Source organism: Roseibium sp. SCP14 (genome assembly GCF_040329475.1).
In the GTDB taxonomy this organism is placed as follows: domain Bacteria; phylum Pseudomonadota; class Alphaproteobacteria; order Rhizobiales; family Stappiaceae; genus Roseibium.
In genome coordinates, this window is record NZ_JBDZYH010000002.1 from 1,031,680 (window position 1) to 1,089,350 (window position 57,671).

At 57.8% G+C, this 57,671-nt stretch carries 47 protein-coding genes (1 of these 47 running past the window's edge); 16 read left to right on the plus strand and 31 right to left on the minus strand.

The annotated features are described in order from the left end of the window. Positions 1-310 carry the 5' portion of a hypothetical protein gene (locus ABLQ08_RS12030; protein WP_352942234.1) on the minus strand. It extends 110 nt beyond the left edge of the window, so only the first 310 of its 420 coding nucleotides appear in the window; the start codon lies at positions 308-310; the stop codon falls past the left edge of the window. A 274-nt stretch (positions 311-584) separates the two neighbouring features. On the opposite strand from ABLQ08_RS12030, the gene ABLQ08_RS12035 reads away from it, so the two are divergent. Beyond that, on the plus strand, positions 585-1,031 hold the full coding sequence (locus tag ABLQ08_RS12035; RefSeq protein WP_352942235.1) for an Hsp20 family protein: 447 nt from the start codon (positions 585-587) through the stop codon (positions 1,029-1,031). Positions 1,032-1,260: 229 nt separating this feature from the next. Here the strand turns inward: ABLQ08_RS12035 and ABLQ08_RS12040 are convergent, their stop codons facing one another. The 5 genes from ABLQ08_RS12040 to ABLQ08_RS12060 form a co-directional block, all read right to left on the minus strand. Next, complete coding sequence (locus ABLQ08_RS12040; RefSeq protein WP_352942237.1) at positions 1,261-2,319, minus strand: threonine aldolase family protein; 1,059 nt, start codon at positions 2,317-2,319, stop codon at positions 1,261-1,263. A gap of 45 nt (positions 2,320-2,364) precedes the next feature. Continuing rightward, entirely contained in the window at positions 2,365-2,949 is a 585-nt protein-coding gene (locus ABLQ08_RS12045) for a DoxX family protein (protein WP_352942240.1), read from the minus strand. Positions 2,950-2,995: 46 nt separating this feature from the next. Further along, positions 2,996-3,778, minus strand: coding sequence for a DNA-binding domain-containing protein (locus tag ABLQ08_RS12050; protein ID WP_352942242.1), 783 nt, complete (start codon positions 3,776-3,778; stop codon positions 2,996-2,998). 1 nt (position 3,779) lies between these two features. Beyond that, positions 3,780-4,655, minus strand: coding sequence for a DUF692 domain-containing protein (locus ABLQ08_RS12055; RefSeq protein WP_352942611.1), 876 nt, complete (start codon positions 4,653-4,655; stop codon positions 3,780-3,782). 136 nt (positions 4,656-4,791) lie between these two features. Further along, on the minus strand, positions 4,792-5,091 hold the full coding sequence (locus ABLQ08_RS12060) for a DUF2282 domain-containing protein (RefSeq protein WP_352942244.1): 300 nt from the start codon (positions 5,089-5,091) through the stop codon (positions 4,792-4,794). A 609-nt stretch (positions 5,092-5,700) separates the two neighbouring features. Between ABLQ08_RS12060 and gltB the strand changes: the two genes are divergently transcribed. Together gltB and ABLQ08_RS12070 are read left to right on the plus strand one after the other, a co-directional pair. Then, positions 5,701-10,434 (plus strand): glutamate synthase large subunit, encoded by a 4,734-nt coding sequence (gene gltB, locus ABLQ08_RS12065; RefSeq protein ID WP_417714910.1) that lies wholly within the window; start codon positions 5,701-5,703, stop codon positions 10,432-10,434. Between the two features lie 85 nt (positions 10,435-10,519). Beyond that, the gene (locus ABLQ08_RS12070) at positions 10,520-11,950 is read left to right on the plus strand and encodes a glutamate synthase subunit beta (protein ID WP_352942247.1); all 1,431 of its coding nucleotides are present in this window, start codon (positions 10,520-10,522) and stop codon (positions 11,948-11,950) included. Positions 11,951-12,038: 88 nt separating this feature from the next. On the opposite strand, the gene ABLQ08_RS12075 is transcribed toward ABLQ08_RS12070, so the two are convergent. The 3 genes from ABLQ08_RS12075 to ABLQ08_RS12085 form a co-directional block, all read right to left on the minus strand. Next, positions 12,039-13,232, minus strand: a complete 1,194-nt coding sequence (locus ABLQ08_RS12075) for an SGNH/GDSL hydrolase family protein (RefSeq protein ID WP_352942248.1) — start codon at positions 13,230-13,232, stop codon at positions 12,039-12,041. Positions 13,233-13,268: 36 nt separating this feature from the next. Continuing rightward, a complete protein-coding gene (locus ABLQ08_RS12080) occupies positions 13,269-14,540 on the minus strand; it encodes a lytic murein transglycosylase (protein ID WP_352942250.1) in 1,272 nt (423 codons plus the stop codon). 76 nt (positions 14,541-14,616) lie between these two features. Next, the gene (locus tag ABLQ08_RS12085) at positions 14,617-16,083 is read right to left on the minus strand and encodes an outer membrane beta-barrel protein (protein ID WP_352942252.1); all 1,467 of its coding nucleotides are present in this window, start codon (positions 16,081-16,083) and stop codon (positions 14,617-14,619) included. 192 nt (positions 16,084-16,275) lie between these two features. Between ABLQ08_RS12085 and ABLQ08_RS12090 the strand changes: the two genes are divergently transcribed. The 3 genes from ABLQ08_RS12090 to ABLQ08_RS12100 all read left to right on the plus strand — a co-directional run bounded on the left by ABLQ08_RS12090 (position 16,276) and on the right by ABLQ08_RS12100 (position 19,095). Next, complete coding sequence (locus ABLQ08_RS12090; protein ID WP_352942255.1) at positions 16,276-17,289, plus strand: KpsF/GutQ family sugar-phosphate isomerase; 1,014 nt, start codon at positions 16,276-16,278, stop codon at positions 17,287-17,289. A 157-nt stretch (positions 17,290-17,446) separates the two neighbouring features. Continuing rightward, positions 17,447-18,214, plus strand: a complete 768-nt coding sequence (locus ABLQ08_RS12095) for a motility protein A (RefSeq protein ID WP_352942258.1) — start codon at positions 17,447-17,449, stop codon at positions 18,212-18,214. A 26-nt stretch (positions 18,215-18,240) separates the two neighbouring features. Beyond that, entirely contained in the window at positions 18,241-19,095 is an 855-nt protein-coding gene (locus ABLQ08_RS12100; protein WP_352942261.1) for a flagellar motor protein MotB, read from the plus strand. Between the two features lie 38 nt (positions 19,096-19,133). On the opposite strand, the gene ABLQ08_RS12105 is transcribed toward ABLQ08_RS12100, so the two are convergent. The 13 genes from ABLQ08_RS12105 to ABLQ08_RS12165 all read right to left on the minus strand — a co-directional run bounded on the left by ABLQ08_RS12105 (position 19,134) and on the right by ABLQ08_RS12165 (position 32,852). Continuing rightward, positions 19,134-19,589, minus strand: coding sequence for an NfeD family protein (locus ABLQ08_RS12105; RefSeq protein WP_352942264.1), 456 nt, complete (start codon positions 19,587-19,589; stop codon positions 19,134-19,136). Next, positions 19,586-20,581 carry an SPFH domain-containing protein gene (locus ABLQ08_RS12110; RefSeq protein ID WP_352942267.1) on the minus strand — a complete coding sequence of 332 codons (996 nt, stop codon included), beginning with the start codon at positions 20,579-20,581 and terminating at the stop codon, positions 19,586-19,588. Before ABLQ08_RS12110 ends, ABLQ08_RS12105 begins: the two co-directional genes overlap by 4 nt. A 218-nt stretch (positions 20,582-20,799) precedes the next feature. Further along, positions 20,800-21,879, minus strand: coding sequence for a ferrochelatase (hemH, locus tag ABLQ08_RS12115; protein WP_352942269.1), 1,080 nt, complete (start codon positions 21,877-21,879; stop codon positions 20,800-20,802). A gap of 167 nt (positions 21,880-22,046) precedes the next feature. Then, the gene (locus tag ABLQ08_RS12120) at positions 22,047-23,285 is read right to left on the minus strand and encodes a phenylacetate--CoA ligase family protein (RefSeq protein ID WP_352942271.1); all 1,239 of its coding nucleotides are present in this window, start codon (positions 23,283-23,285) and stop codon (positions 22,047-22,049) included. 25 nt (positions 23,286-23,310) lie between these two features. Beyond that, on the minus strand, positions 23,311-24,165 hold the full coding sequence (locus ABLQ08_RS12125; protein ID WP_352942274.1) for an ABC transporter ATP-binding protein: 855 nt from the start codon (positions 24,163-24,165) through the stop codon (positions 23,311-23,313). A 57-nt stretch (positions 24,166-24,222) separates the two neighbouring features. Continuing rightward, positions 24,223-25,554, minus strand: coding sequence for an ABC transporter substrate-binding protein (locus ABLQ08_RS12130; protein WP_352942277.1), 1,332 nt, complete (start codon positions 25,552-25,554; stop codon positions 24,223-24,225). Between the two features lie 109 nt (positions 25,555-25,663). Next, positions 25,664-26,740, minus strand: coding sequence for a branched-chain amino acid ABC transporter permease (locus tag ABLQ08_RS12135; RefSeq protein ID WP_352942279.1), 1,077 nt, complete (start codon positions 26,738-26,740; stop codon positions 25,664-25,666). A gap of 13 nt (positions 26,741-26,753) precedes the next feature. Then, on the minus strand, positions 26,754-27,707 hold the full coding sequence (locus ABLQ08_RS12140; protein WP_352942282.1) for a branched-chain amino acid ABC transporter permease: 954 nt from the start codon (positions 27,705-27,707) through the stop codon (positions 26,754-26,756). A 14-nt stretch (positions 27,708-27,721) separates the two neighbouring features. Then, on the minus strand, positions 27,722-28,549 hold the full coding sequence (locus tag ABLQ08_RS12145) for an ABC transporter ATP-binding protein (RefSeq protein WP_352942284.1): 828 nt from the start codon (positions 28,547-28,549) through the stop codon (positions 27,722-27,724). Further along, positions 28,546-30,474 carry an AMP-binding protein gene (locus tag ABLQ08_RS12150; RefSeq protein ID WP_352942286.1) on the minus strand — a complete coding sequence of 643 codons (1,929 nt, stop codon included), beginning with the start codon at positions 30,472-30,474 and terminating at the stop codon, positions 28,546-28,548. Before ABLQ08_RS12150 ends, ABLQ08_RS12145 begins: the two co-directional genes overlap by 4 nt. Positions 30,475-30,895: 421 nt before the next feature. Then, positions 30,896-31,861, minus strand: coding sequence for an esterase (locus ABLQ08_RS12155; protein WP_352942289.1), 966 nt, complete (start codon positions 31,859-31,861; stop codon positions 30,896-30,898). A gap of 1 nt (position 31,862) precedes the next feature. Further along, complete coding sequence (locus ABLQ08_RS12160) at positions 31,863-32,207, minus strand: hypothetical protein (protein WP_352942292.1); 345 nt, start codon at positions 32,205-32,207, stop codon at positions 31,863-31,865. A gap of 150 nt (positions 32,208-32,357) precedes the next feature. Beyond that, positions 32,358-32,852, minus strand: a complete 495-nt coding sequence (locus ABLQ08_RS12165) for a hypothetical protein (RefSeq protein WP_352942295.1) — start codon at positions 32,850-32,852, stop codon at positions 32,358-32,360. A gap of 187 nt (positions 32,853-33,039) precedes the next feature. Here ABLQ08_RS12165 and ABLQ08_RS12170 point away from each other — a divergent pair, with 187 nt between their 5' ends. Beyond that, complete coding sequence (locus tag ABLQ08_RS12170; protein WP_352942298.1) at positions 33,040-34,983, plus strand: PAS-domain containing protein; 1,944 nt, start codon at positions 33,040-33,042, stop codon at positions 34,981-34,983. An 8-nt stretch (positions 34,984-34,991) separates the two neighbouring features. Further along, positions 34,992-35,714 carry a response regulator transcription factor gene (locus tag ABLQ08_RS12175; protein WP_352942300.1) on the plus strand — a complete coding sequence of 241 codons (723 nt, stop codon included), beginning with the start codon at positions 34,992-34,994 and terminating at the stop codon, positions 35,712-35,714. A gap of 147 nt (positions 35,715-35,861) precedes the next feature. On the opposite strand, the gene ABLQ08_RS12180 is transcribed toward ABLQ08_RS12175, so the two are convergent. The 3 genes from ABLQ08_RS12180 to ABLQ08_RS12190 all read right to left on the minus strand — a co-directional run bounded on the left by ABLQ08_RS12180 (position 35,862) and on the right by ABLQ08_RS12190 (position 40,762). Further along, positions 35,862-38,528: a TRAP transporter large permease gene (locus ABLQ08_RS12180; protein WP_352942302.1), complete on the minus strand. Its 2,667-nt coding sequence runs from the start codon at positions 38,526-38,528 to the stop codon at positions 35,862-35,864. Between the two features lie 21 nt (positions 38,529-38,549). Further along, the gene (locus ABLQ08_RS12185; RefSeq protein WP_352942305.1) at positions 38,550-39,587 is read right to left on the minus strand and encodes a TRAP transporter small permease subunit; all 1,038 of its coding nucleotides are present in this window, start codon (positions 39,585-39,587) and stop codon (positions 38,550-38,552) included. A 74-nt stretch (positions 39,588-39,661) separates the two neighbouring features. Then, positions 39,662-40,762 (minus strand): TRAP transporter substrate-binding protein, encoded by a 1,101-nt coding sequence (locus ABLQ08_RS12190; protein ID WP_352942308.1) that lies wholly within the window; start codon positions 40,760-40,762, stop codon positions 39,662-39,664. A 189-nt stretch (positions 40,763-40,951) separates the two neighbouring features. On the opposite strand from ABLQ08_RS12190, the gene ABLQ08_RS12195 reads away from it, so the two are divergent. The 3 genes from ABLQ08_RS12195 (at position 40,952) to ABLQ08_RS12205 (ending at position 43,815) form a co-directional block, all read left to right on the plus strand. Further along, positions 40,952-42,313: a cache domain-containing protein gene (locus ABLQ08_RS12195; RefSeq protein ID WP_352942311.1), complete on the plus strand. Its 1,362-nt coding sequence runs from the start codon at positions 40,952-40,954 to the stop codon at positions 42,311-42,313. Positions 42,314-42,320: 7 nt separating this feature from the next. Beyond that, a complete protein-coding gene (locus ABLQ08_RS12200; RefSeq protein ID WP_352942314.1) occupies positions 42,321-42,989 on the plus strand; it encodes a response regulator transcription factor in 669 nt (222 codons plus the stop codon). Between the two features lie 67 nt (positions 42,990-43,056). Beyond that, positions 43,057-43,815 (plus strand): gamma-glutamyl-gamma-aminobutyrate hydrolase family protein, encoded by a 759-nt coding sequence (locus ABLQ08_RS12205; RefSeq protein ID WP_352942317.1) that lies wholly within the window; start codon positions 43,057-43,059, stop codon positions 43,813-43,815. A 9-nt stretch (positions 43,816-43,824) separates the two neighbouring features. On the opposite strand, the gene ABLQ08_RS12210 is transcribed toward ABLQ08_RS12205, so the two are convergent. Beyond that, positions 43,825-45,825: a DUF1007 family protein gene (locus ABLQ08_RS12210; RefSeq protein WP_352942320.1), complete on the minus strand. Its 2,001-nt coding sequence runs from the start codon at positions 45,823-45,825 to the stop codon at positions 43,825-43,827. A gap of 201 nt (positions 45,826-46,026) precedes the next feature. On the opposite strand from ABLQ08_RS12210, the gene ABLQ08_RS12215 reads away from it, so the two are divergent. Continuing rightward, positions 46,027-47,100: a Glu/Leu/Phe/Val dehydrogenase dimerization domain-containing protein gene (locus ABLQ08_RS12215; RefSeq protein WP_352942323.1), complete on the plus strand. Its 1,074-nt coding sequence runs from the start codon at positions 46,027-46,029 to the stop codon at positions 47,098-47,100. 71 nt (positions 47,101-47,171) lie between these two features. On the opposite strand, the gene ABLQ08_RS12220 is transcribed toward ABLQ08_RS12215, so the two are convergent. The 5 genes from ABLQ08_RS12220 to ABLQ08_RS12240 all read right to left on the minus strand — a co-directional run bounded on the left by ABLQ08_RS12220 (position 47,172) and on the right by ABLQ08_RS12240 (position 51,468). Further along, complete coding sequence (locus ABLQ08_RS12220; protein WP_352942326.1) at positions 47,172-47,711, minus strand: TetR/AcrR family transcriptional regulator; 540 nt, start codon at positions 47,709-47,711, stop codon at positions 47,172-47,174. 139 nt (positions 47,712-47,850) lie between these two features. Further along, positions 47,851-48,747: a LysR family transcriptional regulator gene (locus ABLQ08_RS12225; RefSeq protein WP_352942328.1), complete on the minus strand. Its 897-nt coding sequence runs from the start codon at positions 48,745-48,747 to the stop codon at positions 47,851-47,853. Positions 48,748-48,878: 131 nt separating this feature from the next. After that, positions 48,879-49,379, minus strand: a complete 501-nt coding sequence (locus ABLQ08_RS12230) for a DUF2937 family protein (protein WP_352942331.1) — start codon at positions 49,377-49,379, stop codon at positions 48,879-48,881. Between the two features lie 17 nt (positions 49,380-49,396). Beyond that, a complete protein-coding gene (locus ABLQ08_RS12235) occupies positions 49,397-50,374 on the minus strand; it encodes a WD40 repeat domain-containing protein (protein WP_352942334.1) in 978 nt (325 codons plus the stop codon). 11 nt (positions 50,375-50,385) lie between these two features. Then, positions 50,386-51,468, minus strand: a complete 1,083-nt coding sequence (locus tag ABLQ08_RS12240) for a CobW family GTP-binding protein (protein WP_352942337.1) — start codon at positions 51,466-51,468, stop codon at positions 50,386-50,388. A gap of 270 nt (positions 51,469-51,738) precedes the next feature. On the opposite strand from ABLQ08_RS12240, the gene ABLQ08_RS12245 reads away from it, so the two are divergent. From ABLQ08_RS12245 to ABLQ08_RS12260, 4 genes are all read left to right on the plus strand, one after another. Beyond that, entirely contained in the window at positions 51,739-52,920 is a 1,182-nt protein-coding gene (locus ABLQ08_RS12245; RefSeq protein WP_352942339.1) for a pyridoxal phosphate-dependent aminotransferase, read from the plus strand. A 151-nt stretch (positions 52,921-53,071) separates the two neighbouring features. Next, positions 53,072-55,237, plus strand: a complete 2,166-nt coding sequence (locus ABLQ08_RS12250) for a sensor domain-containing diguanylate cyclase (protein ID WP_352942342.1) — start codon at positions 53,072-53,074, stop codon at positions 55,235-55,237. 280 nt (positions 55,238-55,517) lie between these two features. Continuing rightward, positions 55,518-55,931 carry a universal stress protein gene (locus ABLQ08_RS12255; RefSeq protein WP_352942345.1) on the plus strand — a complete coding sequence of 138 codons (414 nt, stop codon included), beginning with the start codon at positions 55,518-55,520 and terminating at the stop codon, positions 55,929-55,931. A gap of 30 nt (positions 55,932-55,961) precedes the next feature. Next, positions 55,962-57,599: a BCCT family transporter gene (locus ABLQ08_RS12260; RefSeq protein WP_352942348.1), complete on the plus strand. Its 1,638-nt coding sequence runs from the start codon at positions 55,962-55,964 to the stop codon at positions 57,597-57,599. Positions 57,600-57,671 lie beyond the last annotated feature (72 nt).

Sequence of the window (57,671 nt, forward strand, 5' to 3'; positions counted from 1 at the left end):
CTTTGACGATATACATCGGCCCCCGGCGATCCAGGATCTTGATGCGATAGAAGCCGCGATGACGCAGGCTGCGGCGAATTTGTCTCGGACCCAGTTCGCGATATCCCCAGCCGCGCCCGTTGTTCCAACCGCCGCCGTGGCGGCCAGGCCCCCAGCGATGATCGACCTTGATGACGCGCTCGGAGTTTACCGGTTGAAACGACCGGTCAACCTGAAACGGTGCGGCCGAAGCGACGGGAGCGAAGCATAGGGAAGCCAGCAAAATGGCACCGGCGACAGGGGCAGAAAGTTTAGAAGCCTTTGCAAACATTTGAGTTCTCCTGATCTTGCCGCCAGCGCTTCACTGACGTTGATCAGAAGATGCACGACCCCGGTTGAACGCGGGTGGAAGGACCTGTTCATCCAGCGTTCATCTGAGCCGAAACAGCGAAAAATGCCGCCTCTTGAAAAGGAAAAACGAAGTTCCCATCTGTCTTCATGTAGGCGCCAAAACGGGTCTGCAACAAACCCCTGTCCCGCCAATGCTGGGGGATCAGGATCACATAAACAGTGAAGTATCAGTTGCTCAAAGAGAGGACAGAATCATGCGTCACTTGGACTTTTCTCCGCTTTACCGGTCTACCGTCGGGTTTGACCGCCTTTTCTCGATGCTGGACACAGCCGGCAGCGACACCCCGAGCTATCCGCCTTACAACATTGAACGGACTGGCGAGAACGCCTACCGGATCACAATGGCGGTTGCCGGTTTCACCGACGCCGAACTGTCGGTAGAAGCCAAAGAGCACGTTCTCACCATCAAGGGCGAGAAAGCCGAAGAAGATTCCGATCGGGAAGTTCTATACCGCGGCATCGCAGCGCGCACATTCGAGCGTCGCTTCCAGATTGCCGAACACGTTCGCGTAGATGGTGCCAGCCTTGAAAACGGCCTGCTGCACGTCGACCTCGTGCGGGAAATCCCCGAAGCCATGAAGCCGCGCAAGATTGAAATCACATCTGGCGGATCCAAGCGGATCGAATCGACTGCTCACTAATCTGAAGCCGCTCACGCGGCGGGTTATGCATGAGGCGCCTGGGCAACCAGGCGCCTTTTTGCGTTGCGCCGCGTCAAACCGTATTGAACAGTGTCATCCCAGCTGAAGACGGGAAGACGGACGCATTTTCGTCAACTGCATTTCGCCCTGGGCCTCCAAGGACTATCCAGCTCCGAAACTCCGCTTTCCCGCAATTGGACTGACCACGGAAGTCGAGGGTTTTCGCCCTTTACTCCTCGTCGGATAGCACCTTCAGGAACGTTTCCACGTCCGCCTCGCTCGTCGCGAAACTCGTTACCATTCGAAGACAGACTTCATCTTCTGCAGGCGCGATATTGGGTGTCAGATCCTTCGCCGGCCACTCGTAGAGTTTTGCTCCCGCAGCTTCCAGCTTCTCGAACTGGCTGCGTTTCACGATTGGAAACAACTCATTCGCTTCCACGGCCCACGCGGTCCTGCCACCTTGCGCCAGAATGCCTGCCGCCAACCTTGAAGCCATGTTGTTCGCATGACCTGCCGTTTCCAGCCAATTGTCATTTTCGAAATAGCCGTCGAACTGAGCAGCGACAAACCTGCTCTTTGAAAAGAGGTGACCGCCGCGTTTGCGGAAATACTCGAACCCCCTAGCGGCCTCAAGGTCGAAGAACACAACGGCTTCAGCGCACCAGCACCCGTTTTTAGTTGCTCCGAAAGACAGGACATCAACGCCCGATTTCCAGGTCATTTCCGCCGAAGTGCAGCCCAGCGTGACGAGGGCGTTGGCGAAGCGGGCGCCGTCCATGTGAAGCGGCACGGAACGGGATTTGGCAACGTCGCTGATTGCCGCAATTTCTTCAGGCGTGTAGACGGTTCCACTTTCCGTCGCCTGGCTGATGGAAACGGACGCAACCTGCCCCTGATGCACCACGCCTTCAGGAAAACCGGCCATGGCCTCCTGCAGCGCGTCCGCCGTGAACTTGCCGTCACCACTTGAAACGCTGACGAGCTTGCCGCCGCTCGTCATGAATTCAGGGCAATTGCACTCATCCATCTGGATGTGACTGTCGCGATGGCAGAAAATCGCGCCGCCCGGCTTTGAATAGGCGGCAAGCGACAGCGCATTGGCAGCGGTACCGGTCGCAACGAAAAACACCGCGACTTCCCGCTCGAAGATGTCATTGAACTTCCGGCACACGTTGTCCGTCAGAGGGTCCGTGCCATAGGCGGGAGAAAATCCCGAATTATGGCGGGACAGCGCCGACATCACCGCCGGAGCCGCACCCGCCCAATTGTCGCTTGCAAAATTCATGTGCCGGTTTAAGCACTTGCCCGGACAACCGGCAACACAAATTTCCTAGTAATACATTTCCCGCTTGCGGTAGTAGGACCCGAGCAGCCAATCCAGCGAGATCACGCCTGGTCCCTTCAATGTCGGCACCAGCAAGAGGAAAATCCACAGGAGCCGGTCGTCGGAAATAATCGCATAGGGCTCGCCGTCGAACAGGGCACCGATGGTCTTGGCATCGGCGCCGTGACCGTAGATGTCCACGTACGACATGACGATGATGAAGATGATCATGCCGACACTTGCAAATCGCGTGAACAGGCCGAGCACGACCATAACCGGGAGAATGAATTCACCCCAGGTGCCAAGCAGCACCAGTAGACCATACGGGAAGAAGGCGATCTGACTGGTGTCGTAGCTTACCTGTTCCATCAGCTGCGGGAACATTTGCGCATAGGCACCGGCGGTCGGCGTGAAGATGTTCATGACGCTGCCGCCGATTTTGGTCATCGCCGAATTCAGGAAGAACTGAAGCAGAACCGCTGCAAAAATAAAGCGGGCTGCCAGCCCGAGAAACCAGCCGTTTGTCAGCCGCTCCAACGCTCCGAACACCATCGTGTACAACCGGACAAAAAACCCGATAAGAGCACCCATTAATTCCCCCTTCCCTTTCCTGCAGGATCCTCAGGCCGTTGATTGTTCATGGTGCCTGGAGGTCGGAAAAAACGCCATTTGAAAGAACATCCGACAAACAGTCGGACAATGAAAATTCGACCTCTTCCGACTGCGCGCGCGCCGCGGCTTCACCAAGCGGCGCTCCGTCAAGAAGAGACATCACGAACACATCTCCGCCGGGCCGAAGCAAAACGAGCCCCACATCAAGCTCGGGACGAGTGATCAGCACGGACTGAGATATGTTCAGATCAATCCCTTCGACTGCTTCGGGATCGAACCTGTTTGCCCGCACTAGGTCCCAGACCGGCCATTTGGAGGCGATCAGGCTGGCAGCAGGGTGTCTTGTGAATTGGGCAGCTCCGATGTCATCGGCAGGCAGCGCACTCAAGGCTGCCGGATCAAGAGGCGTCACATCAGCCGCATGGTGGGCTTGCAGCCATGCCCATTCCAGCCGGGCGACATCCGCAAGATAGGGATAGGCCGCAAGTGGCGGAAAGGCTTCGATGAAGTCGGCAAACTCACCGCCATACCAGATGAGAACCGGAGATTTTGGCGGGTGCTGGATCACGAATGCTCGGGCCAGAGCGTTGAAATACTCTTCGCCCAGCAGATTCATGATTGCCGGATAGTTTTGGCCGATCGCTTCCGTGAGACTGACAATCACATTGTTACGGTAGACGTTGAACCGTTTCGGCGCCTCTTGTCCATCAGGTCCGATGATACCGGCCGGAGCGCCGCCATCCGGGTCCCAGAGGGCCTCGCCAAAGTCGCCCGTACCGAATTGGGGCGTTGAGTCCTGCCTGCTCATTTCAGACCGCACGCTTCAGGTCAGGTGCGGCGGCACCGGCAAGGATCCGCTCAGCCGCCTCCGCCTCGCTCAGCAAAACCGGCCAGGCAGGAATGTCATTGTCCCATTCCACCAGCGTCGGCAAGGCGCCTGTCCGTCGAATCACACTTTCATAGAGCGCCCAGACAACATCATCGACTTCCCGGTCATGTGCATCGATCAACAATGGCCGGCCAGCGTCATCCTTGTCCGGAGCATGTCCGCCAAGGTGAATTTCACCGACTTCCTCCATCGGAAATTCGGCGAGATAAGTTTCGGCAGACCGCGCGTGATTGGTGCACGACACATGAACGTTGTTGACGTCAAGCAGGAGGCCGCAGCCTGTGCGGCGCACAATCTCCTTGAGGAAGTCCAGCTCTCCCATCGTGCTCTGTTCAAAGGCAACGTAAGTGGAAGGATTTTCAAGCAGCATCTTGCGCCCGACTGTTTCCTGCACTTCGTCGATATGATCGCAAACACGATCCAGCGTCACCTGATTGTACGGTACCGGCAGAAGGTCGTTGTAATAGGTCGTGTCATGAGTCGACCACGCCAGATGCTCTGAAAACAGCCCCGGTTCGTAGCGCTTGTTCAGCAGCGCCAGCCTGTTCAGGTGATCCTTGTCCAGCGGATTTTCACCACCGATGGACAGACCGACACCATGGAGCGAAAGCGGATACTTCTCGCGGACCGCTTCCAGCTGCCGATGAGGCGGGCCGCCCGCCCCCATGTAGTTTTCCGCGTGAACCTCGAAAAAGCCGATATCCGCGGCACTTTCCAGAATTTCGGCAACATGCTCCGGCTTGAGCCCTGCTCCGGCGCGGGCCGGGACCGTGGCATCAATGCGTTTTTGGTCCATGGGAGGGCTTGCAGGTGACATGATGTGCTCCAGTTTGGGTGGGGTCCACATTGGAGAGAAGTCTTGTCAGGCAGGCGATATCAAACCGCCTGCCTGAAGATAACGGCCGCTCGCGCAGCGGCGTTCATTGAAAGCTTTACGCTTCCGGCAAGTCGCGATCGAGTTCGGTCAGGGAGCCGTGACGGCCACCCGGCACTTCCATGGTGGTGCAAGTGCCTTTCGGAACCAGGGTCCAGGCATTGCCCTGGTAGTCGACAGTAGAAGTGCCTGCACAAGTGGTTCCCGCACCAGCTTTACAGTCGTTCTGGCCTTTCAGGGACACGCCGTAGCACTTTTCCTTGGCTTGTGCGTGCGCGGGCACGGTGGTGGACAGACCTGCAATCGCGGTTGCGACAGCACCAGCAACGATCGCTGCAGACATGGCCTTATTCTTCATTTCGTACTCCTCTGATCGAACTTTTATTCAAATACGGGCCGACGCTCTAATCGGTGCAGCGAAGGCGCAGCACGTAAATGAGCATATTGGCGATAAATAGGAAATCAAACGCCTGTGACCCTTTTGCGAGCAACCATTTAACATTTTCTGACAAACGAAAGAATCTTGCCCAAATCCTTCCGGAATCGACCTTTCCGGACGATTGGAACTTTTTGGGCGAAACAATTATACTGCGCCCGCACGAAAACACACTTGCTCATGGCGGCGAAATCTGTCATGTTCGCGCCGCCTGGAATAGGACAGGGATGCTGTCCCAATTGCTGTGAGCTGCAACTCGATCTATACTGCAGCGTCTGAAGCAGCGATCAGGCCGACCAGTCAGCGGATTCGAGGGAGGATCCGCGACGAAGCGAAACGGAATGTTTCGGCAGCGGGCAGTCCGCTGCGTCAATGCGGCGGTTTGTTTTGATGGACCGGCGCGGTAAATACACAACAGAGCCGGGGCAGGTAAGCCAGGGTTCGCCGAGCCGCATTCTTGATGGAATGCGACCCGAACGAAACCGGACGCTTCGAGCCACGGTACCACTGGGGTTAACAGTGAGGGCGCATATGACGAAGAGAGAGCTGACGACCAGCACAGCCATGCAAGCCGGAGGCGTGGACACGAAAACCACAGCAACCGCCACACTTGCCGAACGACTGGGCACGGCCGCCGACAAAGGGCTCTACAATCCGTCGCGCGAACACGATGCCTGTGGCGTGGGCTTTGTCGCCCACATGAAGGGCGAAAAGTCCCACAAGATTATTGCCGATGGCCTGCAGGTTCTGGAAAACCTGACCCACCGCGGCGCAGTTGGCGCGGACCCGCTCATGGGCGACGGCGCCGGCATGCTGGCGCAGATTCCGCATGTCTTCTTCAAGGAAGAGATGGAAAAGGCCGGCTCCGCACTGCCGGACTTCGGCGACTACGGCGTCGGCTTTATCTTCATGCCGCAGGACGACGCCCTGCGTGCCAAGTGTGAGGAAATCGTCGAGCGTGTCATCAATGCCGAAGGTCAGGAACTGATCGGGTGGCGTGATGTGCCTGTCGACAACTCATCGCTGTCAAAGGCACCCGACATCGCGGCAACCGAACCGGTTTCTCGCCAGGTGTTCATCAAGCGTTCCAGCAGTGAAGACCAGGACGCGTTCGAACGCCGTCTTTATGTATTGCGCAAGGTGATTTCCAACACCGTGCGCGCGGAGTCCGATGCGGTCGAAAAGGGCTTCTACATCGTTTCGCTGTCCAGCCGCACGATCGTCTACAAGGGCATGTTCCTGGCCTATCAGCTCGGCGCCTATTACGGCGACCTGAAGGACGAGCGCTTCACCTCCGCGCTTGCACTGGTTCACCAGCGCTTTTCAACCAACACGTTCCCGTCCTGGGACTTGTCGCACCCGTACCGCATGGTCGCCCATAACGGTGAGATCAATACGCTGCGCGGCAACGTCAACTGGATGGCCGCGCGCCAGGCGTCGGTCTCCTCGGCACTGCTTGGCGACGACATCTCCAAGCTCTGGCCGATCTCCTACGAGGGACAGTCGGACACGGCCTGTTTCGACAATGCCCTGGAGTTCCTGACCATGGGCGGCTACTCGCTCGCCCATGCAGCGATGATGCTGATCCCGGAAGCCTGGGCCGGCAACCCGCTGATGGACGACAACCGCCGCGCTTTCTACGAATATCACGCGGCCCTGATGGAGCCGTGGGACGGCCCGGCCGCCGTTGCGTTTACCGATGGCCGCCAGATCGGTGCGACCCTCGACCGGAATGGCCTGCGTCCGGCACGCTATATCGTCACTGACGACGATTTCGTCATCATGTCTTCCGAAGTTGGTGTTCTGCCGGTCGAAGAAGAGCGCGTCGTTCAGAAATGGCGGCTGCAGCCTGGCAAGATGCTGCTCATCGACCTTGAAGAAGGCCGCATCGTTTCCGACGACGAGATCAAGCGCCAGCTGTCGACCGCCAATCCCTACAAGGACTGGCTGCATCGCTCGCAGATCGTTCTGGAAGACCTTCCGGGCGTGCGCCAGCGGGCCCCGGTTGCCGGCGAAAGCCTGCTCGACCGTCAACAGGCCTTCGGCTACACGCAGGAAGACATCAAGCTCCTGATGACCCCGATGGCGACCGTCGGTCAGGAAGCCATCGGCTCCATGGGCACGGACACGCCGATTTCGGCTCTCTCCGACAAGTCGAAGCTGCTTTATACGTATTTCAAGCAGAACTTCGCCCAGGTTACCAACCCGCCGATCGACCCGATTCGCGAAGAGCTTGTGATGAGCCTTGTCTCCTTCATCGGCCCGCGCCCGAACATCTTCGACCTGGAAGGTCTCTCGACATCCAAGCGCCTTGAGGTTCGCCAGCCGATCCTGACCAACGAGGACCTGGAGAAGATCCGCGCGATCGGTGACATCGCCGACAACCAGTTCTCCGCGAAAACGCTGGACATCACCTACAACTCCGAGAAGGGCGCCGAAGGCATGGACGGCGCCCTGGAGAAACTGTGCGAGCGCGCCGAGAAGGCGGTTCGCGACGGTTACAACATCATTATCCTGTCCGACCGCCTGATCAGCCGCTCCCGGATCGCGATCCCGGCACTGCTGGCAACCGCGGCCGTGCACCATCACCTGATCCGCAAGGGACTGCGGACTTCCGTCGGACTGGTTGTCGAAACCGGTGAAGCCCGTGAAGTCCATCACTTCTGCGTCCTGGCCGGTTTCGGTGCGGAAGCGATCAACCCGTATCTCGCCTTCGAGACGCTTCTTTCCATGCATATGGAAATGGACTTCCCGGAGGAAGTGGACCAGTACGAAGTTGTCGAGCGCTACATCAAGTCCATCGACAAGGGCATCCTGAAGGTCATGTCCAAGATGGGCATCTCGACCTACCAGTCCTATTGCGGCGCACAGATCTTCGACGCGGTCGGCCTGTCTTCCGAGTTTGTGAAGAAGTACTTCTTCGGCACCGCGACCATGATCGAGGGCATTGGCCTGTCGGAAGTGTCCGAAGAGACCGTACTCCGTCATGCAGAAGCGTTCGGCGACGTGGCGATCCTGCGCCGGTCGCTCGAGGTCGGCGGCGAATATGCCTACCGGACCCGCGGCGAGAGCCATATGTGGACCCCGGATTCCATCGCCACGCTGCAACATGCGGTCCGGGCCAACCTGCCGGACATGTACCGGGCATTCGCGAAGGAAGTGAACGAAGAAAGCGGACGCTTCGCCATCCGTGGCCTGTTCCGCATCAAGAGCGCAGACGAAATCGGCCGGACTTCCATTGATCTTGATCGGGTGGAACCGGCAGAAAACATCGTCAAGCGTTTCGTGACCGGCGCCATGTCGTTCGGGTCCATTTCCCGCGAAGCGCATACAACGCTCGCCATCGCAATGAATCAGATCGGCGGCAAGTCCAACACCGGTGAAGGCGGTGAGGAACCGGAGCGTTTCAACCCGCTGCCGGACGGCTCGATGAACCCGCGGCGTTCTGCCATCAAGCAGGTTGCTTCCGGCCGTTTCGGTGTGACCACAGAATATCTGGTCAATTCGGACATGATCCAGATTAAAGTCGCCCAGGGGGCCAAGCCGGGTGAGGGCGGCCAGCTGCCGGGTCACAAGGTGGACGCCGTGATCGCGAAGGTGCGTCACTCCACTCCTGGTGTCGGCCTGATTTCTCCACCGCCGCACCACGACATCTACTCGATCGAGGATCTGGCGCAGCTCATCTACGACCTGAAAAACGTCAACCCGGAAGCTGACATTTCGGTCAAGCTGGTGTCGGAGGTCGGTGTGGGAACGGTTGCCGCCGGTGTCGCCAAGGCACGCGCGGACCACATCACCATTTCCGGCTACGATGGCGGCACGGGCGCATCCCCGCTCACTTCCATCAAGCATGCCGGTAGCCCCTGGGAAATCGGCCTTGCCGAAACCCAGCAGACCCTGGTTCTGAATGGCCTGCGTTCGCGCATCGCGCTTCAGGTCGACGGTGGTCTCCGGACCGGCCGCGACGTCATCGTCGGCGCTCTGCTCGGAGCAGACGAATTCGGCTTCTCGACCGCACCATTGATCGCCGCCGGCTGCCTGATGATGCGCAAGTGTCATCTCAACACCTGCCCGGTAGGCATCGCGACCCAGGATCCGGTTCTGCGCAAGCGGTTCAAGGGTGCCCCGGAACATGTCATCAACTACTTCTTCTATGTTGCAGAGGAAGTACGCGAACTGATGGCGGAACTTGGCGTTGAGAAGCTGGACAACCTCATCGGCCGGTCTGATTATCTCGACAAGGACGAGGCAATCAGACACTGGAAGGCACAGGGTCTCGATTTCTCGCGGATCTTCTTCCAGCCGGAAGCTGCCGAAGAGGAAACCCGCTGGACGGCCCGCCAGGAGCATCCGATTGTCGACATTCTCGACCGTCGCCTGATCGCTGCCGCCAAACCGGCGCTGGACAGCAAGGAGCCGACAGTGGTCGACGAGACCATCTGTTCCGTCGACCGTTCGGTCGGTGCCATGCTTTCCGGCGAGATTGCAAAACGCTATGGCAACAAGGGCCTCAAGCACGCGGACACGCTGAAGATCAATCTCAAGGGCACAGCGGGCCAGGCATTTGGCGCGTTCGTTTCCCGCGGTGTCACCATCGATCTTGTCGGCGATGCCAACGACTATGTCGGCAAGGGCCTTGCGGGCGGCAAGCTCATCGTCCGACCGCCGGAAAACACCCGAATTGTTGCGGAAGACTCCATCATCGTCGGCAACACCGTGCTTTATGGTGCGACGGAAGGCGAATGCTATTTCCGCGGTGTTGCGGGTGAGCGCTTTGCCGTTCGCAACTCCGGTGCAACGGCGGTCGTTGAAGGTGTCGGCGATCACGGCTGCGAATACATGACCGGCGGTGTTGTCGTCGTCATCGGTCAGACCGGACGCAACTTCGCTGCCGGCATGTCCGGCGGCATCGCCTACGTACTGGACGAAGACGGTTCCTTCGGTTCCCGTTGCAACCTTGCGATGGTCGACCTGGAACCGGTGACGGAAGAAGACGATCTTCTGGAAAAGCTGCATCACCATGGTGGCGATATCGAGCACAAAGGCCGTGTGGACCTTTCTTGCGACATGACCCGCCACGACGATGAGCGTCTGCGCCAGATGCTGACCAAGCATGTGGAACTGACGGGCTCAACCAAGGCACAGGCAATTCTGGACAACTGGGCAACCTACCGTCCGAAATTCGTCAAGGTCATGCCGGTCGAGTACCGCCGCGCGCTCAGAGAAATGGAAGAGCAGCGCCTGGGCATGGTCGCAGCCGAGTAACCGGCCAACTGAACGAAATGGCTCTCGGCCGCACAGCGGCCGATTGCAGCCACCTTGAGAACGCATACAGTTTGAGGAGGTCACCTTGGGCAAGGTAACCGGTTTTCTGGAAATCGATCGGCAGGAACAAAAGTATCAGCCTGCATCCGACCGCATTCGTCATTTTCGTGAATTCACCATTCCCCTGAACGAGCAGGAAGTCGTCAATCAGGCAGCGCGTTGCATGGATTGCGGCATTCCCTTCTGTCACGGACCGACCGGTTGTCCGGTCAACAACCAGATTCCGGACTGGAACGATCTCGTCTACCAGGGGGACTGGGACGTGGCGTTGCGCAATCTCCATTCCACCAACAACTTCCCGGAATTTACCGGTCGCATCTGCCCGGCTCCGTGTGAAGAGGCCTGCACGCTCAACCTTGAAGACATTCCGGTCAACATCAAGACAGTCGAACAGGCAATCGCCGACAAGGGTTGGGAAGCGGGCTGGATTGTTCCAGAACCTTCAGCCACGAAGACCGGTAAAGCCGTTGCAATCATCGGCTCCGGTCCGGCAGGTCTGGCAGCTGCCCAGCAGCTTGCCCGCGCAGGTCACACGGTTCACCTTTACGAGCGCGAACCCAAGGCCGGTGGCCTGCTGCGTTACGGCATCCCCGACTTCAAGATGGAAAAGCACTATATCGACCGCCGCGTCCAGCAGCTGGAAGCGGAAGGAGTGACCTTCCATTACGGTGTCAATGTAGGCGTCACGGTCAGCCTCGAGGAACTTGCAGCACGTCACGATGCGGTGATCCTGTGCGCCGGCGCCGAGCGCCCGCGCGACCCGGGCGTTGGCGGCATGGAACTGGAAGGCTGTCATTGGGCGATGCCTTACCTGGTTCAGCAGAATCGCCGCGTCGGCGGTGAGCCGGTTGACGACGAGGCACCGATCTGGGCAGGCGGCAAGCATGTCGTCGTCATTGGCGGCGGCGATACTGCATCGGACTGTGTCGGCACTGCATTCCGCCAGGGCGCCCTGTCCGTGACACAGCTGGACATCCGGCCGATCCCGCCGCTCAAGGAAGACAAAATGACGGTCTGGCCCTACTGGCCGACCAAGTTCCGCACATCGTCTTCGCAGGCGGAAGGTGCAGAACGCGAATTTTCCGCAGCGACCCTCGCTCTGGTTGGCGAGGACGGCACAGTCACCGGCGTCAAATGCGCCCGTGTTGATGAAAAGCGCCGTCCGATCGAAGGCACTGAATTCATCCTGCGGGCCGATCTGGTTCTCGCTGCGATCGGTTTCTCCGGACCGCTGCTCGACACCTATATCGCGCAGGCCGGCGATGCCCTTGAGCTCGACGGCCGGACCAATGTGAAAGCCAATACCGACGACTACAAAACCAGCATGGACAAGGTTTTTGCCGCCGGTGACGTACGCAAGGGTCAGTCCCTGGTCGTTTGGGCTATCCGCGAAGGCCGTCAGGCCGCACGCGCCGTGGACGAGTTCCTGACCGGTTCTTCTGATCTGCCGCGTTAAATCGCATAAACGAAACGAAAAAACCCCGCTGGTTTAGCCTGCGGGGTTTTGTTTTTTCAGCAACTTTGCAGACTTTGCCACCGCGGTCTCAAGAGCCGCTTGGGTGCTCCGTTTCGAGGGCGGATGTTCCTTCGACAGCCATGCGCGGATCGTCTACCCGGCCGGGCATCGGAGGCAGCGTTTCGCCTTTTACGAAGAAACGATAGGCTGCACTGTTTTCGTCGATTTTCTTGTCGTCCTCACCACCAAGAAGCAGGGCTTCCGGAGAAGTCGTTCGTCCGGTCAGAACGATGAAGTTCGGATCATCCTCGACGCCTTCAAAGGCCAAGCCGCCATATCCGCCCAACAGACGTGACAACTCCCTTTCAACGAAGAAGGCGACTTTGCGGTAGCCCGCCCAGGTAAACCCGATACGGTTCTTCGTGCGAAGCCGGGCATTTTTCCCGTCCACATCCGGCCCGAATGAAGAATAACTGCCGTCCTCCGCCAGGAAAATATCCCAGATATCGACATAGCGAATGCGCCGGTCTTCGGCAGATCCCTGAAAGATCGAGTTCAGCTGCGTGAAGTCGCCGTTGACAAGTTCATCATTGGTCGGCGGCAAACCGGCCCAGACAATCGGCTTCTTTTCCTGTCGAACGACACGGATGAGCGCATCGACCTTTTTCCTATAGGCCGTCAGCCACTCGTCCGTCATGAACTCGATCGGAGGATCGCCCGGAAACTCCTTGCCCATATCACGGCGGCCGATCATGACGACAACGGCTTTGACATCCGCGCCCCGGATCCTGGACAGGACGTCCGTTGCCCAATCGGGAGCGTTTTCTCCCGCAAATCCAGCCTTGTCCTGGGTTATCGCTTCAACGCGGATTTGCGGCTTGTCCGCAAGCGTGAATTTGAGCCCGTCAGCAACACCACGGGCCATCCGATCGCCGACCACCAGCACCAGTCCGGCATCGGGATCCTTTGGCTGGACCTCAAATTTCGGCGGAGCTCCCGCAGGCCGCTTTGGCTTCGATCGCTTCTGCTTGGTTGGCTGCTGCCTCTGAATGCGCTGCCGTCCGCCACCACCGCCACCGCCAAACAACCTTTGCAAGGGGGCAAACGGATTGAACCCACGGAGCGGACCATTTTGAGCAACAATGATTTCCTCACCCGAAGCATCCTGCGCCAGGGCATCGGAAACGCCTTCACTCATGAATACAAGCAGAGCAGCAACAATGAGGCGCGAGAACAGTCTCACGACTCCGCCGGTTCTGCCTTGTGCGGGCCGCAATTTCACCGCTGGCTCCTGAATGAAAAATCTAATCGGCCCAGTTTAGCTGCCAAGCTTCAGATGCGCCAGCAAAACAACCGAAGCATAGCCATCGGGGACAAGCCCGCGGGAGCGTTGATATGCCCGAATCCCCTTACGGGTTGCCGGACCAATCCGCCCATCTGCGGCTCCGACTGCAAATCCGCTGCGATTGAGCAATGTCTGCAGTTCGGCAGTTTCCGAACGGCTGAGCGGCAGGTGCTCACGCGACCAGTCGCCTTGCAGCGGACCGCCACCGATCAATCGGTCCGCCAGATGTCCGACAGCCAGCGCATAGGCCGTGGCATTGTTATATCGTTTGATGACATAGAAGTTGCGCAGCATCAGGAAGGCCGGACCGCTGGCACCTGCCGGAAGAACGAGAACCGCCTTGTCCGACGGGCGTGGATAGCCCTTGCCATTGGACCGGCGAACGCCGTATTTCGCCCATTGCCCAAGATTCAACGTGGTGTCACCGTCGGCCAGCTGATAGTCAAACCCAGCCGGAAGCTTGACTTCGTAGCCCCAGGTTTTGCCTGTCTGCCAACCATGTTTCTTCAGATAGTTTGCTGTAGAAGCAAGCGCATCGGGAACAGATGTCCAGATATCGCGGCGACCATCACCATTGTAGTCGGCTGCGTATGCTTTCCAGCTTGAAGGCATGAACTGCGTGTGCCCCATTGCGCCGGCCCAGGAGCCTTCCATGTCCTGAAACCGGACATGGCCGGCCTGGACGATTGCAAGAGCGGTTACCAGCTCCTTTTGCCAGAATTTTTTGCGGCGGGGCGCAGCATAGGCCAGGGTCGCAAGCGCCTGTACAACATTGTGACGCCCCATATAGCCACCGTAGTTGGTCTCCATGCCCCAGATGGCCAGAACCGCTTCGCGGTCGACGCCGTAGCGGGCTTCGATATGCTGTAGAACCGGGCCATATTCCGTGAGCAACCGACGCCCTTTTTCAACGCGGTCCTCCGAAACAGCGCTGTCCAGATAGTCCCAGATCGGCTTTACAAATTCCGACTGCTTGTTCATCAGCCGTAACGTGTCATCGTCCGGCTTCATGCCGGTAAACACCGCGTTGTAGGTCTGCGAACTTATTCCCGAGGCTTTTGCAGTTGGCCAGAAATCACGCACGAACCTGTCAAATCCCGGCTCCGCCTGAGACGGCAAGGACGCAATGACCAGACCCGTTGAAAACAGAGCAGGCCCCAAGAGGCCGTTCACCCACGATTTTTGGCGGTTTTTCCGAAAAATCGAAATCATCACGCTGGCAGTTTTCCGTCCAAAGCTCCGCATAGGGGCCTCCTTACGCCCTGGTCCGTGTCAAAATCTGCCCCCACCCCATGAATGATTTGTTCAGGTTACCGTATAGTTAATGCCGGAAGCGAAGACCTGCTTCAACTGAGTTTTCCGTGTAGTCGCTTCCATCTTGGGAACTGTCGAAGCGTCGATGGGTATAATTGGCGGTGAGAGCCACGTTCTGGGTCAGGGCGAAAGTCAGCCCGCCGAAACCGCTCAAAGTATTTTCTTGAATGGAAACACCTTCATAGTTGCGAAAGCTGTAGCCGAGCCCGGTTTCACCGACGAAACGATCGCTAAAGGCATGAGCGAGCCTGATGTCGCCGGAATAGATGATCGATCCGCTGGAACCATCGATATCCGTTGCTTCGAAGCGGGTTCCAACGCCTGCCGTCACGGTGGTCAGACGGCTGGGAGACCAGACGAGAGATCCATCAACGATCAAGCCGGACAGATTGTCCAGGCGGCCGTCCTCCACATCCTCGATCCGCCAGCCGACACCAAGTTCACCGGTCACTTTTGGACCGGAGGCAATCGTCACTCCGCCGCTGAGCTGATAACCGTTGGCATTGCGCTTTTCGCAAATGCTGTCACTGCAGGTGTCGTCGTAGCGGCGCAGCAGCAGCGCGCCTTCGACAAAGGGCGACAAGACGCCGCCAGCGTTGCCGTCAAGCCTCAACCCCGCCGAATAAAGTGTGTTGTCGCGGCCACTTTCCGAAGTACCGCCGTCGGATGTGTAAACACTGCGATCGGCTCCCAATGAAGCGGTAGCAGCCACAAGCCCGACACGCCGAATCCCCCGCAAGCTGCCGGAAAGCTGCTGGACATGGTCCGTTCCGGAGCTTGATTCAGCGCTGCCGTCTTCCTCTCTGGTGTAGGAATAAGCCACACCTGTTGTCACCTGTGTTGCTTCGCTGACGTCAAGGCGCAGGTTTGCAGCCGCAGCAACTGTGCCATCATTGTCATCCGAGTTCTGCGGATAACCGGTGTAAGTGCCGCGGAAGGAAGCGTCGAACTGGTGTCGAACCCAATCCGAACTCAAAGACAGGTCAGGGGATATCCGATAAAGGGAACCAGAGGTTCCCGAGGCCGATTGCGACGTGTTGTCCGTCCAGCCTGTGGACAAACCCAGTTGCGGCGTGAAGGTAAAGGATCCGAGCCGGATGCCTTCCGGCCTGTCAAATGTCGTGTCGCCACCAAAGACGCTGTCGTCAATTCCCGGACCTGACAGAGGTTGTGATCGACTTACGGCAGCAATTCGGTCCGAAAACGGGCGCACCGGAGCAACTCTGCCATCGGTGCCAAGTCCGCTAGAGCCTGTTTCCACCTCTGCCGAATTCAACGTCTGCCTGAGAGAAAACACGTTTGATTGCGTGGGGTTAACCTGTCCATCATCTGCACGTTGATCCGACGCGCCGGCTGAGGTGAGCGCGCTATCCGGATCACCTGTTCCCCTCAGATCTGAAACAGCCGTTTGCGCAGCCGCAAGGGTGGCCTGCATGGCGGCGAGACAGACTATCAGGTGCACGATGCGGCGCATTTACTTCCAGAACCGGTCGAAATCTTGATCCGGTTCAAACTGACGAATGATGGTTAATCCTTCGTTTCTTTCTCGCAAATTGACAGGCAGCAAAAACTTGCCAAATTTAATCCTTTTAATGCATCACGTCTTCTTGATCCTCGAGAAGGAGTGGCCTAGTCCTAGGCACTCCTGAAATTTAAGAAATGTCCCATGGCCAATCCATTGCTTGATCCCAGTTCCGAAGATGACACAAATGCAGCCTCCAAGTGGCTGGTGTCGGCGGAAAGAACGCTTGAAACGGAAATTGCGGGATTGAGTGCTGTCAGAGCAGCCTTGAAGGACGGACTTGGCAGCCCGTTCCGGCAAACCTGCGAACTCATTCAGAACAGCCGGGGCCGGGTCATTATCACGGGCATCGGCAAAAGCGGACACATCGGCACGAAGATCGCCGCCAGCCTTGCGTCGACGGGCACACCCTCGTTCTTTGTTCACGCGAGCGAAGCCAGCCACGGCGACCTTGGCATGGTCACCGAACACGACGTGGTTCTGGCGCTGTCCTGGTCCGGGGAGACCCAGGAGCTGGCCAGCATTGTCAATTATTCGCGCCGTTTTAAGGTTCCTCTCGTCGCGATCACATCCCGTCAGGACAGCACACTTGGTAAAGCCGCAGATATCGTCTTGAAGCTGCCGAGTGTTGCAGAAGCCTGCCCGCACGGGCTCGCCCCCACTTCGTCCGCTCTGGCCCAATTGGCCATCGGCGACGCTCTTGCGGTTGCGCTCCTCGAAGGGCGTGGCTTCACGGCGCAGGATTTTCGTGTTTTCCACCCCGGCGGCAGACTTGGTGCAAGCCTGAAATCGGCCAAGGATATCATGCACAGCGGTGAGCGGATGCCGCTGGTCTCCGTCACTGCTCCCATGAGCGAAGGCATCGTCTTGATGACGCAGCGGGGCTTCGGTGTGCTGGGTGTCGTTGACGAACTCAAGCAGCTCATCGGCATCATTACCGACGGTGACTTGCGCCGGCACGTCTCTTCCAACCTTCTGGACAAGACGGCAGGCGAGATCATGACGCCGTCGCCGAAGACCGTTTCACCGGACACGTTGTCCGCTTCGATCCTTGAACTCGTCAACAGCCTTTCGATTACCTCGGTGTTCGTGATCGAGGATGGACATCCGGTCGGCATTGTCCACCTTCATGACTTGCTGAGGATCGGTGCCGCCTGACCCAGGGCCCGTTCCCGCTTCTATTGCGCCGGATCAGGAAAAAGTGTCTTTCCTGAAAGAGATGATCCGCGTCATTAGGATTTGATTAGCCTTAACGCATTTAAACTGCACCAAAGTTTCACCGGCCTGAGGCCGCAAACCTTGGTGTGTGTACAGAATGGATCTGGCGACCCTAATCGGCATTCTTGGTGCGTTCGGCATTGTTACGACCGCTATTTTCCTCGGCGGCAGTTTTGGTCAGTTCATTGACGTGCCTTCGATGCTGATCGTTATCGGTGGCGGTCTGGCCGCCACCCTGATCCGCTTTCAGCTTTCCGACATCGCGACCGCTTTCGTCACCGGCTTCAAAGTTGCACTGGCGGGCAGGAACGCTTCGCCGCGTGACCTGATTTCGGAAATCACCAACCTGGGTGAAATCGTTCGCAAGTCCGGACCGCTGGGTCTGGAAAATGTCGACGTTTCCGACCCGGTGCTGGCCAAGGGGGTTCAGTACATTGCCGACGGCTATGAGCTTGAATTCATTCGGGAGGCGATGGAACGCGAACGCGATCTGCAGCTGTCCCGCCTGTCCGAAGGAAAGCGCGTCTTCAAGGCGCTTGGTGATTCTGCCCCCGCCTTCGGCATGATCGGCACGCTCGTCGGTCTGGTGCAGATGCTTGCAAACATGGATGACCCGGCGGCGATCGGCCCTTCCATGGCTGTTGCGCTTTTGACGACACTTTATGGCGCATTGGTCTCGAACATCATCTGCTTGCCATTGGTGGACAAGCTCGATGCCAAGTTCGATGTCGATGAGCTGAACCAGACCCTGATCATCGACGGTGTCTGCCAGATCAGAGAATCCAAGAGCCCTGCCCTCATCAAGGAAATGCTGGTGGCATACCTGCCGGAAAAAGCACGCGCTGATCTTGCAGAAGCCGCCTAGCGCAAAGAAAAACCGGACGACAGACGATGGCAAAGAAAAAACAGCAAGGTGGCGGCGGAGCTCCCGATTGGCTTGTGACCTTCGCGGACCTTATGTCCCTGCTCGTCTGTTTCTTCGTTCTGATCATTTCCTTCTCCATTCAGGACAAGGAAAAGCTGCAGGTCGTTGCCGGTTCCATGCGCGAAGCTTTCGGTGTGAAGGACAGTTCCCGCAAGACCGGCATTATCGAAGTCGAAGGCATCCCGATCCGCGATTACATGAAGGACATCAGTCAGGTCGAACAGGAAATGGACTCCGACTTTGCACAGGAGCGTCACGAAAAAAGACGCAAGCAAGGACCGGAAGCCAATACCAACGACACGCTGGAAGCGGACATCGAAAAGCCTCGTCAATTTGCAACAGCTGCGGCATCGCTGCGCCAGGCCTGGCAGGAGATGCCTGAAATCACGGAGATCTCCAGCAACATCATTCTGGAGGAATCCGACGAGGGCCTGAACATCATGCTGGTCGATCAGGACGGTCGCTCGATGTTCAGGGAAGGGTCCAAATACCCTTACGAGACTACGCGCCGCCTGATCGCAAAAATGGCACCGGTCCTGGCACAGATGCCAAATCGCATTGAAATTACCGGACACACAACGGCGGGACGTCCTACCACGAACCCGAGTTACACCGGCTGGGATCTTTCAAGTGAACGCGCCAACATAGCCCGGCAGATTCTTGCAGAGTATGGCGTTCCGGAAGATCAGTTCTTCGCAGTCGTCGGCAAAGCGGACACGGAACCGCTCTTTCCGAATGATCCTTACCTTGCAGCGAACAGACGTGTCGGAATTCTGCTAATGGCAGAAGAACCACCGATCCCGCCGGGCCACAAACCCTGATCGGTACCGGTGGGCCGGTTCAGCATATTGATCCCGCCTCAATCGACCGGGGAGACAACCAGCCTGGCGCCATCGATTGCCTCCACGCGCACTTTCGTGCCCGCCGGCAGGTCCGGACCGGTGATCCGCCAGATCGTGTCATCGATCGAGAGATTTCCGGCACCTTCATTCAAGGGGGTCGCCAGAGTAAACTCCCGGCCGATGTAGCGGCTGCCGCGCTTGTTCAGACCAGGATCGCCTTTTTCCGAAGCCATCCGCACCATCATGCGCCGGCCGATGAGCAAGCTGACGAGCGACAGGACCAGAAACAGGGCGACATGAACCTGCCAGGAAAGTCCAAGTGTCAGCGCGACAACACCGACAACCAGAGCCGAAAGACCGAACCACAGGAAAATGGTGCCTGGAGCCAGGATCTCCAGACCCAGCAGGATGAGCCCCAGAACGAACCAGCTCCAGGGCCCGAGCGCTGCGATAGTGCTTTCAATCAAGCTCACGTATTGCCTCCATTCGAAGGACCTGTATCGGGAATCCGGGACGCCGTTCGCCCCGCTTTGGCCTCGTCACCGAAGGCTTCCTTGGCAATCTCCCCGATACCGCTCAAAGCACCGAGCAACGACGTGGCTTCCATGGGCAGGATAAGGGTCTTCTGATTGCGCGACGTCGCCAGCTCCTTGAAGGCCTCAACATATTTGTTGGCAACGAAGTAGTTGATCGCCTGAACGTCGCCGGCAGCAATCGCCGCACTCACCATCTGGGTAGCCTTGGCCTCGGCTTCCGCCTCTCGCTCACGCGCCTCGGCGTCGCGAAATGCTGATTCGCGGCGGCCTTCGGCTTCCAGAATGAGCGACTGTTTTTCGCCTTCCGCTTTCAGGATTTCCGATTGCCGTTTCCCTTCAGCTTCGAGAATGGAGGCGCGTTTTTCACGCTCGGCCTTCATCTGCCGTGCCATGGCATCGACCAGGTCGCGCGGCGGATTAATGTCCTTGATTTCGATACGAGTGATCTTGATGCCCCAGGGCTCCGCCGCCGCATCGACCACCCGCAGGATCTGCGCGTTGATTTCATCGCGGTTGGACAGAAGATTATCCAGATCCATGGACCCCATGACCGAACGGATGTTGGTCATGGTCAGGTTCAAGATGGCATTCTGCAGCCCAAGAACTTCGTAAGCGGCACGTGCAGCGTCAAGCACCTGATAGAAGGTGACACCGTCGGCCGTGACGGTGGCATTGTCCCGGGTAATGACTTCCTGGGAGGGAACGTCAAGAACCTGCTCCATCATGTTCAGCTTGTGACCGATCCTGTCGACAAACGGGATGATGAAATTCAGTCCTGGTGCCAATGTTTTGCGATATCTGCCAAATCGCTCAATCGTATAATTGTAGCCCTGGGGTACGGTCTTGACCCCCGCAAAGAAAATGAGAATGACCAGCACCAGAAGGCCGATCAGGAAGATATCAAATCCCGTAAGTCCATCAATTGGCATGAATGTCTCCCGCAATGTTTGGGTCTGCCCTGAATCGCGCGGCAACTATGCGCTGTTTCAATCAGCTGATCCAGCGCTATCGCCATACGCACAGAAGTGCTTCCCGATACGCTTATGTATCCGGTAGCAATTCAAAACAGACCCTTAAAATATGGAGACCCGCGTCACTACTTACGAGAACATTTCCCTGCCATCCTTAACATCGACTTGCAAGTCGATCAGACCCAGCCGCCAAGTTCACGGCGGACGATGTGGGCAATGACATCCATTCCGAGCTCACTGTCATTCAGGCAGGGAATATGGCTGAAGTTTTCGCCACCGTTTTCTTCGAAGATCTCACCGGCCTCTCCGGCAATTTCTTCCAGTGTCTCCAGGCAATCGGCCACGAAACCCGGATTCATGACAGCAACATTCTTCACGCCGTCTTTTGCGAGTTGTTCGACGGTCTTGTCGGTATAGGGCTGCAACCATTCCTCAGGTCCGAACCGCGATTGAAAGGTCACGCGCAGTTTGTCCTTGCTCCAGCCAAGCACATCACGCATCAGGCGCGTCGTTTTCATGCAGTGGCAGTGATAGGGATCGCCCTTCTTGAAATAGGATTGCGGAATGCCGTGATAGGACGTGAGGACAACGTCCGGCTCGAAGTCGAGGCTTTCGAGATGCTGCTCGACTGATTTTGCCAGTGCGTTCACATAGACAGGATCGTCATGATATGGCGGCACGGTCCGGATTGCCGGTTGCCACCGCATGTCCAGGAGCGTCTTGCAGACAACGTCGTTTACCGTTGCAGTCGTCGTTGCCGAATACTGCGGGTAAAGCGGGAACACCAGAATCCGGTCGCACCCCTCGTCTTTCAGCGCTTTCAGCTTGTCCGGAATTGAGGGCTGACCATAGCGCATGGCCCAGTCGACCTTGAGCCGGCCGCTGTCTTCCCCAAGCATCTGCACAAGTTTGTCGGACTGGCTCCGGGTGATGGTGCGAAGCGGCGATTCGTTCTTCTCGTGGTTCCAGATTTCATCATAGGCCTTTCCGGACTTACCCGGACGCGTCATCAACACGATGCCATAGAGGATCGGATACCAGATCGCGCGAGGCCATTCGATGACACGCTTGTCGGACAGGAATTCCCGCAAGTACCGGCGCATCGGCCAGTAGTCGGTCGCATCCGGTGTCCCAAGATTGACCAGCAGCACACCAACCTTGCCGCTCTTTGCCGGAGGGTGTCCTTCCGGCAATTTAATCTTGCTGAATTCCGCAGCCTGATCAGAGGCGATGGGCGCGGTCGGTTGAACGGTCATGGGCTGGGTCGGTCCTTGCGCTTTTCTTCTTCTGCCGCACTACATAAGCCAAGCAGGCAGCTAGGCCAATGCGGCATAGTCCATACGTTCAAGAAAACCGGCAGATCACCCGTTTATTCATGCCTGTTGAAGCTCAAAACAGGATTTTGGACCTCGCTGTGTTCGAATTATCCGTATTCCCGTTCGTCCGCGATCACCTTGCCGTCATTTGGAAGTGCACCCGCAGGCACAAGTTCAACATCTCCCTTGAGGCGCGTGATTTCTCTCAATGTCGCCGCAACGCGCTCTGAAAGACCGTTTTCCGTTCCTTCCGTCTCGACAGAGAGCGTCATGGCATCCGTTTCGCCTCGCCTGCTGACAGCAAGACGCGCCTTCGTCACCTCCGGATGGGCAGCGACGATCTGCGCAATCTGCGCAGGGTCGATGAACATACCTTTCACCTTGGTGCGCTGATCGGCCCGGCCCATCCAGCCTGCAAGCCGCATGTTCGTCCGTCCGCAGGCAGATTGTCCCGGAATGATCTTCGACAGGTCCCCCGTGGCAAACCGGATCAGCGGATAGAGGCTGTTGAAGTTGGTAACAACCAGTTCCCCGACTTCGCCGTCGGCAACAGGTTCGCCGGTACCCGGCCTCACGATCTCCACGATGTAGTCCTCGTTGACGACCATGCCTTCCCTGACCTCGGTCTCGTAGGCAATCACGCCGAGATCCGCCGTTGCATAGCACTGGCCGACCTGAATTCCCTGGTCCTCGTATTCCTTGCGGAGGGACGGGAACAAGGCGCCGCCGGAAACCAGGGCTTTTTTGATGGAGGAGATATCACGGCCTTGTTCCCGCCCCCGGTCCAGGAGGATCTTCAGATAGTCGGGCGTTCCGACAAACGCGGTCGGCTTCAGAACCTCGACCGCTTCAACCTGCGTGTCCGTATTGCCGACACCTGCCGGGAAGACGGTGCAGCCAAGCGCAATTGCCCCCTGATCAAGGATGAAGCCCCCAGGTGTCAGGTGGTAAGAGAATGCATTGAGAACAATGTCTCCTTTTCTGAACCCGGCAGCAAAGAGACTGCGGGCTCCGTTCCAGGGGTCAAGACCGGGTGCCTGCGGCTCCCAGATCGGACCGGGCGACATAAAAACACGGGCCGCCTCGGACAGGTCACCGGCCAGATAGCCACCGAATGGAGGCTTTGCCTTCTGCTTGTTCAAAAGGTCGGACTTTCTCAACATGGGCAAAGCGGCAAGAGCGTGCCTGTCCTTGACCGCACCAATGTCGCGCCCTTCCAGATGCTCGGCCCACGCGGACGATTTCGAGGTCGCATGCGCCAGCAAATCCGGCAATCTGGCAAAAAGATCCTGTTCGCGCTGAGCGGGATCTTGCCGCTCGCGCGCATCAAACTGATTGTCGCTCATGGTCGTCTCCGCCTGTTGCGGCCCCTCAGGCCAGCCAGCGCTTCCTTCGCTTGTAGTGTTTGACGTTCCGGAACGAACGGCGGCCTTCACCGCCAACGCCCAGATAGAATTCCTTCACATCCTCGTTTTCCCGCAGAGCCTTGGCGTCACCGTCCAGAACGATGCGACCTGATTCGAGGATGTAACCGTAAGTCGCGTATTTCAGAGCGACATTGGTGTTCTGCTCCGCCAGCAGGAAGGAAACCCCTTCCTTCTCGTTCAGCTGACGAACGATTTCGAAAATCTCTTCCACAAGCTGGGGGGCAAGCCCCATGCTGGGTTCATCAAGCAGGATCATTTTCGGACGACTCATCAGCGCACGGCCGATGGCGCACATCTGCTGCTCGCCGCCTGACGTATAGCCCGCCTGGCTTTGGCGCCGCTCACGAAGGCGCGGGAAATAGTTGTAGACCATCTCAAGGTCGGCCTTCACAGCAGAATGACCGTCCTTCCGGGTATAAGCACCCGTCAGCAAATTCTCTTCAATGGACAGGTGACCGAAACAATGCCGCCCCTCCATCACCTGAATGCAACCCCGGCGGACCAGATCATTCGGAGACAGTGCCTGCACCTCTTCCCCGTCGAACAGGATCTTGCCCTTGGTAACTTCACCGCGTTCGGCGCCGAGCAGATTGGAAACAGCCTTCAGCGTTGTCGTCTTGCCGGCACCATTCGCGCCCAGCAGAGCCACGATCCCGCCCTTCGGTACTGTCAGCGACACGCCTTTCAGGACGAGGATCACGTGATCGTAGATGACCTCGATATTATTGACCGACAGGATCGTTTCCGCAGCTTCGGCTGCACGTTCCGAACCGGGTTGTTCTACATCCAGTAATGCCATTCCATACTCTCCTGAGAGGCTCCACCGCGCCTGATGCGCGATGGAGCGGACTGCCTATCAGTTCGGGCAGGGTTCGGTGCGCGCCGGCCACGGCGCGTTTTTCTCAGCGTATTCCGCAGCGGCCTGCTCAAGCAGCGGGCGAACGAGGTCGGTCATCGGCTCGATCCAACCCGATGCCTGACGCCACTTCTTGCCGTCCCACTCCTGAATGAAGACAGGGTTGCTGCCGGAATGGTCGTCGCAGGTGACCTTCATCGGATGCGCAAAACCGGCAAGACCCAGTTCCTTCAGGCGGGCTTCGTCCAGGTTCAGGGCTTCAAGACCCATGCGCATGTCCTCACCGGTGATCGCCTTCTTGCCGGTCAGCTCCTGTGCGGTCCGGATGCCCTCGGCGATGATGACCGAGTTGAGAACGCCGCGGTTGTAGAGCGTGCTGCCAATGGTTTCCGCGTCCGTGGACGAAAGACCTGCACCAACGACGTATTTTTCAATGTCGTCGAGAGCTGGGAAGTCACGGCCGACACCGGAGAAGTTCATGGCCTTGTAGCCCTTGGCTCCTTCGCCGCCAGCTGCAGCATCGTCATCGCCGGCGGACCACCAGACGCCGATGAACTTGTCCATCGGGAAGCGAATCTTCACGGCTTCCTTGATCGCGGTCGGGTTCATTGCGCCCCAGCCCCACATCACCATGTAGTCCGGACGGTCACGACGCACGTTCAGCCACTGTGAGGACTGATTCTGCATTTCCTTGACGCCGACCGGATACTGCAGCAGCTCGAAGCCGTATTTTTCGGCCAGCTGTTCCAGAAGCGGGATCGGCTCACGACCATATCCGGCATCCAGGAAGATGTAGCCGATCTTCTTGCCCTTCAGGTTCTCAAGTCCGCCTTCCTGCTCACCGATGTATTTGATGACCACGGACGCGCCGTCCCAATAGGTGTCCGGCACGTTGAAGACCCACGGGAAGGTGGAGCCGACCGCCGCGGCGGACAGGCCGTAACCCATGGAAAGCACCGGGATCTTGTCGACGCCTGCCTTCGGGATCAGCTGAAGGGTGATACCGGTGGAATACGGATTGTAGACCAGCGCGCCCTTGCCTTTGGTGGCTTCGTAGCACTCAACGCCCTTTTGCGCGTTGTAGCCGGTTTCACATTCTTCCAGCTCCAGCTTGACGCCGCCGATACCGCCGTCGCGCTCGTTGAGCATCTGCAGATAGTCGTGCATGCCGTTGGCAATATGAATGCCGGAAGCTGCAAACGGACCGGTCCGGTAGGTCAACAGCGGAACATAGTTGGTATCTTCTGCCTGAGCTGCTGTTGTCGCGAGGCCCGAAAGGGCGACCCCGGCTGCAACAGCGGTTCCCAGCGCAAGTTGCTTTATGCTCTTCATATTTCTCCTCCCATGCGGCCCCGGACCATCCGGCACCGCCAGACCTGTTGCGCCATTCCTCCCCGGATCGGTCCACTTTCCGGATGGCGGGTTCAAAGGATCCGTGTTCCTAGTACGGGAACGGCCAGACCCTGAGCTTTTGCTTCCCGATTTGCCACAGCCTTGCGAAACCGTGCGGCTCGACAATCAGGAAGAAGATGATCAGTGCGCCGACGATCATGAAGGTTACGTGTTCAACCGTTTCAGCCGCCAGATCGATACCGAGCACACCCGGAATGAATTTCAGGAAGACCGGCAGGATCCAGATGAACGCCGCACCCATGAAGGCTCCGCCGAGGCTGCCCAGTCCGCCAAGGATCACCATGAACAGGATCTGGAAAGATAGCGAGATCGAATAGGATGAAGGTTCGGCGGCGTTCAGCCAGAAGAACACCATCATCGCGCCGGCAACGCCACAGATATAGGACGACACCGCGAAAGCCATCAGCTTGGTCTGAAGCGGACGGATACCCATCAGCTCGGCGGCAATATCCATGTCGCGGATCATCATCCAGGACCGGCCGATCCGTCCGCGCAGGACATTGGCCATCAGGTAAGCGATCAGGACCGTGATGCTGAGCACGATGAAGTAGCGCACGATCGGGGTGGCCTCCGCACCGGAGACAACGACACCAAAGGCTTCACGGTGCGGGACTTCGATCGCACCGGAGGCATTGTAGTTGTAAAGCCACGGGATGCGGATGAAGCACCATTCCAGGAAGAACTGTGCCGCCAGGGTGGTCACCGCCAGATAGAGCCCCTTGATGCGCAGGCTCGGCAGGCCGAACACGGCCCCGATGGCCGCCGAGAACACACCTGACAGCAGCACCATCACGATGACGTTGGCGTCCGGAAAGATGGTCGTCAGCTTGTAGGCCGCATAGGCCCCTACCCCCATGAACGCGCCGGTTCCAAGAGACAGCTGCCCACAGAACCCGGTCAGCACGTTCAGACCGATCGCTGCCAGCGAGAACACCAGGAACGGGATCATGATGGAGGTGAGAAAGAAGTCATTGGCAAAGGCCGGGATGACGACAAAGGCAACAACCAGGATGACCGTCAGACCGATCCGGTCCTGCAGGATCGGCATGAGCGCCTGATCCGCCTTGTAGCTTGTCTTGAATTGGCCAGCTTCGCGATAAAACATGGGCGCTAGATCCTTAAATCCGCTCGATGATACGTTCGCCGAAGAGGCCTTGGGGCCGGAACAGCAGGAAGATCAGGGCGATGATGTAGGCAAGCCACGACTCGATGCCGCCGCCGACCAGGCCGCCCCAGTAAAGCTCGCCGATCTTCTCGCCGAAGCCGATGATCAAACCGCCGACAATGGCGCCTGGGATGGACGTAAATCCGCCCAGGATCAGAACCGGCAACGCCTTGAAGGCGACGATTTCCAGCGCGAAGGACACATCGGATCTCGCACCCCACATGATGCCTGTCGCCAGCGCCACCAGGCCTGCCGCGAACCAGACGATGGCCCAGATCTGGTTGAGTGAGATGCCGACCGACAGCGCAGCCTGGTGATCGTCCGCCACCGCTCGCAGCGCACGGCCGATCCTGGTCTTGTTGAAGAAGATCCCGAGCGCCGTCACCATGATCACCGCGATAACGGCTGCCGCGATGTCGATATGCTGCAGGATGATCAACCCGCGCTCACCCATTTCAATGGCCGTCGATCCCGTCGGCAGGCCGAGTTGTTCCGTGATCATCTGTTTCGGTTCACCGCCGAAGACGAATTCGCCGAAACCGATCAGGAAATAGGTCAGACCGATGGTCGCCATCAGGAGAATGATGTCGGGCTGGTTGACGAGCGGCCGCATGACAACCCGCTCCACCCCATAGGCCAATACGCCCATGGCAACGATGGTCAGCGCCAATGCCAGATACGCCGGCACGCCGTTTTCATTGAGGCCGACCAGCGTCAGACCGGCAAACACCACCATGATGCCCTGCGCGAAATTGAAGACGCCGGAGGCCTTGAAGATCAGAACGAACCCGAGTGCGATCAGCGCATAGAGAATCCCGGCGACGAAACCTTCCCACAGAACCTGCAGGAAGAAGTCCGGCATATCGTACATCTGCACGAAGGGATCGATGAAAATGTCGTATAGCATGTCCTTGTCCCTCCTTAGTGACTCACACCGAGATAAGCGTCGATCACGGCCTGGCTGGCCTGCACTTCATCGGGCGGGCCGTCCGCGATTTTCTTGCCGTAGTCGAGCACAACCACACGGTCGGAGAGGTCCATGACAACGCCCATGTCGTGTTCGATCAGGGCAATCGTTGTGCCGAATTCCTGATTCACGTCGAGAATGAACCGGCTCATGTCTTCTTTTTCTTCCAGGTTCATACCGGCCATAGGCTCATCGAGCAGAAGCAGGTCCGGCTCCATGGCAAGCGCCCGGCCAAGCTCGACACGCTTTTGCAACCCGTAGGGAAGACGCCCCACGGGCGTCTTGCGGATTGCCTGGATCTCCAGGAAGTCGATGATGTCTTCCACTTTCCGGCGATGTTCGATTTCTTCCTGTTCCGCCGGACCACGCCACAAGACCTGCCAGAAGAAGTTCCGGTGCATTTTCAACGACCGGCCCGACATGATGTTGTCGAGCGTGGTCATGCCCTTGAACAGCGCCACGTTCTGGAAGGTACGGGCGATTCCATTGCTGGCCGCCTCGTAAGGCTTCATCTTGCGACGGACCTTGCCCTGCCAGGTGATGGTCCCCTCCTGCGGGTGATAAAAGCCGTTGATCACGTTGAGCATCGACGTTTTACCGGCACCGTTCGGTCCGATGATCGCCCGGATCTCACCTTTCAGGATGTTGAACGAAATGTCGGTGATCGCTTTGACCCCGCCAAAGGACAGCGACACGTTATCTACGCGCAGCAGCTCTTCGCGCTCTGCCTCGTCTGCACTTCCGGCAGGAGAAAGCGTCTTGTCAGTTACAAAGGCGTTCATTCGGCAGCCTCCTGAATGCCCTTGTCCGCGGCATAGGCGTTCATGTCCCGGATCTCGACCGTTGCCTCGATGGCGCCCTTGCGGCCGTCCTCGAAGGTCACTTCCGTGCGAACGTGCTTGGATGTCGAGCCGTCATAGAGCGCTTCGATCAGTGGCGCATACCGCTCTGCGATGAATGACCGGCGGACCTTCTGCGTCCGGGTCAGTTCACCGTCATCCGCGTCCAGCTCCTTGTGCAGGATCAGGAAGCGCTTGATCTGGGCGCCCGCCATCATCGGCTCCTGCGACAGGTCCTTGTTGACCTGATCGACATGGCTCTCGATCATCGCATAGACGTCCGGATTGGCGGCCAGCTCCTGGTAGGATGCATAATTGACGTTGTTGCGTTCCGCCCAGGACCCGACAGCCGTCAGGTCGATGTTGATGAACACCGCAGCCATGTCCCGTTCGTGTCCGAAAGCGACCGCTTCCTTGATGTTCGGGAAGAACTTCAGCTTGTTCTCGATATATTTCGGTGCGAACAGCGAGCCGTTGTTCAGCTTTCCGACATCCTTGGCCCGATCGATGATCTTCAGATGACCATTGTCGGCAATGATGCCGGCATCGCCGGTATGAACCCAGCCGTCGGGCGTCTTGGTTTTGGCGGTTGCCTCATCATTCTTGAAGTAGCCGACAAAGACACCCGGCGAACGGTACATGACTTCGCCGTTCTCCTCGATCTTCAGCTCGACATCCGGGGCCGGCTTGCCGACCGTGTCGCCGAAGATCTCGCCATCGGGCTGCAACGTGATGTAAACGCTGGCTTCCGTCTGACCGTAAAGCTGCTTCAGGTTGAGCCCGAGCGACCGGTAGAACTGGAAGATCTCCGGTCCGATCGCTTCGCCCGCGGTGTAGCCGACTTTCATGCGGGTCAGGCCCATGCGGTTTTTCAAGGGACCGTAAACGCAGAACTCGCCGAGCCTGTAGAGCAACCGGTCCTTCAGGCCGACCTGCTCACCGTTCAGGATCCTCTCGCCCACCTTGCGCGCAACGCCCATGAAGTAGTCGAACATGGCGCGCTTGGCTTTACCGGCGTCTTCCATGCGGACCATGATCTGGGTCAGCATGTTCTCAAAGACGCGCGGCGGTGCGAAGAAGTACGTCGGAGCGATCTCAAGCCGGTCGGTGTCTATCGTGTCCATGCTTTCCGGACAGTTGACGCAGTAACCGGCGGTAAAGGCCTGGGCGAGAGAGAAGACGTGGTCACCGATCCAGGCCATTGGCAGATAGGCGAGCACTTCCTCGGCTTCATCCAGATGATCGAACACATTGGCGTTTCTGGCCGAGATCACCAGATTGTCGAAAGACAGCATGACGCCCTTCGGCCGGCCGGTGGTACCGGAGGTATAGAGCATGACAGCGATGTCGCTGCCCTTGCCGCCTGCAAATCCCTTTTCCCATTCGCCCGCGAGCGAGGCGTTCTTCGCCAGAAGGTTCCGGCCCTTGTCCTGCACGCCGGCATAATCATGCAGATGGGTGTGATCGTAGTCCCGCAGCCCGCGCGGCTCGTCGTAGATGACGTCGGTCAGGCTTGGCACCTCGTCCGACATCGACAAGAGCTTGTCGACCTGCTCCTGGTCTTCAACGACAGCAAATTTGACCTCGGCATGCCCCAGCACATAGGCCATTTCTTCGGCAACACTGTCTGAATAGACAGGCACGGGCACAGCTCCCAACGCCTGGCACGCAACCATGGCCCAGTAGAGCCGTGGCCGGTTTGCCCCGACGATGGCAACCTTGTCCCCGGCACTCAGACCGAGACTTTTCAACCCGATGGAAAATGCGCGGATTTCCTCACACACCTCGGACCAGGTCCGGCTCTGCCAGATCCCGTAATCCTTCTCCCGGAACGCGGTCCGGGACCCGAAAACCTTCGCATTCTGCATCAGGATTTTCGGAAAGGTGTCCTCCCCACGCGGCGAAGCGCTGGCCGACCCTACCATGTATCGTTTCTTCCCCTAAAGCATCCTGCGTCCGGATGAACGCAAGCCCAGATGCTCTACAAATCTCTTGTCGATCAGGTTCCGGCTCGCCACCGTCATGTGAAAAGGCGGGCTGATCTGGAAGGCGCCCCAATTTTTAGGGGTCGTTCTTTCACCGGGTATGAAACTATCTGCCGCCCGAACCTTCAACCGCTAATTTGTGAAGTTTCAGACGATATCCCTGTCTCATTCCCGTTGAATTGAAGGCTAGACCGGGTGATTTTCAGCAATATGTGTCAAACATGTCGAATTGTTTCATTTGCGCTGCAGGTGCGAAAGACCAACTCAAGAACGTTTCGAATGCTCAATGTTTCCTGTGGCTTAGCTATTGGCTTTTGATCCAGGACAGAATTTTCTCTGCAACGATTTCACAGTTCCTGTCCATCATCGGCAGATGGGAATTGCCATGGATGCCCTCGGCCGGAAGGTCAAGAAGATCAACCTGTCCGCCAGCCCCCGAAAGTTTCTTGATGTAGTCCTTCACCACCTGCCGATAGGCGACCCAGGTCGGCAACTGTTCCATGTTGTCACCCCAGACAAAGAGATGGGGAACTCTCTGCGCATTTCCCATATCGGGCGGCGCGGCGGCCGGTTCGATCACGATCACCCCCTTGAAGAGCTCGGGCCGAGATGCAACGGCTTCGAGTGCCAGGTTCCCTCCCTGACTATGGGCAATCAACCAGACGGGACCGACACGGCGAAGCGCATCATAGTAGGCCTCGAGACTTTCGCTGCCGTGATCCGTCCATCGAGGCACGAGCTGCGCACCAAAATCATCGAAACTCTCGATCGGAAACTGGCTTCCGGGAAACGACCTGCGCTTGCGCGGATCATGAGCATAGGAGCCCTGCTCGCCAATCCGAAACATGTACCAGGCCTCGTCCTGGGTGCGGAATATGGGAGCGGAACTGTAGATGTCGGGATAAGGCGACCACCCGGCCCGGCCCCGCTCCATGGCATCGCAGACATAGGTATCGAACCCGGCACTCAGGAAGAAACTGCGCCACCCCGGACGCCCGTCCGGCGTGGTTTCCCAGGTTACTCCGGTCATGGCACCGCCATGCCAGAACATCACCGGGACGTCGAAAGCCGGAGACACATGCCGAACATACTGCACGTAGCACTGGCCGGTCACATAGTCGCCGTTCATGTCGACCATGCGCGAGGGACCGTTCCTGGCAACCTGGATCTGCCTCTTCGGCTGACCGGTCAGCGTCACGATGCGTCCTCCGGCAAAGAAGCAACCAATGTCGCGGATGTGAACACCGGATCGGGACGACATGTCCGTCATCTCATCCCTCCCCTTCAATATCCAGGGCATGCAGCATTGCCTGGTCGATATCGAAGGCACGGATGCGCACACCTGCAGAAAGAGCCTTCAGTATCACCTCTGCAATCGCGTCCATCGCCTGTGCCACAACCTCACGCGTGCGATGTTCCTTGGCCCGAAACTGCATGTCCACATAGACAGGCTTTGGCGTGCAATGCGCCGATGCGCACATGATGACCTGACAATGATCCGGATCGGCAAGCAGCACCTCGCGCATAATGCGCTCGAGCCCTTCCTGAATCTGGGTCCGGTTGGCACGGACCGACGGATCGAGCTTGTCGTCATAAAAAATCTTGAGTATCGGCATGCTGCAATTCTCACCTTGAAAGAGACCCGGTCGCTAGAGCGACGAGGCGAACAGCAGGCTAACACAACCACGGCATGCAGGCTCAAATCGCACCGCAGGTCACTAGTCCGGGGCTACTCGCGCAGAGCGAAACGTAAGCTCTCTATGCGATCACTTGCAGGAAATATCGACCTCATAACGAACATGCTCCGGGTTGCCATCGGCAGCCGGCAGGAGGTCGATGACGCCACGAGCGTGCCTGAAGGCACCTGTTCCGCCTAGAACAACCAGCTCGGTTTTCGGTGCCGATACCTTCGCACTGTCATGCATGTCGTTTTGGGGCGTGTGGATGCCGTCCGCCAGAATGCTGCCGTTTTCGAACAGGAAGAACATGCGCAGCAGGTTATGGGAAGGTTTGCCTTCGTGATCGGGATCGAGCAGGGAAATCTTCCAGCGGACCTCACCGATCGGCTGCCCGTCCTTGTCGCCGATGACGCGTTCACCGACCCGGACATCGCCAATGCTGGGGCCTTTTTCGCCTTCGTCATGTGTCGTCACGACACGGCCATCAAGCGAGATAATCTCAAACGGTTCGCAAGTCGGTGTCTGCGCGGACACGACAGTCGGAAAAAGCATTGAAATGAGAATGAAGCCAAATCGTTTCATGTCGGTCTCCCATGCAAGTCTTCAACCTATCAGAGAACACATTTCCCTCATGTGCAATATGGGTTGAGTTCAATTCTGCTGTCCACGTTTCCGAATTCAGCCCCCCTCCCCCAATCGGACTACTTTTCTCCAGTTCAGTCTCCGGAAGTTTTGATCTAATCTCCCCGCCATGGAGGAAACAAAGCACTTGAAGGCGCAGCTTGATCTGATGCAGGCGGCGCTCGATCACATCAATCAGGGCTTCACCGTATTCGACAGCGACCTGAAGCTGGTCGCGTGGAACCGGGGACTGTCGGACATGCTCGACATGCCGCCGGAGATCATCCGGCGTGGTTCCCACCTGGAAGCGTTCATCCGGGTGAATGCCGAGCGCGGCGAATACGGGCCTGGCGACATTGAGGGCAAGATTGCCCGCCGGATCGAACGGGCGAAGCTGTTCGAGCCGCACTATTTTGAGCGCGTTCGGCCAAATGGCCAGATCATCGCCGTTTCCGGCACGCCGCTGCCGCAGGGCGGTTTCGTGACAATCTACTCCGACGTTACCGAAGACCGCCGCCGTCAGGAGAAGCTGGAACGCACGGTGGAAGAGCGCACCCGTGCACTCAGGCAGAGCGAAGACTGGCTGCGGCTAGTCACCGACAACATTCCGGCACTGATCGCCTATCTGTCTCCCGGTCCGGTGTTCCGGTTTGCCAACCGTCGTTATGCGGACTGGTTCGGTCAGTCAGTTGCCTCCATTGCCGGGCGTCCGGCCCCGGAAGTCGTCGGCGAGGAGCTTTTCAAGGAGCTCCACCCACATATCGAACGGGCCTTCGAAGGCAAGGCGGTCAGCTACGAGTATCAGCGCAAACGCGCCGACGGCAGCACCGCCTTCATGCGCTCCACTCTGATCCCGGACATGACGGTCGATGGCAGGACACTCGGCATCTTCGTGTTGTCGCTGGACGCAACCGACCAGAAACAGGCAGAGGCAACGCTGGTGCAATCCCAGCGTATGGACGCGGTTGGCAAGCTGACAGGCGGCCTCGCGCATGACTTCAACAACCTGCTCGCGATCCTCATGGGCAATCTCCTGACCGTCAGCCGGATGGAAGATCCGATCGACAAGAGTGCGCTCGACAGGAAACTCTCGCCGATGCTGGAAGCAACCAAGCGGGGAACGGACCTGATCCAGCGTCTACTGGCCTTCAGCCGGGGCAAGGCCATCGACCCGCAGACTGTTTCGCTGGCCCAGATCATCGCAAGCGCCGGCAAGTTGCTGGACGGGTCACTGCCCTCGACGATCACCCTGGAAACCGAAACGTCAGACTTCGGCATCGGCGCACGGATCGATCCCACACAGATGGAAACCGCGCTGATCAACCTTGCCTTCAACGCCCGCGATGCCATGCCGGACGGCGGATCGCTCCGCATCTCCCTTTCCAGGACGGAGCTGGACAAGCAGGACGCTGAAGAGCTGGGTCTCTCTGCCGGTTCTTATGCGCAGGTTACGGTGGAAGACACCGGCAGCGGCATGGACGACGAGACGAAGCTGCGGATCTTCGAACCGTTTTTCACCACCAAGAACTTCGGCACCGGCAGCGGCCTCGGTCTTTCGATGGTCTATGGCTTCATTCACCAGTCCGGCGGCGCGATCAAGGTTGACAGCGAACCGGGCAAAGGCACCCGGCTTGCGCTGTTCCTGCCTTTCCAGCCGCTTGACGAGGCAGGCCTCGACGGCTTTGAGACGGCATGCCAGGGCGATCTGAAACGCGGTGACGGCGAACTCCTTCTTCTCGTGGAGGACGATCCGGACGTCGCCAACACGGTCACAGACCAGTTGCAAAATCTCGGCTACACGGTACTGCGCGCCGAAAGCGCGGAAGATGCGTGCAATCTTGCGTTTGAACTGCCCGAACTGCGCGGCGTGCTCAGCGACATCATCATGCCGGGGCAGATGAACGGCCTGGCGCTAGCCCGCGAGATCCGCCGGAAACGGCAGGATCTCGGCATCGCGCTGATGTCCGGTTACGCCGACTGGTCGGCACTTGCAGGACAGGACGACTACAGTGAATTTCCGGTCTTGGCGAAACCGTTTGCAGATGATCAACTGGCGGACACCCTGCAGAAAATTCTCTCTCCGAGCACTTGAGGACCACCTTGCAGACACGCTCAGCCCGCGCGGCCAAACGAACGGTTTTCATTGTCGATGACGAACCTGAAATCGGTCAACTTCTTCAGGAAGCGATGGACCAGTTCGACATCGAAGGAGAAGTCTTTTCCACCGCAGCATCCGTTCTGGCGGCCCTGAGCACGCGAACTCCCGATGCCTGCATCATCGACCTCGGCCTGCCGGACATGGAAGGCATGGCCTTGATCAACGAAATCCGTCGCCAGTCATCCGTGCCCATCATCGTGCTTTCCGCGCGCGGACATTCGACCGACAGGGTGATGGGCCTTGAACTCGGAGCGGACGACTATGTGGTCAAACCCTTCGACCCGCGCGAGGTTGTTGCCCGCATCCGGTCCATCCTGCGCCGGTCATCGGATCAGGGCCAACCGTCAACCGGAACTGAACTGGCCCGCTTTGAAGGCTGGATTTACCAACCCTCCTCTCATTGCCTGACGACACCGGAAGGCGAAGAGACGTTTCTTTCCACCGGCGAAGCCACCCTGCTGGAAGCACTGCTGCGCGCCCCCAAGCGCGTTCTGACCCGGGACTATCTTCTGGAGCATGGCGGGCGGGACGAAAGCCTGGACCGGTCAATTGACGTGCGCATCTCGCGTATCCGCAAGAAGCTGAACCGCAAAAACGGCCCGGCTCATATCCGCACCATATATGGTTCGGGCTATATGCTCACCTGTGATGTCAGGTGGGAGTGACCGGGTTTCCGGACTGCAACATTCCGGATGGTCTCCGGGAAAGATACGCGAAACGGACACTCGAAAAACCGGTACGAAAGTTGTCTCTTCAAAACAAAAAGCGGGAAGATCGCTCTTCCCGCTTTTCTCTGTTTCCGGATCTGCCTCTTAAAAGCTCAGAGAAATATCTCTGTGGCCGGAGAGACAGGCAGCAACGTCGAGCGCCATATCCGTTGGCAGTCGGCTTTGCGCACGCAGCCCGATATTGCCGGCGATCGCCGCATCATAGGCTTCGAGCTTCGGCAGGATTTCATCCGCCGCCCTCTGACGCCAGGCGAGATCTTCGTCGAGGGCTGCGATCGACTTGTCGATGTCAGCCACGGCTTCCTCCGCGTTCGGCTGTCTGCTGCGCATGATCTTGCGTGCATCGCTCAGGCCCTTGCGGATGTCACTCGTGCCTTCTGCCTCGCCGACCTTGGACCGCATGGCTGCGATCGCATCAACGGCGGCCTTCGGCTCAAGCTGCGGCACCTGTTCCTTCAGCGCTTCGAGTTCCGGCCTGAGTGCTGCAACTTTTTCCGCATCCGCCAGAATGGCCTTCAACTCAAGGACCGGTTCATAGGCCTGGTCCACTGTCCGCCGGTAGGATTGGCGGGCCGAGTTTTCAGCTTTCTGGATGGTGGAGAAGTTACCGTAGGTCTCGTCCCAGTCGGACGGGATCTGCGCCAACAGTGCCTCATGTTCGGCCTTCAGCCCTTCGATCCGGGCCTTGGCACGCTCGCCTTGCTCGGTGGAATAGATGCCGGTGTCGCCGGAACGATCCACGATGACCTGAAGTTCCTTGATATGCTCATCAATCCTTCTGGCATCGCGCTCAAGAGCACGCACCTGAACATGCACCGGCTTGTAGGCACCCGAAGCAGCCGCAACCTGGGTTTCGGCATCCTTGATGGACTGCATCAGCGGCAGGGCTTCCCGGGCTTTTTCGAACCCTTTGGCCATGTCCTTCTGCAGGTCTTCCGGCAGGTAGCTCATGTCGATGTTTTCCGCTACCTGGATTGCGGCGAGAACACTGTCACCATTCTGCTGGAAGTCCTCATAGATGAGCGTTTCCATGCAGTATTGCAGGCGCGGGTTCTTCGGCGGCGGAGCCGTTTCCGACAGAAGCGTCGAACGGTTCGGCAGGTAGTTCACCAGCTGCGGATAGAAGCCGACAATGCCGAGCGCCACGAGCTGCAGCGCGATAAAGGCGATCACGCCCTTGTACATGTCGATGGTCTTGACCACTGCAGGCGCTACCCCGCGCAGATAGAACAGCGCAAATCCGAATGGAGGGGTCAGGAACGACGTCTGAATGTTCAGGCCGATCATGACGCCGAGCCAGACAGCCGTGACGTTCGCGGACGGGTCAGCCAACAGGATCGGCGCGACGATCGGCACCACGACCACGGCAATCTCGATGAAGTCAAGGAAGAAGCCGAGGACGAAGATCACCAGCATGACGATCAGGAACTGGGCCCAGAAACCGCCCGGCAGTCCCTGCAGGAAGTCCTTGACCAGCTCTTCACCGCCAAAGGCCCGGAAAGCCGAGGTCAGCATTGCCGCGCCGAGAAGAATGATGAAGACGAGAGACGTGGTCTTTGCGGTTTCCACCATCACGCCGCGAAGCGTGTCTTCCAGTTTGAGCGTCCGCCAGCCCGACCAGAAGATCGCAATCAGCAGCAGTGACACGGCAATCAGCGCCAGGACCAGCCCGAGAACATCCTGGCTTGTTGCGATCAGCTTGATGTTCACGGCGCCGATGAAACTGATCACCATCGCCAGGCCAAGCAATGCGATGATCGCGATGATCGCAGGCGAATAGGCCCCCTTTTCACCCTCACGCAGACGATAGCCTGCCATGATCATCGCACCGACGGCGCCGATTGCACCGGCCTGGTTCACGGTGGCGACACCGGCGATGATCGAACCAAGGACGAGAAAGATCAGCGCAAGCGGCGGAACCAGCGTGATGACGACCTTGACCGCAAACTTGCGGGTGAACGTGCCTTCTTCGTGGACCGCCGGGGCTGCCTTCGGGTTAAACAGAGCGAAGCCCAGAATGAACAGCATGTAGAGACCGACCAGGACCAGGCCCGGAAGGAACGCTCCGAGGAACATTTCGCCGGCACTGGTCGACACGACCGAGAAATCCGACGGCATGGAAAGCTCGCCGGTGCTCGCCTTGTAGAGCGTCTGTCTCAGAGACCCCGCCTGGTCAACGGCACTGGCGAGCTGGTCGGCCAGGATGATCAGAACGATGGAGGGCGGAATGATCTGGCCCAGCGTACCGGAGGCGGCAATCGTCCCCGTTGCCAGCGGCACGGAGTAATTGTTGCGCAACATGGCCGGCAGCGAGATCAGGCCCATGGCCACAACGGTCGCGCCGACAATGCCGGTGGTCGCAGCCAGAAGCGCGCCCACGAACACCACCGAAATGCCGAGACCGCCCGGAACCGGACCGAACAGACGGGCCATGGTCACAAGCAGATCTTCAGCGATCTTGGACCGCTGCAGCATGATGCCCATGAACACGAACAGCGGAATGGCGATCAGCGTATCGCGCTCCGCCTCCCAATAGATCCCTCGAAAGTTGGTAACGCCCGCGCTCAGCCATTGGCTGGCGCCGCCATGGGCAAAATAGGCAGCCGTATCGCCGGCAAACAGATATCCGGAAAGCGCGGCGATACCGATGGTGAGAATTGCAGAGCCTGGAAGTGCGAAGGCAACCGGGAAACCCGAGCCCAGAGCAAACGCCATCAGGACTACAAGAAGAAGAAGGAAGAAAAGTTCCATATCAAGCGGTCTCGTCAGGCTCTATTGAATTGTGTGGCTGTCGTGATCCCGTCCACCCGGCTCGCCGCGAATATCGGCGACGGCGTCCATGAAATAGGATACGAACTGGACCATCATGGTAACGGCGAACACACCCAGAAACCCTGCCATGAGGTATTTCACGTAGAGGCCGAAACCTGCCTGTGTCACCTCGTAGCTGAGGATCGGGCTGTTGATGATGTTCTGTTTTCCGCCCATGCCGATAATCAGGATGACCGAGCAAAGGCTCATGCCCAGAACGACAGACCCGACTGCGTTCACGTATCCTTTGGTCTTGGCCGACATGCCCGCATAGAAGACATCAACCCGAACATGACCTTCTTCCAGAAGCGTGTACGCACTGGCAAACAAGAACAGCGCGGCGTACCAGAAACGGACCAGATCGGCGAGAAACGCCTGTTCGTAGGAAAAGACAAAGCGCCCGATCACGATCAGAAGTTCGGCGACAACCACCAGCAGCGCCAGCCAGGTGAACCCGAGTGTCCTTGTGAAAGCGGCGATAATGACCGACAGACCGATCAGCGGCATATGAACATAGGCACCGCGGAACCTGGATTTGCCCAGATCGTCAGCGAGTTGCTGTCCCACGATATCCGGCAGAAACCCTTCAATGCGCACGAATGAGATCGCCGCATCCACCAAACCGACGATCAGGACCGCAAAGAACGCTGCCCGGATCAGAAAGGCGTTGATGTTGCTGATGCGCACGCTGTCTTCGCGCAAGGTGGTTTGACTGCTCCTCAAGACATAGGCGCAAGCCCAGATGACAAACGCCGCATAAAGCCCCAATTGCAGCCACGACCACAGGATCGGAAGAGATCCATTGGCCCGGCCGCCGAAGATCGGCGCTATGCCTGGCAGGTTTTGCCAATAGGTCAGGTAGTTGTTGAGAAGAAACGCTGCCATGACCGAGAGCACGATCCAGCCGAACAGGCGGAAAATACGTGCGCTCTCCGGGGATGGAGTGTGACCGGAATGCATGGCATGCGAGCCGTCTTGAACGTTGTCCAAGGCCGTCATCGTGGCAGTGCCCTTTGTCTTTTACATAGAAAGAGGGACGGGATTTCTCCCGCCCCCCAGCTAAACCGTCTGGCTTATTCCGGAATACCCAGAACGCGGTTCCGCTTGTTGCTGTATGCGACATCGGAAATCGCCATCCAGCTGCCGATTTCCTGACGGGCGTTGATGAAGCTTTCAAAGATCTTCTTGGAAAGATCGGAGTGATCCATCGCTTCTTCAAGAACTTCCTGAGCCGCTTCACCGAAGGCGTCGTAGATTTCGTCGTTGAACTCACGCAGCTCAACACCGTGCTCTTCGATCAGGCGCTTGAGGTAAACACCGTTGTTGGCGTTCGTCTCAGCCATGGTCAGCGCGTTTTCTTCGTTACATGCCGCCTGGATGATTGCCTGGTCGGTCTTGGACAAGCCGTCCCACCATGCCTTGTTGATACCCATGGCCAGCTGTGCGCCCGGCTCGTGCATGCCCGGATAGTAGTAGTACTTGGCTGCTTCGTAGAACTTCATGAAGTAGTCGTTGAACGGACCAACCCACTCGGTTGCATCGATGGCGCCGGAGACGAGGTTTTCGTAGATCTGGCCGCCCGGCAGAGAGACCGGAGACGCGCCGAGCTTCGCCATGACGTCGCCGCCCTGACCCGGAATACGCATCTTCAGACCCTTCAGGTCGTCGGCAGATTCGATTTCCTTGTTGAACCAGCCGCCCATCTGCACGCCGGTGTTGCCCATTGCGAAGTTCTTGAGGCCGAACTCGCCAGCCAGCTCGTCCCAGAGCTCCTGACCGCCGCCGAATTTGATCCAGGCGTCCATTTCCGTGTAGGTCAGGCCGAAAGGAACAGCGGTGAAGGCTGCCCAACCCGGATGCTTGCCTTTCCAGTAGTAGTCGGCAGCAATGTAGGCCTGTGCGTTACCGGAAGCGACCTCGTCGAAAGAGTCGAACGCGCCGACGCGCTCACCAGCAGCAAAGTATTGTACGTTAATGCGGCCTTCGGTCAGCTCGGCAATACGGGCTGCAAGACGCTGTGCCGGAATACCCAGTCCCGGGAAATCCCGCGGCCAGGTCGACACGATCACCATGTCCTTGGTGCCCTGCGCAATCGCAGGAGCGGCAAGTGCGGACCCTGCAGCTACACCGCCAACACCCAAACCAGCCTTTTTGATAAATGAACGACGATCCATTAGTTTCCTCCCTAAACGGACCTGATATCGGACCGGAATACACCCTTGCACCGATCTCGGCGTATGTCTAGTTGACCAGATGACGTGTCCGCTATTCGTGTTTTTGCGCATCTTCTCAGTAGTACTACCGAGATGTACGCAAGAGAATCCAATTTCGACGGACGGCCGCGCAATAAGAGGGCAATTTTCGTGACGTTCAAGACCAAACTGCTGCTCATCACCATATTGCCCCTGATCGCGGTCTCGCTTCTCATCGGTGCGGCAACCTACTATCAGTCGCTGGAACTCATCAGTGCGGAAACCAGGGCGGTGGAGCAACGGGTCCTGGCAGCGAAACGCCAGGAGATTCGCAATTACGTCAGTCTGGCTTTGACATCCATAGAGCAGATTTACAAGGAAGAACCGGGAGGCCGTGAGGCTGCGCAGGAGGAAGTCAAGGAGATCCTGCATAATCTGACCTTTGACTATGACGGCTATTTCTTCGTCTACACACTGGATGGCACCAACATCGTCCACCCCAAACTCCCGCACCTGATCGGTGGCAACTGGTGGGATTTGCAGGACGCGGATGGCGACTACGTCATCCGCAACCTGATCCAAGCGGCACGTAGCGGCGGCGGGTTTCACCAATATGTCTGGCACAAACCATCCACCGGCAGCGTGGAGGAGAAGCTCGGCTATGCGATTCTCCTGGACAAATGGGGCTGGATGCTTGGAACTGGGCTCTACACCGATGACATCGCCCGTGAGGTGGCCGCTATCCGCGCCGATTTTGCCCGCAGCATCCGCCAGACCCTGCTCGTGACTTTCATGATTACTCTGGCGGCAATCGTCATCGCCGGTTCGCTGATTGCCGGCGTGCGGTTTTCCGAACAGCGTTTTGCCGACAGCAAGCTGAAGGAGCTGACCAACCGGATTTTCCAGGTACAGGAGCAGGAGCGCAAAAGGGTTTCGACCGAACTTCACGACAGTATTTCCCAGTTGCTGGTATCGGTGCGTTACGGTGTCGAGCTCATTCACAGCGAGGCCAACCGCCATCCCGACCTGCAGGCCCAGGCCGCCAAATGCCTGAAAACCCTGGACGGGACGATCGCGGAAGTCCGGCGAATATCAAGAGACTTGAGGCCGAGCGTGCTGGACGACATGGGTCTCGCGGCGGCTCTGGGAAGTCTCGGCAAGGAATTCCAGAACCAGTCCGGCATAACCGTCAACGTGACGGCGGAGCAATGCCACACGCGCCTTTCCGAAGGTGCCAAGACAGCGCTCTATCGCGTAGTGCAGGAATGCATGACGAACGTGGCTAGGCACGCACAGGCCAGCGAGGTCAATATCAGCCTCAAGGTCGGCCTGCAAAATCTCGTGCTTTCTGTTGAAGACAATGGCGTCGGCCTGCCCCGCCCCCTGCCAAAGTCGGGTGGTCTCGGCTTCCGCAATATGCGAGAGCGGATAGAGACGTATGGTGGCAAACTGACACTGAGCCGCCGTGCATCCGGCGGCACCCGGATAAAAGTCCAGATGCCGCTCGACAACCCGGCCGCAAAAGCTGCATGATGAATAGATGACCGTTCATTCACCTTCCCCCCAGACTACCAGCAAACCGGTTCGCGTGCTGCTCGCAGACGATCATGAGCTGGTTCGCGACGGTATCCGTGCACGGCTCCGCAAAGTGCCGGATCTGGAAGTTGTGGGGGAGGCCACGAACGGCCGGGACGCGGTCAGTCTTGCCCAGGATCTGCGCCCGGACGTGCTGCTCATGGACGTTTCCATGCCGGTCATGAACGGACTGGAAGCCGCAACGGAAATCCGCAGGACCCGCCCGGAGATCGCGGTTCTCATTCTCTCCGTCTACGACAATCCGGAATATGTACGCGGTGTCGTTCAGGCAGGAGCAAGGGGCTATATCCTCAAGGACATCTCCGCTGCGGAAATGATCACCGCAATCACCAGCGTCGCCTCAGGCGGTTATTATTTTTCCTCCGCCGTTGGGCCGACCCTCGTCGGCGCCAGCACGTCTGCACCCGTGGAAGACCCCTACGGCCTTACCGACCGGGAGCGTCAGGTTCTGACTGCCATCGCCAAGGGACAGCCTAACAAGGAAGTTGCCAAGGACCTCGGCATCAGCGTTCGCACGGTTGAATCTCACCGTCTCAATCTGCGCGAGAAGGTCGGCAACAAGAACGCCGCGCAGCTTTACAAGGTCGCGCAGGATCTGGGATTGTTGGACTAGATCGAATTCAGCCGGGGCATTCGGACGCTTCCAAACGCCAGAACCCCGCTGAAACACGGGGGCCGACATGACCAAACCGCTCGTCCTGGTAACTGCCGATGTGAAGTCGATTGACGGCTTCAGCTGGCACGCTGCAATCTCGACCTATCTTCATGCACTGCTGCAGGGATCAGGTGCGATTCCCATGATCCTTCCGTCACTTGGTGCAGAACTCGATCTCGATGCGGCACTCGATCAGGTTGACGGAGTTCTGGCCACCGGCTCGCGGTCGAACGTCAATCCACAGCTCTACGGCCAGGCACCAACGGAAGAAAACGGCCCTTACGACCCCGACCGGGACGCAACCACCCTGCCCTTGCTGAAGCGCGCAATCGAACGCGGCATTCCGGTCTTTGCCATCTGCCGCGGCATGCAGGAGCTGAACGTCGCCCTGGGAGGAACCCTGTTGACCGAAATTCAGGCGCTCTCGGGAAAGGCCGACCATCGCGCACCGACCTCGAACCGTCAGGACGAACGCTTTCGCATTGCCCATCCGGTGGAAGTCTCGACCGGAGGATGTCTGGAACAGGTCCTCGGCGCCGAACCGTTCGAAGTCAACTCCCTCCACCGACAGGCGGTCGACGCCCTTGGCAACGGTCTCGTGATCGAAGCACAAGCGGAAGACGGAACGATCGAAGCCGTCTCGGTAGAGGACAGTCCGGGCTACGTACTTGCCACACAATGGCACCCGGAATACTGGGTCATGACCGACGGGCCCTCCAGAAAACTGTTTGTCGCTTTTGGAGAGGCCGTCCGGTCCTATCGCGAGAAACGGCTTGGGCTTTGAGGGGCTGGCTCAGCCCCACCCGAGCGCGGCAATCAACAGCGTCGCACCCAGCAGGAAGACGATTGCCGCCCCGAGAATTTCTATGGCGCGGTGAATTCTGATCGACATGAGGCTGCCTTCGCCGAACAGGCGCACAGCCAGATCTTTTGCCCCGACGGCGAGCCCTGCGAGAAATGACACGGTAATGCCGGTTCCGACAGCCATTGCCAGAGTTGACATGACCCCGGCAGCAATCATGCCCTGGGACAGCGCGAACACCAGCACCACCAGAGCTCCTGTGCAGGGCCGCAATCCGACAGCCAGAACGATGGACGCCGCTCGTGCCAGCGTAATATTGCCCTGAACCATGTCCGGCGTGGGCGCGTGGGCGTGACCGCAGGTCGAGCAGACACCGTCGGGCCCGACATCGTGGTGGTGGTGGTGGCCATGCCCGTGATGATGATGGCCGTGGTGCTGATGCCCATGATCGTGGTGATGATCATGATGGGAATGGCCATGAGCTCCGCCCCCGGCAAACGCAAGCCGGTCGCTTCCGAGCCGCTCCGCCAAGCCGGTCAACACCGGTTTTCCCGCTTTCTGCCACAGCAACCATCCGCCAAGGCCGGTGATCAGAACGTATGAACCGATTTCAAACCAGCGGGCGGTATCCTGTATCGCAATGCTCGTCAGGTTGAAGATGAACGCGAGCCCGCCAACCAGAACAATGGCCGTCACGGCCTGGGCGAAGGCGGATGCGAAGGACAGGATGATGCCTTTGCGCAAGGTTTCGTTGTTGGCAACGACATAAGATGTGATGATCGCCTTGCCGTGCCCCGGACCGGCGGCGTGAAACACTCCATAGGCAAAGGACAACCCGACCAGAAGCCAAAAGGCATTCGGATTGCTCCGGAATGCTCTCAGGCTGGCCACCAGCTCCTGGTAAAATTCCTTCTGCCTGGCCGCAATCGTTCCAAAAATCCGATCGAAAAAACCAACCTGCACGACCGGCGTGTCGGTTGCCTCAATAACGGCAACCGTGGATTCAAACCTCTCCGCCACGTCCGCAGCCCTGGAATTATCCTTGTCCGCCGTTTCCACCGCCTGAGCAGGTTCTACATTCTGATCCGGTTCAACCGCCGAAACAGCTGTCTGAGGTGCACCGTCGTCAGGTTTCATGGCAGCGGCGAGAGCTCCGGCGTCGGCGCAGTTCACGATCAACTGGTTGACTTGCGACGCGGCGGCTGTCTGCAACTCCGGCGGAAGGTCTCTCTGATCGGCGCCGATCTGCGCCAGGGCATAGGCGGTCGCTTCGTCCAGCGGCGGCGGTCCCTTGCGGGTCACCTGGCAGGTTCCGGGGGCATTGATGACACCGACGGCGGTGTCCAATTCGCTGAAGCGGAAATCGACATAATAAGTCGGGTCATAAACGTCGATCGTTATGGTGTTCTTCGCGTCGCTCGTCTCTTTCAAGGGCAGCGTGAAATGAAGTTCGAGGAGATCGACCGCTTCGGGCGCGGTTCCTCCATTCATCTCGATGTCTTCCTGAATGGCTTCGAAGTCCTCCGGCTTCATCGCCCAGTAGTTCTTCAGCGGGACATTCGCGACCTCGAGCCAATAGTCGGTCGGCGCGTCGAAATCGAACTCGACACGAGTATTGTCGCCAAAGGTGAAGTAGCCGAAATCAGCCATGCTCTCGATATTGACCTGCGCCAGTTCACTGAGCTCTTCACGGGAATACACACCGTCACCGTTGGTATCGAACCCTTGGATCGCGAAGGCGGAGAAGGCATCGTCGAACCGAAAAACATGTTTGACGGCAATGGCCTGGCCATTGTCGTCGAAAACGAGCTGCGACCTCGCCTCGACAAAAACGTGCGGATGGGCAAACGCGCCGGCCACCGTCATCAACAGCATGGCCACACAGACGCAAACAACGCTTGCACCTGCCGTGGCAGAGTTCAGAATTCCTGCAAGATAACCGCGCACCGACAAAATCCACTCGATCAGATGTAATACATTTACATACTCCATCAGCCCTTGCCCAGAGAAGACGGCAGGAAGATGACCGGGCAGGTTTCGCACCGCAAAAGTTTTTGGGAATAAATTTCACAAGATAAGCTCAAATACGGAACATGAGTTTCCTGTCGGCCTCTCTTCTTAGGAGAAAAGAGACATTATTTCGCTTGAGGGGACTAAAATATTTGTAACGATAATCACCTTACCGAGCCAATAATGAACGCCTTGCACACATCTGTTCATCACAGCGCCGTTTTCGACCATCCGGAAATGGGGGAACATGAGAACATCGTCTTCGTCCAGGACAAGGACACAGGCCTGAGCGCAATCATCGCGGTACACGACACGACGCTGGGCCCCGCCCTTGGTGGATGCCGGGTCTGGCCATACGAAAACCCTGCCGATGCCCTGACCGACGCACTGCGTCTCTCCCGGGGCATGACCTACAAGAATTCGCTGGCTGGGCTTGATCTGGGTGGCGGCAAGGCCGTGATCATGGCGGATCCACGCAAGGAAAAATCCGTTGAAATGATGGAAGCCTTCGGACGCCACGTCGAGCGTCTTTCAGGTACCTATATCACGGCAGAAGACGTCGGCGTCTCACCGGACGACATGGAAGCGGTGGCCAGACACACCGATCATGTGCGCGGGACTAGCGCGACCGGGCTTGGCGATCCTTCTCCCTATACCGCCCTTGGTGTGTTTGAAGGCATCAAGGCGTCGGCACATCACGTTTTTGGCAGCCCGGACCTTGCCGGCAAGACAGTGTCGGTCCAGGGACTTGGTCATGTGGGTTTCGATGTGGCCCGCCAGTTGCATGATGCAGGCGCAAGCCTGATCGTTTCGGACATTCACGCACCTGCAGTGCTTCGGGCAATCGAAGACTTCCGGGCGACAGCCGTTGACCCCGCCGAAGCCCATATGGTTGCCGCTGACATATTCGTTCCCTGCGCCCTGGGAGCAGGCCTCAATGCCCGCACCATTCCGCAAATTCAGGCGCGCATCGTTGCGGGTGCGGCAAACAACCAGCTTCAAACGCCCGCGGACGGCGCAGCCCTGAGAAAACGGGGCATTCTCTATGCACCGGATTATGCCATCAACGCAGGGGGCGTGATCTCGATCGCATTGGCGACGCCGGGCGGCGGTGACACGCTGGTCAGGGAAAAAACCCTGGCAATCGGCGACACGCTATCAACAATCTTCGAACGCGCGGCACGCGAAGAGACAACACCCGAGCGGGTTGCCGACACAATGGCAGAAGAAAGATTGGCTCTGTCCCTCAAGGACTGACGTCGCCCCGATGACCACATCATTCAAACGGCGGCCAAGGCCGCCGTTTTTGTTGAGCGCTGGCTGACGTTTCAGGAATGCCGTTTTTCATTAGCTCTTTGAAACATCTGACGTACGATCTTCTTGGCATCCTCGACAGCTTTTTCGCCCATCTCCGCATAACAGGAGGTGACGCCCTCGTGCAGCATGTAGAGCGTTGAGGCAAACGCGTCCTGCCCGCTGAGCTCTCCAAAGAAATCGAGCAGTTCACCCTTGTGACGCTTGACCGTCGTTTCAATGTCAGCGCTGTCCGGGTTGGCGGCAAGCGCCTGACGGAAGAAGCATTCCTTGCCTTCGGTCATTCGCATCCAGCCGCCGAGTTTGTCGAACAATTGCTCCGCGGCCGCCAGTCCAGGCGCGCTTACTCCTTCGCGCACATATTTCAGATAGCGCTGATGACGATACTCCAGTGCCCCAAGGATCATCGCTTCCCGGGATGGAAAATGGCGGTAGAGCGTGCGCATGCTGACGCCGACACCGGCCCGCAGCTCGGGAACGCTCGGCTCCGCAAATCCTCTGCTCCAGAACACCTGCTCCAGGCCCGCTGCGATTTGTCTTTGAGCATCATCCATAACTGGACTTTGGGAGTTCCTCAGTGAAAATGCAAGTCAACATTTTCAACTTCGAAATCAACGCGCAAAAGAAGGATAGATAATACGAAAAACCGTCAGCTTTGACTAAATATCCCACCCGGAAATACTGTAGACAGCCTTAGCAAGTTGGCCGCCGTGAAGACCATTCAACCAGGAAGTCGACGAAGGCCCTGACCTTGGCGCTCAAATGCCGCCGATGCGGATAGACCGCATAAATCCCGCGCAACGGATCCTCGTACTCCTCCATGAGCGGCACAAGCTTCCCGGCCTGAACCTCTTCATAGACAAAGAACAGCGGCAGCCTCAAAAAACCGAGATGGCACAATGCCGCCTCGCGGGCCGCGGAGGCGCTGTTAACCTCCAATGGTCCTTTGACCGTTACCGAAACTCGATCCCCCCCAACACGGAACGCCCAATTCTGTTTGAAGCGGTAATTCGTGTCGATGATGCACGGTCGCGTCGCAAGATCTGCCGGAACCTTTGGCGTTCCATATTTTTCAATGACGTCCGGACTTGCACAGAGCACGGTTCGAAAGGGGGCAATCTTCCTTGCGATCAGACTGGAATCTTCCATTTCCGTTACCCGGACAGCAACATCGAAACCTTCTTCCACCAGATCGACGAAGCGGTCCTCAAGACGAAGATCAAGATTGATCTCCGGATAGAGGGCGAGAAACTCCATCATCGCCTTGTTCAACATATCGTCGCCCAGCGACCTAGGGGCGGAAACCCTCAGCCTTCCTCGCACTTCCTGATGAGACGACTGAACGGATGCCTGAAGATCATCGATCCGCTGAAGGATCTCGACAGCTTCCTTGTAATAAGCCTCGCCAACATCGGTCATGGAAACCTGTCGGGTCGTCCGGTTCAGCAGACGGACACCGAGTTCATCCTCCAGCTCTCCGACATATTTGGAAACCAGTGCCTTGGAACGGCCCATTTCCCTGGCAGCAGCGGAAAATCCATTTGAATCGACGACTTGAATAAAACAGCGCATGCGCGTGATTGCGTCCATCCGGTTTCCTTCCAGCTCCGCACTTTCCGAGAATCTCTGCTTAACCGATTTGCCGATTGCCGGTCAAAAGGACAACGCCCCAACAGATTTTCAACCAACGCCCCGGAAACACGAGGCAAAATAGTCTGTTGTCAGCTACCTGCAGGATTCCGGCGACGGCCGATCCGCGCCAAACCAATCAACAAACGTATGAGAAGATAGCCGCCAAGTGCCCCGATCGCGGCACTCAGAAGACCTGCAACCGTCACCGGGACAGCCGGCTGGTAGTCCCGTGCGGTGGCTTGTGCCAGCCTGGGATCGAAACCGCGCGCGAAAATAATCAGGCGCTCAATCGACCCTGCTCCGCTCAACTCCTGCTGCTGCCGTTTCAAGCGGGTCAGGCGAACATCCGCTATCGCCATGCTGTGACCTCGCGCCTTGATGAAAGGATCGCCGGACGCCCGCTGGCGCTCTATGGCCTCCCGAAAACTCAGCCCGAATTGCGCAGCATCCCTTTTAAAGTCCGCAAGGACTTCCTCCAACGCGTCGATCGCTCCACCAAGACGCTGGCGGTATTGCTGAGAAAATTCGGGCAATTGGGAGGTTGCCGTTCCACTGATCAGCATGACGACCATCATCAGGACCCGTGCCATATCACCTCCCGAACCACCTAATCCTGCAGACTGACAATCCCGGCTTCAGCTGCTTCCGTGCCAAATGCAAGCCGGACGCCTTCAGCGTCCCATCCCATTGACGAGACGGGTCCTTTGCCCGGACGGCGCAGGAGCACTTCGGCATTATCGGCAAAACGGCACATCATGATCATGCCGTCCTGGTACCCGACCGCAACTACGTCTTCCTTCGGGTGGCAGACCACGGAAGTCACCAAAGCATCGCCGCGCGTGCCGAGCTGCAAGGGCGACTGCCCCATCGGACCGGTCTTGCCGAAGAACGGCCACAAGATCGCGGCATTGGCTCCGGAGGTCGCCAGATAGCGCCCCTTTACCGACCAACTGAACGACTTCACCTTGGCCGGATAGCCCGTCATGCGCATGTCCTGACTATCGGTCAACCGCCATCCGTGCAGGGCGTTTTCCTGCATGGCTGTGACGAGATACTTGCCATCGGGAGAAAAACTGATGCCCAGATGAGCCCCCTTCCAGGTCAGCTCGACCGGTGCTCCATCGGTTCCTGCCCACCAGAGCGTCGCACCGTCATAGCGCGACACGGCAAGCCGGACGCCCTTGGGAGCGAATGCAAGGCCGCCGACGGCACGTTCATGGGCAAATTCCTTTTCCCGGCCATCGGCCAGACGCACCCATGCGGTGCGCCCGCTGGCGAAGGCAACAGCTCCCGAGGGACCGGCGGCAATCAGATCGATCCACTTGCGCGGCCGTTCCGCAACGAGCTCATGAGAGCCGTCGGCGGCACAGGCATAGATGCACCCATCATCGCCGGAGGTAATCAGTCCCGTGCCATCCACGACAGGTTCGGCCGCCAGAAGACCACTCTTGTGCGGTTTGACCTTCTTTTCGCCCTGGCCGGAAAAAACAATCTCACCTTCACCGGAAGCAAAATAGGCGCATTCATTCAAAAAACCGGCACGAACGACAAAACCGTCCATGTCCGCGGGAGCAACTGTCGGCAATTCTCAATTCCTTATTGCGCGGCACAGGCCTGGAAACTGTCTTTCAATACATCCCAATTGAGGTCACGACCGATGAATACCAGCCGGCTCTCGCGCGGCTCGTCCGCTTTCCAATCCCGCTGATGATCACCTTCGACGATCATGTGCACGCCCTGGATGACGTAGCGCTGCGGGTCGTCCTTGAACGACAGGATGCCCTTCATCCGCAAGATGTTGGGGCCCTGCACTTGCGTGACCTGGTTGATCCAGGGAAAGAACATGTCCGGATTGAGATCGCCTGCCTTCAAGGAGATACTCTTGACCGAATGCGGGTCTTCATCGTGGTGATGGTGATGGTGACCGTGATCATGATCGTGACTGTGGTGGTCATGGCCGTGACCATGATGATGGTCATGATCGCAGGTCGGGCCGCATTCATGAGCGTGGTGACCGTGCTCCAGGAAATGCGGATCCAGCGAAAGTATCCGGTCAAGATCGAACGCACCGCGGTCCAGAACCTTGGCTATGTCGACACCACAACGCTCGCTTCGATGCTGGATCGCATAAGGATTGATGGCCCGAATACGCGCTTCCACGTTGGCCAGTTCCTCTTCCGACACCAGATCGGTCTTGTTGATCAGAATGACGTCCGCAAAGGCGACCTGGTCTTCGGCTTCCTCAGTGTCTTCCAGGCGCTGAAGAACGTGGCGTGCGTCGACGACGGCAACGACGGCGTCGAGTTTCGCCGACGCGCGAACATCGTCATCCATGAAAAAAGTCTGCGCGACCGGGGCCGGATCGGCGACGCCCGTCGTCTCCACGATGATGGCATCGAACGCACCCTTGCGCTTCATCAGATTCTGTACCGTGCGGATGAGATCGCCGCGAACCGTACAACAGATGCAGCCATTGTTCATTTCGAAGATTTCTTCGTCCGATTCGACAAGCAGATCGTTATCGATACCGACTTCACCGAATTCATTGACGATGACCGCGTAACGCTGACCGTGATTTTCGGTCAGGATCCGGTTGAGCAGCGTGGTCTTTCCAGCGCCGAGATAACCGGTCAGAACGGTGACGGGGATCTGTGCCTGAGCATCCTGGGTCGCAGACATTGCGCACTTTCCTGGCATGTTGATGTGTTTTCACCTGCCTGAATGCAGGTCGCTTGGGCGCGAATATAAGCACATCAGTTGCGCATTGGGAGACCATCACGGAAATTTCCTGAACTGTTGAGCAAAGCCGACTTGCCGGTGGATCTTGCCGAGAGCCAATCCGCCCGTCGTACGGCATTGCGAACCGGTTTCGGGAATTCAAGCCTTTTCAGCTTCCTGGTCGCGGCATTAACTTTGGCCGGATACGCCGCAGCACATTTGGAGACTGGTATGTTGAAGACGATCGACGGTTTTGACCGGATTGGTGAAGAAAACGCCTTTGCGGTGCTGGCACGCGCGACCGAGCTCGCAAACCAGAGCCGGGACATCATCAATCTGGGGATCGGTCAGCCGGACTTCAAAACACCGGACCATATCGTCGAAGCTGCCGTCAAGGCTCTGAAGGACGGTCATCATGGCTACACCCCGGCAACAGGGATCGCGCCGCTTCGTGAAGCCGTTTGCGCCGATCTGCTGAAGCGTCACGGCGTGGAGACCGATCCGGGCAATGTCCTGATTGTTCCAGGAGGCAAGGTCACCATGTTCATGGCGATCCTGATGTTCGGTGAGCCTGGCACCGAAATTCTCTACCCGGATCCGGGTTTCCCGATCTACCGCTCCATGATCGAGTTTACCGGCGCGTGTCCCGTCCCGGTTCCGATCCGCGAGGACAATGATTTTGCCTTTTCAGCCGAAGAAACCCTCTCCCTGATCACGGACAAGACCCGGCTACTGGTCTTGAATTCACCTGCCAATCCGACCGGAGGCGTGACACCCCGGTCAGAAATCGAAACTCTGGTGGCCGGTCTTCAGGATCATCCCGATGTCGCCGTTCTTTCCGACGAAATCTATTCCCAGATGACCTATGACGGTATGGAGCACGTGTCGCTGCTGGAATTCGAAGCGCTGCGGGAACGCCTGATCCTGCTGGACGGCTGGTCCAAGACCTACGCGATGACCGGCTGGCGCATGGGGTTCTCGCTTTGGCCGGACAGCCTGATGGACAAGGCACGGAAACTTGCCGTCAACGCCTGGTCCTGCGTGAATGCACCAGCTCAATATGGCGGCCTCGCCGCGCTAACCGGCCCACAGGATGCGGTCGCGGATATGGTCTCCGAATTTGATGCACGGCGCCGGGTCATCGTTGACGGCTTGAACGCAATTGAAGGTATCTCGTGCCAAACCCCACGCGGCGCTTTTTACGCCTATCCCAACATCACAAAGACGGGTTGGAAAGCCAAGGAACTGGCTTCTGCACTTTTGGAGGAAACCGGAGTTGCAACCATTGGAGGCCCAGATTTTGGAGTACTCGGCGAAGGTTACATCAGGCTGTCATACGCGAATTCAACTAAAAATATAGAAAGAGCCATTGAACGCGTAAAAATATTCCTCGAAAATAATCAACTTATTTGAGTTATCGATCAAACAACTAATTAACAATTCAAAAATACACAAGGAAATGCACTATCGAACGCAGAGACTTCCTCTACGTATCTTTTTATTAAACTTTTATTGTCTTGATTGAATACGTGTGACAATCAACGGCAATAGAGCAGGATTTGCCATGGCTGGGAGTATTAACCTGGATCTGGAGCAATCGTTCGGCGACCTGAACGAATGCGTTCTGATTACCAATTCGACCAGAACCATAATTTTCGCCAACAAGGCCATGCAAAATCTGCTTCGAGAGAAGAGTGAAAATCTTGTCGGCTCGACAACCAGACGCTTCTTCGCCGACAAGGAGCAGTTCGACAAGATGGGTGAGCTTTACAACTCACCTGCGGACCAGCGCCATAGAAAGGCCTATTCACTCAACTTGCTACGCGGCGACGGCACCTCGGTTCCGGTGGAAGTCGTCAGCGCGCCGTTGTTCGATTCCAACCAGGCCCTTACCGGTCTTTTGTTCATTGCCCGCGATGTCAGCGACCGTATGGCTCTTGAAACCAAGCTCAGCGACATCGCGTTAACTCTCGAGGATGCACTGGACGCAGTATCGGAAGGTTTCGCTATCTATGATGCTGAAGATCGCCTGATTCTCTGCAATGACAACTATCGGGACATCTATGCCCATTCTGCTCCGGCAATCTTTCCCGGCAACCGGTTTGAGGACATTCTCCGTTTCGGTCTCAACCGGAAACAGTACGAAACAGACGGAATGGAAGACGAGGAATGGCTCACAGATCGGCTTGCCAAGCATCGGGAGGCGGATGGCGCCATTGTCGAGCAGCAGTTGCAAAACGGCCGCTGGTTGCGCATCTCTGAAACCAGAACCCGAAGCGGCGGCATCGCCGGTATTCGCGCAGACATCACGGAGATGAAGGAAGCCAAAGCCCTTGCTGAAAAGGCTTACAGGAACCTTTACCTGATGGCTGACAGCATTTCTGCATGCGTGGGTGAAGTCGACATTGAGGGAAAGTGCCAGTTTCTGAACAAGACCGGCTGCGAATGGTTCAATGCTCCGCGCGCGGACTTGATAGGCACCCGCCTTCGCGACCGTTTGCCTGAAAGTGAACGCGCCTGCATCCAGAATTTGTTCATGAAAGCCTTAAAGGGACACAAGGCCTCGAAGGAACTCAGCATTCATTATCCCGACGGCATCACGCGCGTGAGCCAGATGGATTGCAGTCCACGTATCAACAATCGGGGCGAAGTTGAAGGATTGGTGGTTCTCGTAACCGACATAACCGACCGAAAGAAGACAGAAACAACACTCGCTGAGCTTTATACGATAACGTCGACCCGCGAGCTCGGACACGAAGAGAAGATTGCCGAAATTCTAAGGCTGGGCTGCGATCACTTCGACACGCCGTTCGGCATTATCAGCCATGTGATTGAGGACCACTACACGATCACCCATGCGCGAAGCCCGAACCGTGAACTGGTCCCAGGGACATCATTTCCGCTGCAAGACACCTATTGCGTCCTGACACTGGAAGCCAACGAACCGATCGCCACTGCAAACGCCGCGAATTCCGAATTCGCCAAACATCCCTGTTACGAGATTTTCGCACTTGAGACCTACATCGGCGCTCCGCTGTTGGTCGATGGGATAATCCACGGCACGATCAACTTCACAGCACCAGATATTCGCAAGCGCCCCTTCACCTCGGCAGATATCCAGATCGTGCGCCAGTTTGCGGATTGGATCGGACACGAGATCGCTCGCCAGCGAGACCATCAGGCACTCATGGATGCCAAGGTCAATCTTGAACGCGTTGCAAGCATCGATGACCTGACACAGATCCTCAACAGGCGTGCTTTTCTCGACCGCGCCAATGCGGAGATCCAGCGTTATCGCAGGAGCGGACAGGCCTTCACTGCCGTGATGATGGACATCGACCGCTTCAAGCAGATCAACGATCGCCACGGACATGCGGCCGGCGACCGGGTGCTGAAGAAATTTGCTGACACGGTCGGCGAGGAACTACGCACCGTTGATGTCTTCGGGCGGGTTGGTGGAGAGGAGTTCTGCCTGATTCTCTGCGGCGCCGGTATTGAGGATGCCCTGAATGTCTGCGAAAGATTGCGCTTGAAGATCATCAGCGAATGTCAGCTGGACCATGTCGACCACACGGTCACATGCAGCATGGGCCTGGCAAGCACGACACGAGACGACATCGACTTCTCATCTCTGATGCAGAAGGCGGATATGGCGCTTTATGAAGCCAAGACCTCCGGCCGCAACAGGTGCACTGCCTTCAGCAAATCCCAGATCTCCGAAACGACCTGAAGTCGCTCATCGGCGAATAACAGGACTTTGCCGACTGAAGGGGAAATCTCCGGTCTCGAACTTTACGCTCGACCTTAGTATAATGCGCGATACGTCGCCTTGAAGCGCTCTGATGCCGTTCTTTTGACGTTTCCAGGCTACATCTAAAGTATCGTGCGGTCGTGTAGAGCGGTTTAAAACGCTAAAACCATAATAATTCTAATAATGCGACCCCTCTGCAAGATCATCGCCGAGGCAAAGACTTCTCTTTGACTTTCAAGGCCCGATCAGGGAGGAAATTTTGTTCAATAGAATTCTCATTCCAATTGATTTGAACCATGCAGACAAGCTCGAAAAGTCCGTTTCTGCAGGAGCAAATCTGGCAAAAGCAGAAAAAATTCCAATCGTATTCACAGCTGTTGCTTCCACTGTGCCAAGTGCGCTTGCGCATACTCCGGACGAATTTCGCGCCAAGCTGGACGCTTACGCAGCCTCCCAGGCCGACAAACACGGTGTGTCAGCCTCCGCTCACGCGGTTTTCGCGCATGATCCGGCCGCTGAACTGGAAGATGCCCTCCTGAAGGCAATAGACGAGACAGGTGCGGATCTTGTCGTGATGGCAACGCATGTGCCGAACCTGGCCGATCGCTTATGGCCGTCAAACGGCGGACGCGTCGCATCGCACGCGGACATTTCCGTCTTTCTCGTCCGATAACCGATTTCTCGAACAACAAGGAACGCTCCCATGAGCGATGAAACTTCCAATCAGGGCATTCGCGACCCGGAAGGAGCCGCAAGTGTCATTGAGACCGATTATGAAATCGGTCAGGACAACATCGAAACCAATGTCGGTCCCTTCAATCTCGACATCCACAATCCGGTATTCCTCGTATCCGGCCTGACAATCGTCGCCTTTGTCTTTCTGACCCTTGCCTTTCAGAACGAGGTCGGTCCGGTATTTGACGCCATGCGCAAATGGCTGACGTCCAATCTGGACTGGTTCTTCATCATTTCGGGCAACATTTTCGTTCTCGTCTGCCTGGTGCTGATCGTAACGCCGTTGGGAAGCGTGCGCATCGGCGGCAAGGACGCCGCGCCTGACTATACCTACTTCGGCTGGTTCGCGATGTTGTTCGCGGCCGGTATGGGTATCGGCCTCATGTTCTTCGGCGTTCTGGAGCCGGTCTATCACATGGCGTTTTCAGAACCCGTCGGCGTGCCCTCGCCGTTTGATGCCGACGGGAACCTCATCGAGGAGAACGTTGCGGCGGCCAAGGCAATGGGCATGGCGGCAACGATTTTCCACTGGGGTCTCCACCCCTGGGCAATCTACGCCGTCGTTGCCCTTGCGCTCGCCCTGTTCACCTTCAACAAGGGCCTGCCGCTCACCATGCGCTCCGTGTTCTATCCGATTTTCGGCGAACGCACCTGGGGCTGGCCGGGACATATCATCGACATTCTTGCGGTGTTCGCGACCCTTTTCGGCCTGGCAACGTCCCTCGGCTTCGGCGCGCAGCAGGCCAATGCCGGTCTGGAATTCGTGTTCGGCATTCCGGTCAGCAACACCGCCCAGGTCATCCTGATCATCGGCATTACGATTGTTGCACTGGTTTCCGTTTTGCGCGGCCTCGACGGCGGGGTGAAGGTGCTGTCGGAAATCAACATGATGATCGCGGCGCTGCTGCTCCTGTTCGTGATATTCGCGGGCCCGACCAGCGCTCTCGTTTCCGGCTTCATCAACAACATCACGGCCTATGCGCAGGAAGTCATTCCATTGTCCATGCCGTTCGGGCGGGAAGATGACGGGTTCCGTCAGGGGTGGACGTCCTTCTATTGGGCATGGTGGATATCCTGGTCGCCCTTTGTCGGCATGTTCATTGCGCGCGTCAGCCGCGGCAGGACGGTGCGTGAGTTCGTCGTCTGCGTCCTGATCATTCCAACGATCGTCTCGGTTATCTGGATGACCGCATTCGGCGGCACGGCAATCGAGCAGGTCCTGACGGTCAGCGGCAGCCAGGTGCATGAACACGTGATTGCCAGCTACAGCCCCGAATTGTCGCTCTTCGGCATGCTGGCGGACCTGCCGATGGCGTCGATCACGTCCTTCATCGCCATCATCCTGGTGATCGTGTTCTTCGTCACCTCATCCGACTCCGGATCGCTCGTCATCGACACCATCACGGCGGGCGGCAAGGTGGATGCCCCGGTTTCCCAACGGGTGTTCTGGTGCACCTTCGAAGGACTGGTCGCGATTGCGTTGCTGCTCGGCGGTGGACTGGGCGCTCTCCAGGCCATGGCGGTCTCAACCGGTTTTCCGTTCACGATCGTGCTGTTGATGGCGTGTTACGCGATCTTCAAGGGCCTCAAGGACGAGCCCCGGTAAGCTGAGCTTGAAATCCCCCGGGGCGGCCCTGCTGCCCCGGGGTTCACCACAGATACTATTGAGTGTTTTGTT

Coding starts and splice junctions, on each gene's coding strand:
- ABLQ08_RS12035 (WP_352942235.1), top strand. CDS start 585: ATGCGTCACTTGGACTTTTCTCCGCTTTACCGGTCTACCGTCGGGTTT.
- ABLQ08_RS12040 (WP_352942237.1), bottom strand. CDS start 2,319: ATGAATTTTGCAAGCGACAATTGGGCGGGTGCGGCTCCGGCGGTGATG.
- ABLQ08_RS12045 (WP_352942240.1), bottom strand. CDS start 2,949: ATGGGTGCTCTTATCGGGTTTTTTGTCCGGTTGTACACGATGGTGTTC.
- ABLQ08_RS12050 (WP_352942242.1), bottom strand. CDS start 3,778: ATGAGCAGGCAGGACTCAACGCCCCAATTCGGTACGGGCGACTTTGGC.
- ABLQ08_RS12055 (WP_352942611.1), bottom strand. CDS start 4,655: ATGGACCAAAAACGCATTGATGCCACGGTCCCGGCCCGCGCCGGAGCA.
- ABLQ08_RS12060 (WP_352942244.1), bottom strand. CDS start 5,091: ATGAAGAATAAGGCCATGTCTGCAGCGATCGTTGCTGGTGCTGTCGCA.
- gltB (WP_417714910.1), top strand. CDS start 5,701: ATGACGAAGAGAGAGCTGACGACCAGCACAGCCATGCAAGCCGGAGGC.
- ABLQ08_RS12080 (WP_352942250.1), bottom strand. CDS start 14,540: ATGCGGAGCTTTGGACGGAAAACTGCCAGCGTGATGATTTCGATTTTT.
- ABLQ08_RS12085 (WP_352942252.1), bottom strand. CDS start 16,083: ATGCGCCGCATCGTGCACCTGATAGTCTGTCTCGCCGCCATGCAGGCC.
- ABLQ08_RS12090 (WP_352942255.1), top strand. CDS start 16,276: ATGGCCAATCCATTGCTTGATCCCAGTTCCGAAGATGACACAAATGCA.
- ABLQ08_RS12095 (WP_352942258.1), top strand. CDS start 17,447: ATGGATCTGGCGACCCTAATCGGCATTCTTGGTGCGTTCGGCATTGTT.
- ABLQ08_RS12100 (WP_352942261.1), top strand. CDS start 18,241: ATGGCAAAGAAAAAACAGCAAGGTGGCGGCGGAGCTCCCGATTGGCTT.
- ABLQ08_RS12110 (WP_352942267.1), bottom strand. CDS start 20,581: ATGCCAATTGATGGACTTACGGGATTTGATATCTTCCTGATCGGCCTT.
- hemH (WP_352942269.1), bottom strand. CDS start 21,879: ATGACCGTTCAACCGACCGCGCCCATCGCCTCTGATCAGGCTGCGGAA.
- ABLQ08_RS12120 (WP_352942271.1), bottom strand. CDS start 23,285: ATGAGCGACAATCAGTTTGATGCGCGCGAGCGGCAAGATCCCGCTCAG.
- ABLQ08_RS12125 (WP_352942274.1), bottom strand. CDS start 24,165: ATGGCATTACTGGATGTAGAACAACCCGGTTCGGAACGTGCAGCCGAA.
- ABLQ08_RS12130 (WP_352942277.1), bottom strand. CDS start 25,554: ATGAAGAGCATAAAGCAACTTGCGCTGGGAACCGCTGTTGCAGCCGGG.
- ABLQ08_RS12135 (WP_352942279.1), bottom strand. CDS start 26,740: ATGTTTTATCGCGAAGCTGGCCAATTCAAGACAAGCTACAAGGCGGAT.
- ABLQ08_RS12140 (WP_352942282.1), bottom strand. CDS start 27,707: ATGCTATACGACATTTTCATCGATCCCTTCGTGCAGATGTACGATATG.
- ABLQ08_RS12145 (WP_352942284.1), bottom strand. CDS start 28,549: ATGAACGCCTTTGTAACTGACAAGACGCTTTCTCCTGCCGGAAGTGCA.
- ABLQ08_RS12150 (WP_352942286.1), bottom strand. CDS start 30,474: ATGCAGAATGCGAAGGTTTTCGGGTCCCGGACCGCGTTCCGGGAGAAG.
- ABLQ08_RS12155 (WP_352942289.1), bottom strand. CDS start 31,861: ATGACGGACATGTCGTCCCGATCCGGTGTTCACATCCGCGACATTGGT.
- ABLQ08_RS12160 (WP_352942292.1), bottom strand. CDS start 32,207: ATGCCGATACTCAAGATTTTTTATGACGACAAGCTCGATCCGTCGGTC.
- ABLQ08_RS12165 (WP_352942295.1), bottom strand. CDS start 32,852: ATGAAACGATTTGGCTTCATTCTCATTTCAATGCTTTTTCCGACTGTC.
- ABLQ08_RS12180 (WP_352942302.1), bottom strand. CDS start 38,528: ATGGAACTTTTCTTCCTTCTTCTTCTTGTAGTCCTGATGGCGTTTGCT.
- ABLQ08_RS12185 (WP_352942305.1), bottom strand. CDS start 39,587: ATGACGGCCTTGGACAACGTTCAAGACGGCTCGCATGCCATGCATTCC.
- ABLQ08_RS12190 (WP_352942308.1), bottom strand. CDS start 40,762: ATGGATCGTCGTTCATTTATCAAAAAGGCTGGTTTGGGTGTTGGCGGT.
- ABLQ08_RS12200 (WP_352942314.1), top strand. CDS start 42,321: ATGACCGTTCATTCACCTTCCCCCCAGACTACCAGCAAACCGGTTCGC.
- ABLQ08_RS12205 (WP_352942317.1), top strand. CDS start 43,057: ATGACCAAACCGCTCGTCCTGGTAACTGCCGATGTGAAGTCGATTGAC.
- ABLQ08_RS12210 (WP_352942320.1), bottom strand. CDS start 45,825: ATGGAGTATGTAAATGTATTACATCTGATCGAGTGGATTTTGTCGGTG.
- ABLQ08_RS12215 (WP_352942323.1), top strand. CDS start 46,027: ATGAACGCCTTGCACACATCTGTTCATCACAGCGCCGTTTTCGACCAT.
- ABLQ08_RS12220 (WP_352942326.1), bottom strand. CDS start 47,711: ATGGATGATGCTCAAAGACAAATCGCAGCGGGCCTGGAGCAGGTGTTC.
- ABLQ08_RS12225 (WP_352942328.1), bottom strand. CDS start 48,747: ATGGACGCAATCACGCGCATGCGCTGTTTTATTCAAGTCGTCGATTCA.
- ABLQ08_RS12230 (WP_352942331.1), bottom strand. CDS start 49,379: ATGGCACGGGTCCTGATGATGGTCGTCATGCTGATCAGTGGAACGGCA.
- ABLQ08_RS12240 (WP_352942337.1), bottom strand. CDS start 51,468: ATGTCTGCGACCCAGGATGCTCAGGCACAGATCCCCGTCACCGTTCTG.
- ABLQ08_RS12245 (WP_352942339.1), top strand. CDS start 51,739: ATGTTGAAGACGATCGACGGTTTTGACCGGATTGGTGAAGAAAACGCC.
- ABLQ08_RS12250 (WP_352942342.1), top strand. CDS start 53,072: ATGGCTGGGAGTATTAACCTGGATCTGGAGCAATCGTTCGGCGACCTG.
- ABLQ08_RS12260 (WP_352942348.1), top strand. CDS start 55,962: ATGAGCGATGAAACTTCCAATCAGGGCATTCGCGACCCGGAAGGAGCC.